Genomic DNA, 47359 nt, shown 5'->3' with positions numbered 1-47359 from the left:
TAAGGGCTGTCAACCTAAAGTAGAATTATAGAAAGAACCGGTAAACCAATTGTAGAACTATCCCGCCCAACTGTCAACTTTTTTCAGTACACGTCACTGAAAAACGTGGCGCGACAATTTTTTCGTTTTGGTTCGGGAAGTAAATTTTTTACGCGCCAGAACGAAAACAATCTCGCGCGTAAATCCTCGAAATCACGTTCCGCAATTTGTCCGATTTCGGTTCCGCTTTTTCAGGATACGGCAGAAGAAAGAATGGAGAGTCGGCAGGAAAAAAATAAGGAGTCAATCTCGTCCTTGACTCACAGTACTCAAGCCTCGCTTTTGAGCGAATCAGCCTTGCTTTTGAGAACGGTAGTAATCGGAGAAAGTGCCGAAAGAACAACCATCGGCAAGAAGAGTATCGATCACGGCCTCCAGTCTGTGGCACATTTTTTCGCCACTGTTATGAGTAACCGTATAGCTCAGTTTGCAGCCGGGTAAACAGCCGATCTCTGCGAACTCCCACGGGTGAAAATAAAGATTGAGATAATTGTCGCGCCGAACGGTGTGGCGAATCATCCTGATGTACAGGCTGAGGGGAAGATGGTGGAGGGAAAGCCAGAAGAGAGGGAAACGCAATAGAGGCGTTACCGAACTCGGCATCTGCAAGACCCCATACTTGTCGAAATAGGGTAATCTCGGAGCAGAGAGATGATTGTAGCGGCCGGGGATACAAGTCGGATTGAGCGAAGAATTGTACAAGTACCCGGCTTGCGCTATTTCCGCATCGTCCACGGGCATCATGCGTGGCATCCGAAAACCGCAGACATCCGGGCCATCCCACAGAGAAGCGAGCTTCTGACGAGACTCGGCAAGGTGTTCTTGAGTGAAAGAGGAGTGAAACACTCCATGAGAGGCCAATTCGTGTCCTTCCGAGTAGATCCTCTTTCGCAGATCCTCCGGCAATGACTCCCAGAAAGTGACGGTACTGAAGAAGGTGGCCCGAACGCCTTTTTTCTTCAGTATATGGAGGATGTCCTCTGTCCCTTGGCGACTGATGCGCAACTGTTCTTCCAAGGGAAAGTCTTTATATCCCTGCTCAATCGGCACATCGAACTCCTCAATATCGAAACTCAAGAGAACCATCTTGCTCTGATCAGTTTGGGGATTTTATAGACTTCACGAAGGATCGTCTTGGCTTTCATTACCGACAGAGAGATGTCGGGACGAATGGAACCGCTGACGACTGCTATACGCACTTTTTTTCTCTTCGCCAGACAGATAAATTCGGTATCGAACAGGAAACTATCTATCCGTGTTTGGAGGAAAACGGAACGTCCCGTTGAGGAGAACCCCTTGAGTCCTCCCTGTGTATCCGTCGTTGGCAGGAAGAAGAATTTATTTACAAAATGCGAAAAGTCGGAAAGCATTTTCCTCTTAAAGCGAATCCTTTTCCCATAAGATTCCGGCTCTCTACGGGATATAACGACGTCTGCACCTTCCAGAAGGGCTTCTATCACTTGTTTATATGAGTCCGGAGTAAACGGCAGATCATAATCCGTATAGAGCACAAAAGGTGCATCGGTTTGTCCTACGCCATAGCGGACGGCAAAGCCTTTTCCTCTATTCTTGGCGTAGTCGCAATAGACAACTTTCCATCGCGATGCAGCCCAATGCGAGCGTACCTCGTCAGAATGACCGTCATTGCTCCCATCGGGTACGATGAATATGCGGAAAGTCACGTCCGGCATACTATCGGACAAGGCTGTCAAGCGAGATATAGTCTCTCGCTCCCATCCCTGACCGGGACGATATGCCGGCAGTACCACATCAATTCTGATCATAAGCCAAAGAGGAGGATGTGTCCGCTTGGGTCGGGAGATAATGCGTGCGAAGCAACTCAATACTCAACCGTATCCAAACCAAGGTCGGGAATAGAGCCTTCAAGGCGTATGGGAGCACGATACTCTTGCGAAGAGCCGCCGGGAACAGATCGGTAGGCGACAAAGAGGAGAGGAGTAGTGTTCCGACTAAGAGTGTAATATCCAGCCGATCGGGTTTCCCTTTGGGACGATGCACGAACCAAATACCGACGCCCAACAAGGCTATGATATAAGTACTCGATTCGCTACCGGTACTGAACAAAACGGTGAAAAGCAGGGTCGAAGCCAAAATACTCATTCGGAAGAATGGAGCCTTGTACTGACTGAATCGGAGGAAAGGAAGAGCGAACAGGATAAGTCCGGGTACTAACAACAGCAAGTCGGAATAGCCGGCACTGCCGGTCATTTTCCTAACCATTCCGAGCAGGGAGACATTTTGATACAGGGAAAACAGATTCTCCCCATTCTTCGTGCCAAGGCTGGCAAACCAATCCACATATTGTTCAAGAGCATAGGAACTTCCTCCAAAGAGCATCGGCAGGATACCGATCAGACCGAACCATGCAAAAAGCCAAGCCAAATAGCGGCCTTTTCTTTTCACAAAGGGGAAGAAAGCCAATCCGACGATACCATACAGTTTGGTCAGAGTCCCTAAAACGATGAAAAGCGTTGCTGCCCATTCCTTTTTCTTTTCCACAAAAGCAAAGCTGAGCAGAATACATGCTCCTATGAGGATATTGAACTGCTGCATACACAATGCCGTGTACAGGTCAAGGAAAGCAATCCACAGGATGGCAGCCTTTTTCTTTTCGCTCGTGGGTAATTGGCTGACAGCCCAAAGACATCCGGCAACCGAAAAGCATAGCCACAGCAGCATCCCGATGAAGGAAGGCAAAAGGGCAAAAGGAGCAAAAAGGATAGGGAAGACAGGGCCGTAGAGAAAGACATCGTGATGCTCTGCCGGATAGGCCGAATAGAGCGACTGATGTCGGGAGAAATGATAGAAAGAGGAGCGGAATATGGTATAATTATTGTGCCTGTGCGGAGCCGCTTTCGTAATGGCAGATACGATGGCAGCTATCCACCACAATAGAGGAATGCTATTTTGGAAAGAAAGCCTCGGTTTTAATCGCATTAAGATTTTGGTTTTTGGGAGAAAGATCGGAGGATCGGCTGTTATTCTTCCTTGCGGATCACTGATCGGATTTTTTCGACAAGGAGGGAGAGTGCCACCGAATTGAATCCACCTTCGGGAATGATCAGATCGGCATACCGCTTGGATGGCTCCACAAAATCCTCGTGCATAGGCCGCACCGTACTGAAGTACTGTGCCAATACCGAATCCATATTGCGTCCCCGTTCTTGGACATCGCGTACAAGGCGGCGCGCCAAACGAATATCCGCATCGGTATCGACGAATACTTTCACATTCATCAGATCCCGCAGCTCTTTGTTTTCGAATATCAGGATTCCATCCAGCACGATTACTTTGGCAGGACGGACGGTTACTTTTTCTTTCAGACGATTGTGCTCTACGAAAGAATATACAGGGCGCTCTATCGTTTTGCCTGCTTTCAGGGAGAGAATATCTCGGACGAACATGTCCGTGTCGAAAGCATTGGGGTGGTCGTAGTTCAGCTTCTTTCTTTCCTCAAGGGAAAGGTGGTCATTGGCCTTGTAATAGTAGTCATGACAGAGCACAAGTACATCTTCCTCCACGAAAGCCTCACAGAGCTTTTTCACCAATGTACTCTTGCCGGAAGCACTTCCGCCGGCTACTCCTATTATCGTCGTATTCATTACCATCCCTCCTCCAAAAGGGCGTGTCGCAACACGCAGTTATCATTCATTACACTTACAAGACACCATTCTGCTTGAATACCTTATGCAGCTTTTCGATGGCAAAGTCGAGTTGCTCTTTCGTATGCGTAGCCATGAGCGAAAAGCGAATAAGGGTGTCGGACGGAGCTACCGCCGGAGAGACCACGGGATTGACAAATACCCCTTCTTCGAAAGCGTCTCGGGTTATTTGGAATGTCTTCTCGTTGTTGCGGATAAAAAGCGGGATAATAGGTGTCGATGTGTGGCCTATTTCAAAGCCGAGAGAGCGGAACGCGTTCAATGAGTAGTGCGTCAGCTCCCACAATCGGGCCAAACGCTCCGGTTCGCTAAGCATAATGTCCAGAGTAGCTGCCGCCGCTGCCGTAGAGGCCGGCGTACAGCTGGCACTGAAAATATAGGATCGGGCGTGGTGGCGCAGGTAGTTGATAACGCTCTTATCGCCTGCAATGAATCCACCGAGTGAGGCGAAAGATTTGCTGAAAGTACCCATGATCAAGTCCACTTCGTCGGTCAGACCGAAGTGATTGCAGACGCCGCGTCCATGGTCGCCCATCACACCGATACCGTGAGCTTCATCGACCATCACATTGGCGTTGTATCGCTTGGCGAGGCGAACGATTTCGGGCAAATTGCAGACATCGCCCTCCATACTGAAGACACCATCTACCACAATCAGTTTGATCTTGTCCGGATCGCACTGCTGGAGTCGCTTCTCCAGAGAGCCCATATCATTATGCTTGTACTTCAGCTTCGTGCTGAACGAAAGGCGAATACCCTCGATGATCGAAGCATGATCCAACTCGTCCCAGATGATATAATCCTCGCGGCCGGTGATGCAGGAGACAACGCCCAAATTTACCTGAAAGCCGGTAGAGAAGCTGATGGCATCCTCCTTGCCGACGAACTCGGCCAGCCGTTTTTCCAGTTCGAGGTGAATATCGAGCGTCCCATTGAGGAAGCGAGAGCCGGCACAGCCCGTACCGTACTTCTTCGTAGCTTCGATAGCTGCCTCCTTGACTTTCGGGTGGTTTGTCAGACCCAGATATGCATTGGAGCCGAACATCAAGACTTTACGACCGTCAATAACGACCTCGGTATCCTGATCGCTTTCGATTTTTCTGAAATAAGGGTAAATACCTGCGGCTTGTGCCTTTTGCGGCTCGGTATATTGAGCCAATTTATCCTGTAACAATTTTCCCATTCGCCTCAAGAGTTAGCTTATTAGGCACAAATGTAAAAAAAAACGGGACGCTGACAGCACAGATTCAGGGCAAGCGTGCAGAGAGGAGGATAGGAAAAGTCTCTTTGGAAAGCCTTCTCCCAAGACATCAAGAAGTATCGGGACGATCCCTTAGGAGTCCCCCCTGAGACCCCTAAGGAGTCTCCTATGGGATCCCTGAGGAGTGTCGGGAGAGACCCCTTAGGGGTCATGGAGGGGATCCCTAAGGGGTCTCAGGAGAGATCCCTTGGGGATGAGAGCGGGCTGAAAAGAGAAGAGAGAAGAAGGCAGAGTATACCGCAAGGCTTTTCGATGGAGATCTTGCGAGAATGTCAAGGAGCTACGCGTCAGTCCTGTGCGATATAAAACTCCTTATCCGCTTCCGAGAAGCACACGATAGTGATGTCGATGGGGCGATCTGCAATAATCTCCTCGATAGTGGCCAAAGCAATGCGAGCAGCCTGATGCTTAGGATAACGGTAAACGCCGGTACTGATGCAGGGGAAGGCAATGGTTTTCAACCCCTTGTCCAAGGCTATGGACAGCGATGTATGGTAGCAGGAAGCCAATAGATCCGGCTCTCCTTGTTGTCCTCCATGCCACACAGGGCCTACGGTATGAATAACGTATCGCGCCGGCAGATTGTATCCTCCCGTTATTTTGCTTTCTCCCGTAGGACAACCGTTGAGAGTGCGACACTCCTCCAGCAGTTCGGGACCGGCTGCTCGGTGAATGGCTCCGTCCACTCCCCCACCACCCAAAAGGGTATGATTCGCCGCATTGACAATGGCATCCCCTTCGAAGCGAGTAATATCGCCTACCGTGATTGTTATCTTTCCCATAGTGCTATTTTCGTTTATGCCCTGAACGGGCGTGATGTCGTGTTTTATCAAGCAGCCGGTCCCGACCTTGATACCGAAGGCTTATTCCATGCCCTCCATGGATTCGAGCACAAGCGTCGTACCATCCCAAACGGCATAGGAGTTGTACCGAATCCAATCGCCAAGGATCAGGACACGCTTCTCATCGCGCAATGCCATATCGACCAGCATATGCCGATGGCCGAAAATATAGAAATCCACTTCGGGATGTCGGGTACTATGCTCTTTGGCAAAGCGAATCAGCCATTCGTTTTCTATATCGAAGTAGTCATTGCTGTAGGCGTGGGGGATATTGCCGAGTGTCTTTCGCTTCTCTCCGCTGCGTCTGCTTTTCAGTGAAATGCCATAGGCCAAACCGACCGTCCAGCGAGGATGCACGGCTGCATAAAGGAGGCGTGCCAACGGATTGCGGAAGAGCCGGTACATGCAGTCGTACGAACGCTTCACAGACCGATACTCCTCATCTCCATGCGCCAAGCGAAAGAGCTTGCCGGACAACTCCACCGTAATGCCATGCATATGGACATGAGCACCCAGCTCCTGGGTCAAATAATCCGTCAGCCATACGTCGTGATTGCCGGCAAAGAAATGTATCTCCACCCCCTCATCGCTCAATTCGGCTACTTTCCCGAGGAAACGTGTGAAGCCACGAGGCACCACATACCGATACTCGAACCAATAGTCGAACATATCGCCCATGAAGTAGACAGCCTTGGCCTCATGGCGAATACGCTCCAACCATGCGGCCAAACGCCTCTCCACAGCCATGGGATCGGCATGATGGCGCGAACCGAGATGGGCATCGCTGGTAAAGTAGATCTTGGAACGCATGGGGGAATTCGATTCGGAGCCGAAGTTTTTAGAGGAATCCAAGCTCCAGCATGGCTTCCTCGCTCATCATGTCCTTACTCCATTCGGGTTCGAAGGTCAGGTCTATCTTTACCCCCTTGACGCCTTTCACGCTTTCCACCTTCATGCGAACATCCTCTATGATGAAGTCCGCTGCAGGACAATTCGGTGCCGTCAGTGTCATGGTGACGGTAACAAACCCGTCGGCTCCTACATCCACATTATATATCAAGCCCAAATCATACACATTGACCGGGATTTCAGGATCGTATACTGTACGCAGCATGCGGACAATATCCTCTTCTATCTGCAAAAATTCGTTGTTCATCGCTCAAAAACTTCGTTTGTCAAACTGCATCGCTACCGGATGCGGCAGCCTTTGTCTGGTCAAGCACCATACAGCGGTGTTGTCTTTCAATCCAACATCTCCCTGTATTTCTTGTCTATGTCCTTACGAGCGGCATCGGTAGGCTTGAAGCTGTCCGAGTTTTCCATCGCTGCGATAGCCTGCTCATCTTTGGCATCGATCGATTCGGGGATATAGACATTGACATTCACCAGTTGGTCTCCCGTACCGTAGCCGTTTACGCTGGGCAACCCCTTGTTGCGCAAGCGCAGCATCTTGCCCGGTTGTGTCCCCGCCTCGATGCGGATCTTGGCTCGTCCGTCTATCGTCGGCACTTCCACACTGCCTCCTTTTATAGCCAACGGAACGGATATAAGCAGATTGTATATCAGATCATTGCCATTGCGGATCAGATTCGGATCCGGCTCCTCGGCGATCACGACTATCAGGTCGCCATTCACGCCTCCTCGGGGCGCGGCATTTCCCTTGCCGTTCACGGACATTTGCATCCCTTCGGCTACACCGGCAGGAATATGGAATGAGATCACCTCTTCGCCGATCTCCACACCTTCACCCTTACACTTCGAGCATGGCTTCGTGATGATCTCCCCCTCTCCGTGGCAAGTGGGACAGGTGCTCTGGGTCTGCATGGCTCCGAGGAAAGTGTTGCTCACGCGCGTAACCACGCCGGATCCATGACAGGTCTGGCAGGTAGTCTTGCCATTAGCATCTTCCGTGCCATCGCCACGACATTTGCTGCATACTACCTGCTTCTTCACCTTCACTTTCTTCTCCACACCTTTACTTATATCGGCCAAAGAAAGCTTCACTCGTACACGCAGGTCTGACCCTCTACGAACGCGTCTGCGACTGCCGCCGCCCATATCGGAGAATCCACCAAAACCACCGAATCCGCCGAACAGATCACCGAAGCGGCTGAAAATATCCTCCATGGACATACCGCCTCCGCCGAAACCTCCACCGGCAGCTCCGCCCAATCCGGCATGTCCGAACTGGTCGTATCGACTGCGCTTTTGCGGATCGCTCAGGACGTCGTAAGCTTCGGCTACCTCTTTGAAGTGCTCTTCGGCCTCCTTGTCACCCGGATTCTTGTCCGGATGGTATTGGATAGCCTTCTTGCGATATGCTTTTTTCAGTTCATCATCGGTGGCATTCTTCGACACACCGAGGACTTCGTAATAGTCTCTTTTTTCTGCCATCTCTTATCCTTGTTCGTTCTGCTCCGATTCGTCGATGGGGGATTTATTCTCCCACCACCACATGAGCGTGACGTATCACTTTGTCGTTGAGCGTATAGCCCGTCTTTACACAGTCTATTACCTTACCTTTCTGCTCGGCCGAGGGTGCCGGGATCATGGCTACGGCATCGCATAGGTCGGCATCGAATGGCAGGTCTGCGGTTTCTATCTTCTTGACTCCCTGCTTCTGCAGATAGTCCATGAACTTGCTGTAGATCAGCTCCACTCCTTCTTTGATAGCGGCAGGCTCCGACATGTCGCCCAAATTGTTGAGAGCGCGCTCGAAGTCGTCGATCACGGGCAGCAGATCCACGAGTACCTTTTCTCCGCCATTGCGGATAAGCTCGCTCTTTTCCTTGAGTGTCCGTTTGCGGTAGTTGTCATACTCTGCCATCAAACGCAAATGGGTGTCGTTAAGGGCAGCCAGCTGAGCCGTGAGTTCCTCCACCGGGTCTGCCACCTTGTCGTTCTCCTCGGCTGCCGGGGCACTGTCAAGATCATTTTCGTGACTGTTTGTCAGTTGCTCGTCTCTTTCGGTATCCTGTTCGGGCTGAGGCGTTTGCTCGCGATTGTTTTTTTGCTTGTTCATTATATTGCTTTCACTTTTTTATTTCATTCATTACCAGCATGTTGATGCAGTCGAAAAGGGTTATTCACCCTTTATCGACACAAATGTACACTGTATTAACTACAAAAACCGCTCCACCTTTATATTGACGGCTCCGAACTATCCTTGGCCTCTTTCTTCTATAATTTGGGACTCTAGTACATTAATGCGTACTTGTTTTGATAACCGGACGTAGCAATCGTTAGGTTTATAAGTGTGTTAACAGTTCAAATACGATTGCCCTGGAGAGCAGCAATTACGATTCCTTGTGGTTTAGACTTTTCGCTATATTTGCTCCCCGATAGAGGCTGTGATGGGAAGCTGAATCTCGCTACCGAAGAGCTTTCGAAAGAATGAAAATGCTTTAACAAACGACTAAATGACAATAAATTATAAACACAGAAACAACCGACTACAGGCCGACTCCGGTCAGTATTCTCACCTCAACGGCTATATTCGACCTCGGAGCATCTGAATAGAGGAGAAATAGCCTCAGGCAAATAAACAAGAGCAGCCCCTCATTCGGGGACTCGAAAGATAAGGCACCCGCGAAGTTTCTTATAAACTTGGCGGGTGCCTCTTTGTTTATAGCCTTCTACAAAAGCTTTTTGGACACTCTGATTTATATACAAATGACTTTCGAACTATATATTAATTAGAAACGATTTATATATAAATAGGAAACGATCTATATACAAATCGAAAATAGTTTATATATAAATGGCAATTCCACCTTATAGAAAGCAGGTTACGCCTTCCCAAGACTCGCTTAACCATCTCTTTCATCTCGAAAACCTCTTCCTTTCTGGTGCTTATTTGGAATGATTCTAAACTCAGCTTCATTGTTGAAAACTTTTTTGGCGCGTATTTTTCATAGAGAAGCGAAGGCCCTCATGTATCCGATAAGATGGATTTCGGACACCTTCATAGACACCTCGGAGCGACTGATGATTCTTTGTCGACCACAAAGCTAATACCATACTTTTCAGACAACACACAGCGGGGAAAACCTTGCTTTTTTGGCTTATAAATCGTTTCTTTGAAGTCCCAAAATGAGACCTCTTTACAGTTCGAGACTTCTCTTTTGAGGATTTGTCATACTACTATAATACCCTTTTCAAAAAATGAAAAAAACGCTCGTAATAGTCGTTCACCCCAATTTGACCAAATCCGTTATCAACAAGGCTTGGGCCAAAGCCATCGAGGGTGCGGCCACTATCCACCATCTCTACGAACAGTATCCGAACGGACAAATCGATATAGCACATGAGCAGGCCCTGCTGGAGGCTCATGACCGCATCGTCTTCCAATTCCCCCTCTATTGGTATGCAGCCCCCTATCTGCTGAAGAAGTGGATGGATGAGGTCTTCACCGACGGCTGGGCTTACGGCGCCGGTGGGGACAAGATGGAGGGTAAAGAAATCTGCGCGGCAGTCTCCTGTGGATCGCCCGAATCGGCTTTTGCCGAAGGAGCACAGCAGTGCCATACGCTGCGAAGCTACCTGAATGTATTCGACGGAATAGCTGCTTTCCTGCGTGCTCGATTCACCGGCTACCATGCCTGCTACGACTCCTACAATCCTCGCCTGCCGGAAATGCTGCCGGCCAACTGCGAAGCCTATCTCCGCTTTATCAAAGGAGAATGAATACAGAGGTAATAGCCATCATCCCGGCTCGATACGCTTCCAGCCGATTCCCGGGCAAACCACTGGCCGATATGCTCGGCAAGCCGATGATCCAACGGGTATATGAGCGAATAGCCGGTGTCGTCCCCCGAGCCGTCGTAGCCACCGATGACGAGCGTATCCGTCAGGCCGTGGAGGATTTCGGAGGAGAGGTGGTGATGACGTCCCCCGAGTGCAGTAGCGGTACGGAACGCTGTCGGGAGGCATTCGACAAAGTAGGTCGGGGAGAAAAGATCGTCCTGAATCTGCAAGGCGATGAACCTTTTGTCCGGGAGGAACAGATCGACCTGCTGATTTCGGCTTTCGACAAACCGGAAACCGATATAGCTACGTTGGCAGAAGTTTTCTCGCCTGACACGAGCTTCGAGCGATTGGACAATCCGAACAGCCCGAAGATCGTATTGGATCATGGAGGCTATGCCCTTTATTTCAGCCGCTCCGTTATCCCATATCTCAGGGGGGTAGAGCCTGACACTTGGTGCCGCCGGCATACTTACTACAAGCATATCGGGATCTATGCCTTTCGCCCGGCCGTCCTCCGCGAGATCACCTCGCTGCCCCAAGGCTCGGCAGAGCAAGCCGAAAGCCTCGAACAGCTTCGTTGGCTGGAATACGGCTACCGGATTCGAGTGCTGCAAACACAGCAGAGCACGATAGGAATCGATACGCCGGAGGATATGGACAAGGCCATATCCTATCTCCGTTCGCTGGGTATGGAATGACGCATCTGCGACACTATATATAATATAGAATATATAGGATGAGATGATTGACGATCTGACTCGAGAGAGGATACTCGATGCGGCCAATATCGTAGAGGTCGTAAGCGACTTTGTTTCGCTCCGCAAGCGTGGCGTGAACTACCTCGGCTTGTGTCCTTTCCATAGCGATCGCAATCCTTCGTTCTCCGTATCGCCGGCAAAGAACCTCTGCAAATGCTTCGCCTGTGGCGAAGGAGGTTCGCCTGTTCATTTCATCATGAAAATCGAACAGCTCAGCTATAGCGATGCCCTGCGTTATCTGGCGCGTAAATACGGGATCGAGATTCACGAACGGGAGCTGACCGATGAGGAGAAGAAACTCAAGAGCGATAGAGAAAGCATGTTTATCCTCAATGAGTTTGCCAACGACTTCTTCAAGAACAACCTTCTCAATACCGTCGAAGGCCGGACCGTCGGGATGACTTACTTCCGCCAAAGAGGTATTCGTCCGGAGACCGTACAGAAGTTCCAGCTCGGCTATGCACCCGAAGAGAGGTCGGCTCTCAGTGACGAAGCTATACGAAAAGGGTTCAAGCCCGAATACTTGGTCGATACAGGGCTTTCCATCCGATACGAAGACAACAAGGCCTTACACGACCGTTTCCGTGGACGAGTCATTTTCCCCGTACAGACCGTAAGCGGCAAGATCGTAGCCTTCGGAGGAAGAATTTTAGGGAAGAAAGACAAGGCCGCCAAGTATGTCAATTCTCCCGAAAGCATCATCTACTCGAAGAGCAAAGAGCTGTATGGGCTATTCCTGGCCAAGAAAGAGATTGCTCGCCGAGACAAGTGCTTCCTTGTCGAGGGTTATACGGATGTCATTTCGATGCATCAGTCCGGCATCGAAAATGTGGTGGCTTCCTCCGGAACGGCTCTGACACAGCAGCAGATCAACCAGATACACCGCTTTACCTCGAATATCACAGTTCTATACGATGGTGATGCAGCCGGGATCAAGGCAGCTCTGCGTGGTATCAACCTGCTACTGGAGCAAGGCATGCACGTGAAAGTGGTTCTCCTGCCTGATGGAGAAGACCCTGACAGTTTTGCCCGCAATCATACCGTAGCGGAGTTCGAGGAGTATATCGAGCAGCATGAAACGGATTTTATCCGCTTCAAGACACAGCTCTACTTGAGCGACATGGAGCGTGACCCCATCCGAAGAGCACAGCTCATTACCGACATTATCGGCAGTATTGCTCTGATCCCCGACGACATCACACGCCGTGTCTATGTCCAAGAAACAGGGCAAACCCTCAGTATGGATGAGCGGCTATTGGCTCGCGAAGTCCAGAAGATGAGGTTCCGCGGGAGTACGTACTCCGCCCCACAACCCACCATCCAACAGCCGGCGATTACCTCTGAGAGGAAAAACGATTCGGACAACCCCGTAGGCGCGGAAGACCATAGTACCGAAACTCCAGCCGATACTCGTTCGGCAGAGGTGGGGCAACCCTGCTATCCGGCCAAATATGAAGAGGAACTGCTCCGTCTGATCATTCGCCATGGCGAAAGAAAACTCCTCATATACAGGCATGAAGAAGGAGCGGAAAAGCAGACTCCATCGGAGGTCACCTTGGCTTATTACATCAAATCGGACTTGAATGCGGATGGAGTAGATATTGGCACCGACGTGTTCAGACAGATTCTCGATGAGGCTGCCGAACAATCGTTCGACAGTGGTTTTGTAGCAGCCAAGTACTTCAGAGATCACCCCAATGCACAGATCAGTCATATTGCGGTCGAGCTACTGACCGATCGCTATGCTTTGAGCCGTATTCACTATGGAAAAGGGGAGGAGAGCAATGCGGAAGAAGACCTTCAGATGCGAGTGGAACGCGAACTTCTCACCATCAAAAATGTTTTTATTCAGGTACAAATCCGTGCTTTGCAGAAAGAAATCGTACAAGCTCAAAAAGCCGGCGACATCGAGTTGCAATTAGAAATAATGAACGAACTGCGCAGCATGAACGAAATGAAAAGCGAGTTGGCGCGTCGTCTGGGGGATCGCACCGTATTGCCCTGATTGACAGGGATAATATGGGCTACTTCGACCTGAAAGAATCTTGTGTCGGATCGACTTCGTCACAACGGCACGAGGTCAAAACATGCTAAAGAACATTTTCCCGGCACAAAAAGGACGTGAACGATCGAAAAAACCGCCTTTATAGGTATCAGGAGGGAAAGAATACCTATCTTTGGGACGTCAAGATTACTCACTTTTAGGTATTCGAAGTCCTTATTAAAAAGATAACTATAATGGCAAAAATCAGAGGAGCTGTGGTCGTTAATACCCAGCGTTGCAAAGGTTGCAATCTATGTGTAGTGGCTTGCCCGACAAAAGTGCTGGAGCTACACCCGAATGAAGTCAATGACAAAGGCTATCATTACTCTTATATGAAAGATCCCGAAAGCTGTATCGGCTGCACCAGCTGTGCAACAGTATGCCCGGATGCATGTATCACGGTGTACAAAGTGAAATTGTAACAAAAAAAACAGAGAAAAAATATGACAGAAGAAATAAGGCTGATGAAGGGCAATGAAGCCCTTGCACACTCAGCAATACGTAACGGTGTGGATGGCTACTTCGGCTATCCTATCACTCCGCAGTCTGAAGTTATGGAAACGCTCATGGAGGAGCATCCATGGGATACGACCGGTATGGTTGTCTTGCAGGCAGAGAGCGAAGTCGCTGCCATCAACATGGTTTATGGCGGTGCCAGTTGCGGCAAGATGGTGATGACCTCTTCCTCCAGCCCGGGTATGAGTCTCAAGCAAGAAGGAGTGAGCTATTGTGCCGGTGCCGAATTGCCCTGCTTGATTGTAAATGTTATGCGTGGAGGCCCCGGCTTGGGAACGATCCAACCCGGACAGGCCGACTATTTCCAATCTGTCAAGGGTGGCGGACACGGTGACTATCGTCTGATCACATTGGCACCCAACTCCGTACAGGAGATGGTCGACTTCGTTGGCCTCGGACTGGAGCTGGCATTCAAGTACCGCAATCCTGCACTCATCCTTTCCGACGGTATCATCGGTCAGATGATGGAAAAGGTGATATTGCCTCCGTTCAAAAAGCGTCGTACCGAAGACGAAATCCGCGAGCAATGCCCGTGGGCAACTCTCGGTCGCAAGGGAGGTCGTCAGCCGAATATCATTACCTCTCTCGAGCTTGATTCGGCGGTTATGGAGCAGAACAATCTCCGCTTCCAAAAGAAATATGCAGAGATCGAAGCCAATGAAGTTCGCTACGAAGAGTATCAGACGGAAGATGCCGACTATATCCTCGTTGCATTCGGATCTTCTGCACGTATCTGCAACAAAACGGTACAGCTCGCACGCGAGCAGGGTATCAAGGCAGGTATCTTGCGTCCGATTACCTTGTGGCCGTTCCCGACCAAAGAGATCGCCAAGCTGGCCGATCGTGCCAAAGGCTTCCTTGTGGCAGAGCTGAATGCCGGTCAGATGGTAGAAGATGTTCGTTTGGCCGTAAACGGCAAGGTTCCCGTAGAGCACTATGGTCGTATGGGCGGTATGCTCTTCTCTCCTGATGAGATTCTGCAAGCACTCAAAGAGAAAGTAATCAAATAAGTAGAGAATATAGTCCGAGAATGGATCTCAAGAAAGTCAACGGCATACTGACGATAGCCTTCTATCTCCTGCTGGTACTTACGGTGGCCATGTTCCTGTTTTACAGACAGACAGAGCAGAGGTGGCTGTATCTGATACCGGGGTTTGCAGCTGTAGCAGTCAGGGTGACGGGATATTTCATCAGTTCATTCAAACGCTAATAACACAGTTATCACAATGGAAATCAACGATATTATCAAACCGGAAAACCTGGTTTACGCTAAGCCGACTTTGATGAACGACACGGATATGCACTATTGTCCGGGTTGTAGCCACGGAGTCGTACACAAACTCATCGCAGAGGTAATCGAAGAAATGGGTTTGACGGAAGAAACTATCGGCATCGCTCCCGTAGGATGCTCAGTATTCGCCTATCGCTACATCGATATTGACTGGCAAGAGGCTGCCCACGGCCGCGCACCGGCTCTGGCTACGGCAGTAAAGCGTCTGAATCCGTCTAAGCTGGTATTTACATATCAGGGCGATGGTGACTTGGCCGCCATCGGAACAGCCGAGACCATCCATGCAGCCAACCGAGGAGAAAACATCGCCATTATATTCATCAACAACGGTATCTACGGTATGACCGGAGGTCAGATGGCCCCGACTACCCTTGAAGGTATGGCTACGGCTACTTGCCCTCAAGGAAGAAACGTAGAGCTGAACGGCTATCCGCTGAAGATTGCCGATATGCTTGCTTTGCTCGATGGTACTTGTCTCGTAACGCGCCAGACCGTGCACAACGCAGCAGCTGTTCGCAAGACGAAGAAGATGATCCAGAAGGCATTCGAAAACTCTATGAACAGAAAGGGTACTTCTATTGTCGAAGTTGTTTCTACATGCAACACTGGCTGGAAGATGAGCCCTGCAGCATCCAATGACTGGATGATGGAGAACATGGCTAAACAGTATCCTCTGGGAGATCTTAAGAATATCGACTAACCTCCCATTCAAACAAAAGAAAAGTATCATGACTTACGAAATTGTAATTGCAGGTTTCGGAGGACAAGGTGTCCTCTCAATGGGTAAGATCCTTGCTTACTCCGGTTTGATGGAAGACAAAGAGGTATCTTGGATGCCTTCATACGGACCCGAACAGCGTGGGGGTACATCGAATGTGACGGTGATCGTGAGCGACGAACAGGTAAGCTCGCCGGTTCTCAATGAATACGACATTGTGATCGTACTGAACCAGCCTTCGCTCGATAAGTTCGAGCCGCGCGTTAAGAAAGGCGGTATCTTGGTTTACGATCCGGACAGCATCGTACTCAAGAATAAGCGCGACGATATTCAAATCTATGAAGTGGATGCTACACAAGAGTCGCTCCGCATGGGTAACCAAAAGGCATTCAACATGATTGTCCTCGGCGGTGTTCTCAAGGTTGCTCCGATGGTTAAGATCGAAAGTGTGATCAAGGGTCTGAAGAAGACACTGCCCGAACGTCACCACAAACTCATCCCGATGAACGAGCAAGCCATCCAACGCGGTATGGAGATCATCAAACAGATACACTGATCCGAAAGAGACAATCTAATTCGATCAACACATATACAATAAAGAGACTGTGCCGGAATATCATTTTCGGCACGGTCTTTTTTTTACATTTGTATAATAAGACCACATTGTAGATTGAAAATAGATTATGGAGCCAAACGTGAGTGCAAAGAATCCCGATATAGAAACGGAAAACAAGGTCTCGATCAGCGAAGAAGAAGCCCTCGTACAGCGGGAATACTCTTTGTTGATTCAAGACTATTTGAACTCCAACCATCGTCGCAAAGTGGAAAAGATCGACAAGGCTTTCCACTTGGCCAAGGATGCTCATGCCGGTGCCAAGCGACGTAGCGGGGAGCCTTATATCCTCCATCCTATTGCCGTGGCGCGGATTGTATGTCAGGAGATAGGGTTGGGATCCACGTCCATCTGTTGTGCCCTGTTGCACGACGTGGTGGAGGATACGGAGTACACCGTGGATGATATGCGCGACATGTTCGGAGAGAAGGTGGCACAGATCGTCGACGGCCTGACCAAAATATCCGGTGAAGTCTTTAGCAATAGCTCCGCACAGGCCGAGAATTTCCGCAAGCTGATTCTGACGATGAATGATGACATCCGCGTTATCCTCATCAAGATTGCCGATCGTTTGCATAATATGCGTACACTGGACTCCATGCTTCCGGCCAAGCAAATGAAGATTGCAGGCGAGACGCAGTACGTCTATGCTCCTTTGGCGCATCGTTTGGGGCTCTTCGCGATCAAGAGCGAGCTGGAAGATTTGAGTTTCAAATACGAGCATCCACAGGAATATGAAGCCATCAAGGAGAAAATCCGCATCACCGAGCAGCATCGTTTAGAGCTATTCGAACATTTTGCGGCACCGCTCAAACAACGGTTTGCCGGCATGGACATGTCCTATGAGATGAAGGCGAGGGTCAAATCCGTCTATTCCATTTGGAAGAAAATGGAAAAGAAAGGGGTTCCTTTCGAAGAGATTTACGACCTTTTCGCGGTGCGAATCATATTCGAATCTTCAGCTACCGTCCCCGACAAAAACCGCTGCTGGGAGATCTATTCGGCCATCACGGATATATATCGCAATCGTCCCGACCGTATTCGCGACTGGGTCAGCAATCCCAAAAGCAACGGATACCAAGCACTCCACCTGACGGTCATGGGTCCGGATGGCGAGTGGGTGGAAGTCCAGATCCGTAGCCGAAGGATGGATGACATTGCAGAGAAAGGATTCGCTGCCCACTGGAAATACAAGGGCGACAACGTGGAGGAAGATTCGGAACTGGAGAAATGGCTCAGTACCATACAGGAAATACTGGAAAATCCGAATCCGAATGCTCTCGACTTTCTCGATACGATCAAATTGAATCTATTCTCCAACGAGGTAATGGTGTTCACGCCAAAAGGCGAGATCAAACGTCTGCCACAGGGAGCTACGGCTTTGGACTTTGCTTATTCGCTTCACTCCGATTTGGGAGATCATTGTATCGGTGCCAAAGTGAACCACAAACTTGTTCCACTCAGCTATGTACTCAATAGCGGCGATCAGGTGGAAGTACTTTCGAGTAAGAGTCAGCAGCCCACCGAAGAGTGGTTGCGCTATGTAACTACAGCGCGTGCCAAATCGAAAGTGGATTCCTTCCTCCGACGCAAAAGACGTGAGATGGTCAATCGAGGGGAAGAAAAGGTAGTCAGCGTTATCCGAACATCCGAATCCATGGTCTCTGCCGAACTTTTGGATAGGATCGCAGCCTATTTCGGTTTCCTCAATCGAGAAACATTCTTCTACGCTGTCGGTACAGGTACGGTATCTCTGCCCGAAAGCTTCAAGAAACTGCTTCAGGGAGAGCATAGCGGCAACTTCCTGATGAGGGCTATCCGTTCGGCACTGAAAGCGGGCAAAAGCAACAAAACCTCCTCTCCATCCGGCAAGCCGGCAGAGAAAGAGGATAAGAAAGCTTTCAACACCAAAAAGACTTATATCCTGCAGGAGGACGAATTCTCCCGCAACTATCAGATCGCTGAATGCTGCAAGCCTATTCCGGGTGATGATGCTTTTGGATTTATCAACGATGACGATACCGTCGTGGTGCACAAGCGATCGTGCCCGATCGCCATGCGTCTGAAGAGCAGCTTCGGCAATCGCATTCTTTCCACCGAATGGAGCCTGCACAGTCACACCTCGTTCGAAGCCAAACTGGCTCTTAAAGGCATCGACTCCACCGGCATCCTTACTGCCGTAACACAGATTATTTCGGAAGACTTCAACGTCGGCATCAAGCACATACAGCTCACGGCCAAGGATGGTATTTTCGAAGGACAAATCCATCTGCTCGTGCACAACTCCGACGACCTGCTCAAAATTTGCCATCGCCTCCGTCAGAACAAATATGTACAGTCCGTGGGGCGCGTATCCTGATAGCTGAGGGAGTCTGTCTTTTTATCTTCGTTAGTTCCGTGTCTCAATGGGGTAAATTCGTGCTGTTTTTGGCGCGAGTTTTGCCGATTGGAAGCTTTTTTGTTACTTTGCAGTCGCTTTGCGTAATCTCTGACAGGAAATAACGTGCGACCTGTGTATATTGCGTTTAGTACTTAGCTAATCCAAAAAGCAATACAAATGGACTTTATTAAAATCGTTAACGAAGAGTTCAAATCAGGAAAAGAACATCCCAAGTTTAACAGCGGTGACACCATCACTGTTGAATATCGTATCAAGGAAGGTAACAAGGAGCGTATCCAGAAGTACCGCGGTGTGGTAATACGCATTAGCGGCCATGGCGACAAGAAGCGCTTCACTGTTCGCAAAATCTCAGACGGTATCGGTGTAGAGCGTATTTTCCCCATCGAAAGCCCCTTCATTGAAAATATCACCGTTGAGAAGTATGGTAAGGTACGTCGTGCCAAGCTGTATTACCTGCGTGGCCTGACAGGTAAGAAAGCCCGTATCAAAGAGCGTCGCGTAGCTCTTCCTGCCAAAGACTAATTGACGGATAGCGATTATTGGGAGAGGAGGCTCCTCGCATAAGGAGAGGATGTATATAGAGTTATAATCCTCGTTCCCAAAGAAGCTACAGTCTGCATTATGCAAAGAAGGTGTGTCGAGATTATCTTCCGGCGCACCTTCTCGTTTTTAACAGAGGAGCCAAGAGAAAGCTGAAAACGGGTGTATCGAAAAACAAATTCGACACACCCGTTTTCGGGTTATTGGCAATGGTACTGGGGAAACGTGACGATTAATCCGATCAGCTGTAAGATGCCGGCGACCCTCGCCTTTTCTTTCCCGATAGAGCGCGAATACAATCACGCAAGAAAAGCGAGAGAGTTTTTCGCCTTTACTCCTTACCTTTGTCCGGATCAGGATGTTTCTGATCGGATATAATGAGGAACAGGACAATGCACAACTTTGCCATCATCGGTGTGGCCGGCTATATCGCTCCGCGCCATCTTCGCGCCATCAAGGATACGGGCAATCGCTTGGTATCGGCTATGGATAAGTTCGACAGTGTGGGTATCATGGACAGTTACTTCCCGAAAGCTGCCTTCTTTACGGAGCAAGAACTGTTCGACCGTCACAACTCCAAGCTACGAGGGACCGATCAGGCTATCGACCATGTGTCCGTATGTACGCCGAACTATCTGCACGATGCCCATTGCCGCTATGGTCTGCGGCTTGGAGCGGATGTGATATGCGAAAAGCCTTTGGTGCTCAACCCTTGGAATATAGACGCTTTGCAGGAGATCGAGCAAGAGACGGGGCATCGGATCTATAATATCCTTCAACTGCGACTCCATGAGTCGATCGTGGCTCTGAAGAGAAAGATCGAAGCCGGACCGGCCGACAAGATCTATGATGTCACGCTGACGTATATTACTTCGCGTGGCAACTGGTACTATACGAGCTGGAAGGGAGACGAGCGTAAGAGCGGCGGCATAGCTACGAATATCGGTGTCCATTTCTACGATATGCTGTCGTGGATTTTCGGCAGTGTCCGACACAATGTCGTACATGTGTATGAGCATGACAGGGCTGCCGGCTATCTGGAATTGGAGCGCGCCCGTGTGCGTTACTTCCTCTCGATCAATGAAGAGCTTCTGCCCGAGAATGCCGTACAGGGAGAGAAGCGAACCTTTCGTACGATAGAAATAGACGGCGAATCATTCGAGTTCAGCGAAGGATTTACAGAGCTGCACACCGAGAGTTATCGGCGGATTTTGGCCGGCGAAGGTTTCGGTTTGGACGAGGCTCGCAACAGTATTCAGATCGTCCATGACATTCGCAATGCTTGTCCCGTAGGGTTGAAGGGCGAATACCATCCCTTCGCACGTTTGCCTCTGGCCTCTCATCCTTTCGGATGGAGACGCTGAAAAAAGGGATTTCTATAATCTTATGATCCGCTCACCCTTGCTCCTGTAACAATCTGTTATGGGGAGAGAGCTTATCGGCCGTAGTATGCGAAGCGAGAGAAATGGGAAGGAGTCTCCGGAGATCAATCCTCCAAGAGAGTATACAGGGCTGAGGGGGATGTACGTTTGAGTACGGTGAGTTCCATATCTTTTCCGACACGGATTCCTTCATTGAATAGGCGATATTCGATGGATTTCCAGCACAAGTCGGGGTGGTTGTTGTCCTTGCTCAGGTGGCACAGCCATACGTGTTTCATCCCCGGATGGAAAGTTCGTGCAAGGAAGTCGCCCGTTTCCTGATTGCTCAGATGTCCGTTTGGCCCCGATACCCGTTCTTTCAGAAACTCCGGATAGGGTCCGCTTAGCAGCATCTCACAGTCGTAGTTGGCTTCCATGACGAGGTAATCGGCTTTGGATGCATAGTGAGAGATGGTGTCGGTGATGTGTCCGACGTCGGTGCACAGCGTAAAGCTGAAGCCCGGAGCCGTGATATGGTAGCCTACGTTTTCTGTGGCATCGTGAGGGATGGGAAAGGCCGTTATATCGAATCCGGCCAGACGAAATGTTTCTTCCTGAAGGATATTGCGCCGTGAAAGGAGCGGGAGGTGATCCACATATCTACTGCTGTTGATACCGTTGTGGACTTTTTCTGTAGCGAATACGGGCAGATGGAATTTTTCTCCCAGGCAGCCGATAGTCCGGATATGGTCGGCATGGTCGTGCGTAACCAATACGCCCACTACATTCCCTTCGACGGGTATCTGATGATCTTTAAGGGCTTTGGAAATGGTTCGTAATGGAATGCCTGCGTCGATAAGCAGTGCCTGATTGCCATTGGAGAGGTAGTAGCAGTTGCCACTACTGCCACTGGCGATACTCATGAATTTGATCATCTTGCTTTCCGTTCTCCTTTGCTCTTTGTTCTGACAGTTCGGTTGGAGGAGATCAGCATCGGCATTTGTTGTTTTCGTACTCTTCTCCTACGCTTATTTCTCCCTTTAGAGAGCGTTTCATCTCTGCTTTTACACGCTCCGGTGTATATCCGCGTCCGAACAGATACATGAGCTTGATGATGGCACACTCGGTCGTACTGTCATAACCGCTGATAAGCCCGATGGTTTCGAGTTGATGCCCCGTTTCATATCGATGCATATCCACATAGCCCGATACGCATTGGGTGACATTGACGATGACGAGTCCACGCTGAACGGCCTTCTCCAAAGCTTCCAGGAACCACGGCTCCATGGGGGCATTGCCGCTACCGTATGTCTCCAGAACTACACCCTTCAGTGAGGGGATGCCGAGAATGCTCTCCACCACTTCGCGTGTGATGCCGGGGAATATTTTCAGGATGACAACGTTTCTGTCCATTTCCGTATGGACACTAAGAGCAGCATCTGCCCCTCGGTCGGCTATCAGAGCATCTTCGTACCGAATGTCGATACCGGCATAGGCCAAAGGCGAAAAGTTGTATGAAGCAAAGGCTTCGAACTGGTCTGCACTGACTTTCGAAGTGCGATTGCCACGCATGAGATAATTGTCGAAGAAAATGCAAACTTCCGGCACACGAGCATAGCCGTTTTGCTTGGCTGCTGCGATTTCGATGGCGGTAATGAGGTTTTCTTTTCCGTCTGTCCGAAGGGTGCCGATAGGTAGTTGTGATCCTGTCAGGATTACAGGCTTCTGCAAGTCGTCGAGCATAAAGCTCAAGGCAGAGGCCGTATAGGCCATGGTGTCTGTGCCGTGAAGGATGACGAAACCATCGTAAGTCCGGTAGTTCTCTCGAATAGTTTCGGCCAGCCTCACCCATAAGTCCGGTGAGATAGCAGCCGAGTCAATAGGAGGATCGAACTGGATGGAGTCGATTTTGAAACCGAATTTTTTCAGTTCCGGCACATTGGTTTCCAGATATTTGAAGTCGAAAGCTTCTAATACTCCCGTCTCCGGATTCTCAATCATGCCGATTGTCCCCCCTGTATATATGAGGAGAATCGCAGAACGTCCTGAAGCAGATTTAGTTTGCATTATGTGGTGAGCTAAACAAAACGGTGGCGGTTTTTTCCTGCCGGCTTCCAAGATCGCGCAGCCATCGGACTATGGCTTTGGATACGGCCGGCGCACAAAGATAATAAAAGCTTGTTCAGAGCATGCTTTACGGCTCCACTTCTTGCAAATTAGTGGAGCGTGGAGAGGAAATGGAATGGTTTGCGGTGGAAAAGATGCCGTACTCCGATAAGATTTGTTCGGACGGCTTAGAAAGGTGGGGTGACGGGTAGGAAGAGCCGGTTAGCCGGGCAATCCGTTGATGCAGCAGGAATTTTGAAGGTCAGTTCGGGAACAATATCCGTAAGGTTGAGCGAAGTGCAATAGGGAACACTTCTCTCCAGTTTGTTGGCGCGCAGGCGTTCGTAATGATCTCGCCGGCTCAGATATGCCGTCAGCTTCTCGTGCGTGTTGTAGTTACCCCAGAGTTCTTGGAAAACTGAAGCTCCATCTTCACAAATGACCTCCTCTCCAAGCCGGACAATCGTAGCAGCCAAAGCACCGGCGAACAGACAATCCTCCGTACTCATCCTGTTTTGCCAGCCCGAAGCCAGTACCATGACCGGCTTCCGCTTGGCGATGCAGTAGCGAGCGACAGCTTCCAGATTGATAAAAGCCCCGATAATAACGTGCAAGGCTCCGGCAGCTATGTCGGCAGCACGGGTGCCGTTGGTCGTCGATAGTACGAGCTGTTTCCCCTCTACCGCCCGGCGAGTATATTCTTCGGGAGCATTGCCGAAATGCGCGAAAGGCAATCGCTTCGTTCCTCGCTCACCTCCTACGAGGAAGCCGTTCTTGGCATAGATTTCCGCCTCCTCGACGGTTGCAATCGGGATGATGCCTGCGGCACCGTTCATCAGTGCCGTCGTAATCGTGGTGCCGGCACGGAATATATCCACGATGACAACCGTGTACTCTTCTTGCTCCGTCTTGTAGTATGGATAGAGTACGGGAGAAGGACAGAGACTGATCTGCAGCATCTGCTACTCTTAGTATTTCTCGAGGAATGTCTCCAGAGCTTTGATGAAAAGCTGGTTCTGAGCAGGTCGCTGCGTAGTGATTCGGACGTAGGATTCGTCGAGACCACGGAAGTTGGAAGCATCCCGAATCAGCATATTATGTTCCTCCAGCATATATTTTTTCAGTTCGGCTGCAGTCCCTTTCTTCAGACGAAGGAGGAAAAACGTGGTGCCGGAGGGATGTACTTCTACGCCATCGAGGCGATTCAGGGCTGTGATAAAATCTACCGTATTGCGTTGCCACTTGCGGATCGGCAGAGTAAATTGCGCAGGATGAATAAGGATGAATTTGGCAGCCTCTATAGCCAGTGCATTTACCGCCCACGGGGTACTGAAAGCAGCTACACGCTTCATAAAATCCTTATTGGCCACGATGTAGCCGATACGAAGTCCTGGTATCCCGTAGGCATGACTGAAGGAATAGACCATGACAAGGTTCTTTCTTCCTTTGATGTCAGCCGGACGAATCACTTCCTCGGTCGTAAACGATACATAGGACTGGTCGAGGACGAATGTCGTGTCAGGATGATCGTTGAGCAGACGCAGGATCTCTATCCGCTGCAGCAGTCTGCCATCGGGATTGTTCGGATTACAAAGCCAGCAGAAATCTATATTGGAAAAATCAGCCTCGCCTATATCCTCATTAGAAGGATAGAAGCAGACTTCGTGCTCATACATCCGACAAGCATCTTCATATTCGGCAAAAGAAGGAATGGCTATGAGGCTTCGGCTCCCTCTGAATGCCTGTGCTATTTGGTAGAAGGCCGCCGTGGGTCCGTTGGTCACGAGTATGGCGTTATTATCCACACTGTTCCGCTTGGCGAGCATCTGCCTGAGCGTACCGGCATCCGGCTCGGGGTAGTGCTGAATACAGTTGAGGTTTTCTACCAGATGTTTCTCCAGATGATCTTTATCGCCATCTGTCCAGACAGTGGTACTGAAGTTGATTATTTTGCCTGATAAGGGTGTAACGCCTTCATCTCCATGTCCAAAAATCATAGTTCTGTCTCCTTCTCTATATTGTAGGTTTCTATTTTGTTTCGGTCTCATTGCTCCGCTATTCCCAAAGCCTCGTATATCGCTTGATGCAGCCTTGGGCGTACGCTTGCCGTCATCAGTGTCTTATTCAGCCGATTGGGGTAAGTTCGATTGGAAAGGAATACAAAGATAAGTTCGTTCTCGGGATCGACCCAAACACAGGTGCCCGTAAATCCCGTATGGCCGTAGGTAGAGGAGGAAGCCGATTCCGCCATGCTTGCGCGACCTTTGTCAAACCCGAGACAACGTCTGTTGCCCTTGCCGTGAGTCGTGATGAACTGTCGAAAGACCTTTTGGTCAATGATTCTGCGGCCTTTGTAGCTGCCTTCGTGAAGGAACATGTCCAACACGCGCGCTACATCCTCTGCCGTGCCGAAAGTACCGGCATTGCCCGACACGCCTCCGAGGCATGCGGCAGCTTCGTCGTCCACTGTACCGCGGACGATGCTTTTACGTAGAAATTTGTCGTTCTGTGCCGGTGCAATGCGCGAAACGGGATACTTATCGAGTGGAAGATAACCGAGCGAACCGGCTCCGATGGGGCGGAATATGCGTTCTTCGACAAAGACATTCAAGCTCTTGCCCGACACTTTTTCCACAATTTGCTGTAGCAGGATGAACCCCAGATCCGAATACCTGTAGCGTCCGACACCATTGCGAGGAGTAGAAGCGATCGTATTGAGGACAATTTCTTTGACCTCTTTGGACAGGTACAGATTGGAAGAAAAACGAAACGGATAGTCCGGCCGAAATTGTCCGGAGACCAGATCGGAGCGAAATCCGAAGAACGGATTGCCCCACATATTGGTATCTACTCGAACCCATCCCGAACTCCGCCGGGGAGAGAGCAACTTGCCGTCCAGACTGCTACTGTCTATCAGGGATTCGTAGAAATTGACCGATGGCCGAAGGCCTGCTTCATGAAGCAGAAGCTGCTGTACGGTGATGTCTTTGAGGTCTGTTCCGGCAAAGCGAGGCAATAGCGTTCCGAGCCGGTCACTGAGCTTCAATTTCCCATCCTGAACCAGTAGCATCACAGCCGGAGTAGTGGCTACGATCTTGGTGACGGATGCCAAGTCGTAGATGGTGGAAGAAGATACCTTGCCTCCGTGTGCAGATCCGTCGAGGGTGCCGAAGCTTTTGTCATATACCACCTTGTCCCGATGGACAGCGAGGATACGACAACCGGGGAAAGCTCCTTGCCTTAGGGCTTCTTTCGCTATGCGGTCTACCGCCGGCATCGGGATGATAGAGGAGTGGGATTCGGTCGGTGGCATCATGTTCGCAGTCGGATCGGTCTCCTCCTCTTCCGGAACAACCGGGATCTCACCACCTGAGGATACCACAACTCTGTCCCGAATCTTGCGAGCTGCCATTCGAGCAGCCTCCTTTACGTTTTCATATGCCACGACTATAGCCCGTGCTTTGTCCGTAGCCGCCGGAATCCTGTCGGCTACATAGGGCGATGTGAAGAAGACGATGGCAGTGTGGTTCTGTTCCGTCAGCCGGTGGAGAAAGGTTCTTGCCCGATCCGGCTGTGTGTGCCGAACCGTGACGATCACAGCATCGTACCCCTTGAGTTTGGAGAGCAGCTCTTGTGTGCGCGTACTGCTGCTGCCCTTGGTATAGGAATAGCAGTCCTTGCTCGTAAGCCCCAGCTCTTGTGTAAAAGTATTGGTGGCTGCACCATCCAGATCGACGCATGCAATACGGTTTCCCTCCGAGAGGGGGAGGAACTGCTTCTTGTTTTTGAGAATCGTAATAGACGCCAGCCAGAGGTTTTCTGCCATCCGTTCCGCTTCACGGTTGTTTACCTGCCGTACCACCTTCTCCGCGGCCTTTTCCTTGGGCAGTTCCTTGCGGATAATGAGCCCATACTTGAAGGCCAGAATTTTGCGACATTTCTTGTCTAGCAAATCGTTGCTTATCGTCCCGTCTTTTACAGCAGCGAGCACTTCAGAAAAAGCCTTGGCCGGGTCTACGGGACCGAGGAGAATATCGTTGCCGGCCAATATGGCACGAACCGAGATCGGCTGCGAACCGGCGCTCTGTACCCCCTGCATGGCCAGCCCATCCGTAAAGATCAGCCCCTCGAAGCCCATTTCCCGCTGGAGCAGATCGGTGCAGATGGTATAGCTGAGCGATGAGGGTGTATTTTTCTTCGCCTCCAATGCCGGGACATTGAGGTGAGCCGTCATCACTCCGCTGAGGCCGGCTCGGAAAAACTCCTTGAAGGGGAACAATTCGGTCTTGTCCAATTCCTCTCGGGAGGCAAAGACCGTGGGCAAGGTCTTGTGCGAATCCTCCATCGTATTGCCATGCCCGGGGAAATGCTTGGCCACTGCCATTACGCCACCGTCCTCCAAACCTTGTGCATAGGCGACTCCCCTTTCCGCCACTTGGCGTGGATTGTCGCCGAAACTACGCGTACCGATAACAGGGTTCTTCGGATTATTGTTCACGTCCAGCACCGGGGCAAAATTGACATGAATCCCCATCAGCCGGCATTGGCGCGCTACCTCCCGACCATAGTTGTAAAGGAGCTGATTGTCTTTTTGGTGTCCCAAGCCCATATTGCGAGGGAAGCGTGGGGCATCTTTCAGACGCATGTGCAAACCCCACTCACCGTCCAGTGCTATCAGCAGAGGGATGCGGGCAGCTTCCTGCAAGTGGCGAGTCATCGTGTATTGCTCCGAGAGTGTTCCTTTTTGGAAGAGGATACCCCCGATATGGCAGGAGCGCACCAGTTGTTCGGCTTGCTTTACTTTTTCTCCCTGCAAAGAGGGGTAAACGATCGGCATGAGCAGTTGGCCTACTTTTTCCTCTGTACTCATGCTCTTGATTCGGTCTTCGACCCACCGATCAACATCCTTACCGTCGATCCCCTCGAAGAGGAGAAAGGGATAGTCCTTCGACTGTACGGCACGCATTGTACCCTTGTTCGTACGAGGCGGTGTCATGGCAGTGTACAGCACCGACAGAAAGAGTATTGTGATGGAGGAGAAAAGAAATCGTTTCATACCCTACAAATGTACACAAAAAAGCGGCCTGCTCCGAGCTTGCAGGCCCTGTGCAGCCGAGCTTTCTCCTTATGTCGTGCATCGGGGGCAGCCGCCGGCCGACTGAGGGATGCACTCATACCCGAAAAAGAAAGGAGACGAACAAAAGAAGCATTGCTTCCGTTGCCGCCTCCTTCACTCAAAAGAGAAAAAAGGTAGAGAAAGTTGTATTATGCCTACTCTTGTACGACGATCTCCCCGTCGGAAGCCGAGAGCGTAAGCGTCTGTCCTTTCCGGATCTGTCCGGAGAGGATGAGATCCGTGAGGCGATCCTCCACTTCGTTCTGGAGTGTACGCTTGAGCGGTCGTGCTCCATATTGGAGGTCGTATCCCTTCGTCGCTATCACATCCTTGGCTTCATCGGTAAGAACGAGGTCGTATCCGGCACGATGGATGCGCGCCAAGACGGCTTTAAGCTCTATGTCCACCATCCGGCGAATCTCCGTCTTGCCCAGCTGGTCGAACAGGATGATGTCGTCCAAACGGTTGAGAAATTCGGGACTGAACGTCTTGTTTAGTGCTTTTTGGATCACAGAACGGCTGTGCTCCTTGTTCGCTTCCTCGTCTTTGTCCGAACGGAACCCAATGCCCTGCCCAAAGTCTTTGAGCTGGCGTGTACCCACGTTGGAGGTGATGATGATCACCGTATTCTTGAAATTCACGCGCCGTCCCAGACTGTCGGTCAGCTGCCCCTCGTCCATCACCTGCAGAAGCAGGTTGAAGACATCGGCATGGGCCTTTTCGATCTCGTCCAAGAGAACCACGGAATAGGGCTTGCGTCTTACGCGCTCGGTGAGTTGGCCGCCCTCCTCATAGCCCACATATCCCGGAGGTGCTCCCACCAGACGCGATACGGAGAACTTCTCCATATACTCGCTCATGTCCACCCGGATCATCGCATTCTCATCCTCGAACAGGTATTCGGCGAGTTTCTTGGCCAAATAGGTTTTGCCCACGCCTGTGGGGCCGAGGAAAAGGAAAGATCCGATCGGTTTCTTTTCATTGCGAAGTCCCAGACGATTGCGCTGGATGGCACGCACCATCTTTTCGATGGCTGTGTCCTGACCTACTACTTTGGTCTTGAGGTCATCTGCCATCGTACGCAGACGTTCGCCTTCGCCCGTGCTCAGCCGCTCGGCCGGAACGCCTGTCATCAACGCCACTACGTGCGCCACTACATTCTCGTCCACCGTCTCGCGATGCTTGGCCATCTGCTCCTCCCATTTCCTCTTCTCTTCCGCTATCTGCTGCTGAGTGCGTCGCTCCTGATCGCGGAAGGATGCGGCCAATTCGTAGTTCTGAGCCTTTACGGCCGAGAGCTTGTTCTCCCGCACCGAAGCCAGTTCGGCCTCCAATAGTTCGATCTCTTTCGGTGCCACTACGTTAGTGATGTGGACGCTCGCGCCGGCCTCGTCCATGGCATCTATGGCCTTGTCCGGAAAGAAGCGATCGGACACATAGCGATCGGTCAGCTCCACAGCTGCTTTGATGGCCTCGTCCGTATAGCGTACGCCGTGATAGTCCTCGTATTTCTCTTTGATGTTTTGCAGGATGGTCAGCGTTTCCTCTGCTGTCGAAGGGGCTATCGGCACTTTCTGGAAGCGGCGTTCGAGTGCTCCGTCCTTTTCTATGTTCTTGCGGTACTCATCCAACGTAGTGGCTCCGATGCACTGTACCTGTCCACGGGCAAGAGCGGGTTTGAGCATATTGGCCGTATCCATCGATCCGGCGGCAGAACCTGCTCCCACGATGGTATGTATCTCGTCGATGAAGAGGATGATCTGCGGATTCTTCTTCAGCTCATCGAGTACGGCTTTGAGTCGCTCTTCGAACTGTCCGCGATATTTGGTGCCGGCTACCATCTGAGCCAGATCGAGGCTGATGATCCGCTTGTCGAAAAGGATGCGACTCACCTTCCTGTTCACGATGCGTTCGGCCAGTCCTTCCACGATGGCACTCTTGCCCACACCGGGTTCGCCGATGAGTACCGGATTGTTCTTTTTGCGCCGGCTCAGGATCTGTATCACCCTTTCGATCTCCTGCTCCCTACCTACTACCGGATCCAGCTTGCCTGCTGCTGCCATGGCGGTGATGTCGGTGCCGAAGGTGTCCAGTGCAAGCGTATCGCCTCCGCTCCGTGTCGTGGTGGTAGTATCGCCTCCGCCGGCATTCTGTTCGGGGGCGTCGCCGGAGCCTCCGCCCGTCCCGCTATTCCCTGGAGGCGGAGAGGATTCGTCCTCTTCGTCGTCGAAGTCGTTGTCTTGGTACCCGTCGAGGATCCCCATTTCGGAAGGAGACTTCCCTTCGGAGGGGCTGCGCTGTCCGAAGTAATCCGACAGGATGGTGTCGTATTTTATACCTTGTTTCATAAATATCTTTTGTACTAAGCTCTCCTGTGTCGAGTTGAGAATACTCAGCAACAGATGGACCGGGCTGACGGCCTCGTCTTCCATGTCGGCACAGATGTCTGTGGCATCATTGATAGCCTCCCGAGCCGAAGGGGTGAAGATGGGCAATCCCTCGGGCGAAGCAGGCAAACTCTCGGCGATGGCTTCCAACTCGATCAACCGTTTGAGTTCGTACAGGTTGATCCCATAGTGCCGCATGATGTCGATCGCGCCGTTGTCTCCGTCGCGAATGATACCGAGTACGAGCATATCCTGCGTCACGGCCACGACGCCGAGACGGGTTGCCTCCTGATAGCTGTACTCCAGACTGTTGCGGAATGTTTGTGTAAAGTCGTATGCCATCTCTAAATACGTATTGCAATTATCGTGCCGCAGGATTCGGATTTATCCCTTTAGGCATAACAATGGCCGTTTGGCGGGTGTTCAATGCCTCCTCGTCTGTCATAATGACCGATGCGAAAGCCCGATTGGCTGACAGGCCTCAGTCTCCAACAGGCCGGGAAGAACTTATACCGATCGCTCGGCACAGACTTTCCGTTCTTGAAAAATAATAAGAAAAAAGCTTTTTACCTCCGGATGAATCCACAGTCACAGATCTGCTATTGCATAGGGAGTGAGCCGAAGTCTGCAGTTTGCTGGAAATTTGATTGTCGAACCGAAAATGCCGAGATTGCGGTTCGTAAATCCTGAAAAACACGCGCGTAAAATTTTTCGCTGTGGCGCGGGAAGTAAAAAATTCTCGAGCCACAGCGAAAAAAATCTCGCGCCACGTTTTTCGGAGCATGGAATGAGAAAATTCACGAGCCTAAACCGTTTGGAGGCGACAGCTCTTTCTCTGTCATGAATACGGATGAGATGCCCCAACGGATGGGGTAGCGAGATGGTTGTAATGTCGGATTGTAATTTTTTTGCGGAACTTCTTGCAAGTTTGGGATAATCCACTACCTTTGCATCACGAAAAACGAAAGGCTTTCTTAGCTCAGTCGGTTAGAGCATCTGACTGTTAATCAGAGGGTCCTTGGTTCGAGCCCAAGAGAAAGCGCAGTCACAAGACGTTTTTCTATTCTTCCTTAGCTCAGTTGGTTAGAGCATCTGACTGTTAATCAGAGGGTCCTTGGTTCAAGTCCAAGAGGAAGAGCAAACGAACAAGACCGAAAGTCCGAGAGGGTTTTCGGTCTGTTTTGTATGGCAGAGGAAGCTCTGCGGTATATGCCGTTTGTTTTCGCACAGCCCGTTCGGTAGAGATTTCAGCGCGTAAAGAAGAATTATGTCATCCCAACAGATCCAAGCATTAGAATCGGAAAAGATACCCAAACTGCTGTTTCACTATGCTCTGCCGGCAGTGGTGGGCACAACAGTCAATTCGCTATACAACATCGTAGACCGTATCTTCATCGGGAACGGGGTGAGCGAATATGCCTTGTCGGGCTTGGCTATCACCTTCCCGATCCTGATCTTCCTGATGGCCTTCGGTATGCTGGTGGGAGCCGGTGCGTCCGTGCGAGTCTCCATCCTGCTGGGGAGAAAAGACATAAAAGGGGCCGAACACACACTGGCCAATGCCATCTTCCTGACCTTCTTCACACAAGCCCTGACCATTATCCCCTGCTATATCTTCATGGAACCGCTGCTTCGGCTGTTCGGAGCCAGCGAACGTACGTTGCCCTACGCCATGGAATACCTCCAATACGTGGTTCCTGCGAATATCTTCTCGGCTCTGAGCTTCGGCTACAATGCTATCATGAGAGCTTCAGGCTATCCGCGCAAAGCCATGATCACGATGATTATCGGGGCTATGACGAACGTGGTGCTGGACTACATCTTCATCTATCCGTTGGGGATGGGGATAAGCGGAGCCGCCATAGCGACAGTCATCTCCATGATAGTGTGTTCGGTCTACGTCCTTTCGCACTTTTTCCGTAAGGACAGCATCGTACGTTTCCACCGTTCGGCTTTCCGCCTTTCGATGCCCGTGATCGGTGGCATCACGGCTATAGGGGTAGCACCCTTCGCCATGCATCTTACAGGGAGCCTTGTGAATATCATCATGAATCGCTCCTTCGTATCCTATGGTGACACGCCGGAGACTACCGATTTGGCCATCGGAGCATTCGGGATTATCAATGGCTATGCCATGCTCTTTTTCATGATTATCATCGGTGTGGCTCAGGGGATGCAGCCGATCGTGGGCTTCAACTACGGGGCTAAGAATCTGGGACGAGTGAAGTCGGCCTATCGCTACAGTTGTGGCGTCAATCTACTGGTCAGCTTTCTCGGTTTTGCTCTGGCTATGCTTATGCCGAGGACGATCGTGGGGCTGTTCACCGATAGCGAACAGATGATAGCGCTATCTGCTCCGGCTCTTCGCACGGCCTTGATCGGGCTTTCTTTGGTCGGCTTTCAAGTCACCACGACCCAATTCTTCCAAAGCATCGGCTTCAGCCATAAGGCTATTTTCCTGAGCCTGACGCGCCAAATCATCTTCCTGATTCCCTGTTTGCTGATTATCCCCCGATTCATGGGGTTGGACGGCGTGTGGTGGAGTCTGCCGATCAGTGATCTGGCCTCGGTCGTTTTGGCTTTTGTGCTGATTACCATACAGATGAAGCATTTCAATCAATCGAAAAAAACTACTTTCGCCGAGTAATCATCTTACAGAACCGAATCCTTTTCATGACTCAGATAATCTTACCGGAACGATGAAAGTATTTCTCGAAGCCTTCCTCCTGCAATATCTTCTCACCCTCTACATCGCATACCGAGGAGGACAGGCGCTGCCGCAAAAGAGCCTTTGGCGCAAAGGTTTTCACCTTCTGATGGGTGTAGTATTCGCCCTGTATCTAATAGGGTTTGCCGGCAACAGGGTTTTGCCCGATGCCGTGATGAGCTGTATTATGTCTGTCACGGGGTTCTGGTTTGTCATGTCCATTTATGCCATGTTTGCCATGGTGATCGTAGAGATTGCCCATGTCGTGGACAGGCATTTCCTGCACAGATTCGACAGGCTGTCCGAAAGAGTGCAGGCTCGCATCCGATTGGGGCTGTTCGTTCTCATAGGTTTGTATTCGGCTCTGATCGTGATACATGGTCTGAATATCGTACGCTATCCGGTTGTAAAGCATATGGACATTCGTTTGGACAGGCCGGCCATAGATGGAAGGCAGTCCATGAGAGCAGCCCTGCTCACGGATATTCATATTAGCGAGACGGTGACGGCCGGCCATATCCGCGAGATGGTGGAGAGGACTTTGGCCGAACGTCCGGATATAGTCCTGATCGGTGGGGATATGATCGACTATCATGGCAGATATGCTCGTCGGGACAGCATCACGGAGTATATGCGCCGCCTTCAGGACGAGACGCCTATGGGAGCATATTATGTGCTGGGCAATCATGAATACAGGGCGGACGAAGTAGAGAAGCGGGAGTGGTTCCGTTCGATCGGCCATCTGGTGATCGATCAGGTTGTCACCCCGGGCAATGCTTTCTATCTGATAGGACGGGACGATAGCACGAATGTCTTCCGTGCTCCGTTACATGAACTTATGCCATATGTCGATACCACTAAGGCCTCTATCCTGCTCGATCATCAGCCGCACAAGCTGGACAGCGTGGCGATGACTGGTGTGGATCTGGCTCTGTACGGGCACACGCACAACGGACAGATCTGGCCGTTTACGATTCTGACCCGACTGGCTTTTGAAAAATCATGGGGCTATCTTCGCAAAGGGCATACGCAGTTCTATGTCAGTTCAGGAGCAGGAGCGGCCGGACCGGCTATTCGTGTTTTCACGGAGAGCGAGATCGTCATTCTGAATATTCGGTTTGCCCCCGAAAACAAACAGGCTCGTTAGTCTTCCGAAAAACGAACAGATACAATTAACCCCAGGAACCACCACGATGGCAGATTCTTGGGGTTAGCGTTTTTTAGCGATCCGTATCGCGAAGTTCCTGCCGCAGCATCCTTACGCCTTCCGTGGCAGGAGCCTGGATATACCGGATGTCTTGCCGGGAGGTGCTGCGTACGGGTTTGGGATCGATCAGGTAGATGGGGCAGTTGCGAGGAGCATAATTCAATAGTCCGGCAGCCGGATAAACGTTGAGAGAGGTTCCGATGACAACGAGAATGTCAGCCTGCGTTACCTCTTCGATGGCCGGCTCTATCATCGGAACGGCTTCTCCGAACCATACAATAAACGGCCGTAGCTGACAGCCGTCGGGTGCCAGATCTCCCACATGCAGATCGGGATTGGTCGGGTCTACGGGATAGAGTACACTGTCTGTGGCCACAGATCTGTTCTTCATCAGCTCTCCATGCAGATGAATGACGTGCGTGCTGCCTGCTCTCTCGTGCAGATCATCCACATTCTGTGTGACGATCCTCACATCATACTCCTTCTCCATTTCTGCCAGGCCGATATGGCCTGCATTCGGTTTGCAACCGGCATAGTCGCGTCGGCGTGCATTGTAGAACTTGAGGACGAGGGCAGGATTGCGCCTAAACCCATCGATAGAGGCCACATCTTCGACGGGATAATTCTCCCACAATCCGTTGGCATCACGAAAAGTCGATATGCCGCTTTCGGCACTCATGCCTGCGCCACTCAAGACGATGAGTCTTTTCTTATTCATGTTATATCCTTCGTTTAGGGGTTTATTGACAAAGATAAAGAGAAGTCCCCGTATATTTGTCTGCAATTATCAGATAGTTATGACTACCAAGGGGAGACATACCGCCGTCGATGTCCTGCGAGTTCTGGCCGGATTGATGGTAATCGGCATCCATACTTCGGGAGAATACGTTCTCGAAGGAGTGGCTGAGGGTACAAACTTTATAGCCGGTCTATGCTGGGAAGCGGTCGTTCAGCCGGCCGTTCCTCTATTCGTTATTATCAGTGGGGCTTTCGTCTTGGGACGCAATGAGACGTGGGGAGATTTCTATCGGAAGCGAATACCGCGACTGCTGGTACTGCTTGCCTTTTGGCTCCCGTCCTATTGGCTATGGATGTGGCTCAAAGGAGATGATATAGGTTCCTATCTTGCTGGTTTTTGGCAGGGACGCTCGTTCGTTCATCTGTGGTATGTGGTGATGCTGCTGGGACTGTATGCGGTCGTTCCTCTGCTCAACGAAATAATCCGCAGGTGCGAAGCCGGTGGAGAGAAGGCAGCTCGGAAACGACTTTGGACACTATCCACCATATTGCTGCTGCTGGGGATATTGTCCAACACCTACGATTACGTACTCGGCTACAACCGCTTTTTCCCCTTTCTCTGGCCGGATTATCTGGGATATTTCCTCGTAGGTTATACGCTGAGGAGCCATGCTCCAAAGCGTTCTTTACCGGCTCTTTCCCTGTACGGACTCTCTACAATTTGTCTCTTCTTCGCCAGTCGGCACGCTTTCGAGCACGGCGAAGGGCTATACTTCTACCGTAATCTCTCACCACTGATTGTTCTTTCTGCTGTCAGTCTCTTCGCGTTCTTCGTTTCTTGGGGAGAATGTGGAGGAAAATTGGCACGGATCGGGAAGATCCAAGGGGATATTTTAGGGATTTATCTGGTGCACATCGCTGTGCTGAACGTGGTGACAAAGATACTTGTACTCGCCACCCCCGGCCTGATGCAAAGCGCATGGCTCAACATACCGGTTCGTGTAGGATTGGTTTTCTTCGTCTCTTGGGGAGTTGTACGGCTGATGAAGCGGTTGCCGATATGCCGCCATTTGGTGTAGGTCAGTCCGAGATCGGTTCTATCGTACCCGTTTCTTCGACCTCTCTGTATCGTTCGCCCGTCTCAGGACAGACTGCCATCCCCCTGTCATCGAACAACAAACGGTGACCGGCACGGCTTACCCAACCGATTCGGCGGGCAGGATTGCCCACAACCAAGGCGTAAGGCGGTACATCTCTAATCACCACCGCTCCTGCTCCTACCATGGCATAAGCTCCTATCGTAATACCACAAAGGATAGTGGCGTTGGCTCCGATGGAGACGCCTTCGCGCAAATGAGTGGGGCGGTATTCGGATTTTCTTTCAATAAAGGCGCGAGGATTGATCACGTTGGTAAATACACAACTCGGTCCGAGGAATACGTAATCTTCGCATACGACACCACTATAGAGGGAAACGTTGTTCTGCACCTTACATCCGCGTCCCAATCGTACTCCCGGCATTATAACGACATTCTGCCCGATGTTGCAATTCTCTCCGACCTCGGCTCCGCCCATCAAGTGAGAGAAGTGCCATACGCGTGTACCTTGGCCAAGCACACAACCGTCTTCTACTATCGCTGTGGGATGAATCATAAAGACCTGCGTATCAATTGGCGATCAACTGTTCGGCACGTTCTACCGACGAACGAAACGAGGCATTCATCTCCATCTCGTTCGTCACGCAGCGACAGCCGTGGAGTACGGTGGCATGGTTACGCCCACCCATCAGTTCGCCGATAGCCGACAAGGACTGAGCCGTATGCTTCTTGGAGAGGAACATGACCACCTGACGTGCCTGTACAATATCCTGCTTCCGGCTCTTGCTTTTCATCTGCTCTATCTGCACCTGAAATACACGGCTGACAGCCTGCTGGATGCACTCGATGGTGACTTCCTTTTTCTCCAGTCTGACAGCTTGGCGGACAATCCGTTTGGCAAAGGTCAGGTCGATTTCCTTACCCACAACCACCGAATTTGTAATCAAGGATACGAGGGTGCCTTCCAGTTCACGAACGTTGTCGCAGACATTCTCGGCGATAAAGTTCAGCACCGATTCGTCCAGCCGGACTCCGCTCTGGAGCGTACGCTGCTGGAGTATCTCGCGACGCAACTTCAAATCCGGACGTTCTATCTTGACACAAGTAGCACCGGCCATACGAGTAACCAACCGCTCCTCCATCCCGTTAAGGTCTACAGGAGGTTTGTCCGACGTCAGGACTATCTGTTTGCCGAGCATATAGAGGTGATTGAACACTTGGAAGAAAGCCAGTTGTGTTTTCTTCTTGCCGATCAACCATTGGATGTCATCGATGATCAGTACATCCACCTGCTGATAGAAGGCGATGAAGTCATTGATCGTCCCCATACGGGCTGCCGTAGTGAACTGCATCTCGAACAAATGGCTCGATACGTATAGTACTTTCAACCGGGGGTGCATCTCTCTGACACGAAGGCCCAAGGCATGGCACAGATGCGTCTTGCCCACACCGGAAGCTCCATATATAAAGAACGGATTCATCGGCGTATTGCCCGGGCTGGCGGCGATGGCTTCAGCCACTGAGCGAGCTACATAGTTGCATTCGCTCTGGTAGAAGTTGCGGAAATTGAGCCTGCTGTTGAGCTGCGTGTCGAAATCCTGTGCCTCGCTATGCGTAGCCGTACTGGGCATGTGCCTGTGTAGCAAATTGGCATCGAACTGTTCGGCTGCCTGCCCACCGCCGGCACAACCGGCCAATGTCACCGTGCCGGGATATTTGGGCGAACTGTTGTCCACAAGGGCATTGTACTGTAATGATGCGTTGGGACCTATGACACGCCCCAGCACCGTACGCAGCTGCTCTACGAAATTGCCTTCCAAAAACTCACAGAAGAACTGACTCGGCACTTGTAAGGTAAGCGTATCGCCCTCAATAGATACCGGCACGATAGGCAAGAACCATGTGCGGTATGCTCGCTCATCTACAATATCCTGAAGGATGCGAAGACACGCGTCCCATATTTCGTTTACGTCGGTCGAGTGGTAGTTCATCTAAAAATTATCATTTTGGGAGCGGTTATTCATTGCTCCTTTAGGGATAGCAAAGGTTCAAACAAAAGAGCAAAAAAACAATCGGCAAAAAGTGTAGTATAATTCAGAAGAACTGTATCTATATTGTTTTCAGGCGGTTATAACCCCGAGATATAAACAACGAACGAAATACCTGTATACTTCTGTTTTTCAGGATATTGCGGTTTTTTCGACTGATGAATAATGGAGTTATCAACAACCAAGCTGCATGCCCGATTTGTTTGTGTACAAAGAGGTTGCGAGCCAAGAGCGAAAAATTTTTCAACAGGGCTTTTATTTACAATGAATCGAAATAAGGGAAATACGTAGTCCCCCCCTAAAATTGAGTACAGACTGTGGAAAAATGGCATCTTCGGATACCTATCTTCGCATCTCGGTACAGATGTGTCCGACCAGGAACAAAAATATCATAGACCGAGGAATCCCGAAAACATCCTGCACGGGAGATCCATATCTTTTGAAATTCGATGTGTAAGGTACCGAAAGGGAAATTTCATTGACGCTCCTTGCACATGCTAAAAAATCGCGGTTTATCACGCCGAAAAACGCGGTCTGAGAATTTTTTCGTTTTGGTTCGGGAATGAAAAAATTCTCGCGCCGGAACGGAAAAATTCTCGCGCCACTTTTTCAGAAAACACGAACCGCATTCCGGTCAATTCCCGCACCGGAATAGAAAGAACCACGGAGACAAGGAGGGAAGAAAAAGCAGATGATTCTGCTTGCTCTTAATCTTAAATAGAGGAGAAGGAGGGGAGCTTATTTGGACTATCGTCCGATTGCTTTGCGGAGTTGCAGGGGTGTATTGCCGAGCATCTTGCGGCAGAAAGCACAGAGGTAACTCACGGAGGAGAAGAGGTTCTTGTCCGCTATTTCCTTGAGAGACAGAGACGGATCGGCCAAGTCCGAGTAGATATGCTTGGCTCGCTCTTCGTGCATCCATTTGAGTGGCGGACAGCCGAATTCCTGATTGAAGTGACGCTTGAAAGAACTGAGCGACAGATTCATTTTGGCTGCAAGCTCTTCTACCGATCGGCACTCCAAATGGTGTCGGAATACGAAAGCGCGAAACCCCTTGTTCTGACAGTGGAATGAGGAGAGAAAGTTGTCTAAGAGCGCCTTCTCGTAGCGTGAGCGCAAGATGCAGAAGAGTTCGCGCAGTTTCAGCTCGAATATCTCGGACGAAGTGGGCATTTCTGATAAATATCCCATCACAGAGTGGAGCCACGAGTTCAGCATTGTCTCTCGTTGCAAGGAGGAGATGTGAACGATCTCAGTTCGTCTCCGGCATTCTTTCTTATTGCCCGAGGAGGGACAAATGCCGAGGCATAAATGGAGTGTGGGGTGGAAATAAAAGCAGATGAGCGTAACCGGTCCTTTTTCGGCTCTAAGTCTTATACGCAGATTGGCAGCTAAGAGAACGACATTATCTCCCGATAATTGCGAATTGCCGGATTCTCGCCCAACGAATACGGCCGGCTCTCCTTTGAGCAGGAAGAGCAAAGCATGGCTGTCTTTGGTCCAGATTTCCAAATCAGCTCCTTGTCCTATCGTATGGAGTTCGGGCAATCCGGACAGAGCAGTGGTCGGTCGGCTGTTGTTCAGGAAGCCATTTGGCTTTTCTTTGGGAGAGACAGGCTGACAGATATGAATGCTCATAAGGAGGATGGTCGGGCGTTATCTTTGGCAAAGCGAGCTATTATGCAACGGGCAGCCTTGTCCGACGCATTGTCCGTGCCGATGCTTTTGCGGATGCAGTCGTATCCGGACAACTGCGCTTGTCGCTCTGCGGAGGAAGTATCAAGGAGCGGAGAGAGGCTTGCGGCCAACCTTTTCTCCGTGAACAAGGCTCCGAAAAGCTCGGGCACTACAGCCCTGCCGGCAATGAGGTTGGTCAGCGAGATGAAAGGTGTACTAAAGCAATACTTGAAAATCAGATTGGTCAGTCGGCCTCCTCGGATATAATAGCATACGACCTGCGGCGTACCGATCAGGGCGGTTTCGAGCGTAGCCGTTCCGGAGGTTACGAGGGCTGCTTTGCTCTCTCGCAGTATTTCATACGTATGTCCGAATACAACGGGAACAGAGTCGTCGGGCAAGAACGGGACGTAGTCCTGCATCGTCAGCCCGGGGGCACCGGCTATGACAGGTCGGTAGTCGGGGAATTGCTTCATCACCCGTAGCATCACGGGCAAATTCTCCTTGACTTCGAGCAAGCGACTCCCACAGAGAAGAGCTACTTGACGAGAATCCTTGACTGAATGCTCCTGCTCTTCGATCGTTGGCCGCATGTGCTGCTTCACGGCATCGTAGCACGGATTGCCTACATAGACGACAGGAAAATCGTGTTGGGCAAAAAAATCTTTCTCGAAAGGCAAGATGCAGAGCATGAGATCGACGTATTTCTTCAACGTCTTGATCCGCCAGGATTTCCATGCCCAGACCTTGGGCGAGATGTAATAGACGATCGGCTTGCCAAGCTCTTCGCGTACAAACGGAAGCACGTAGCGCATATTGAAGCCCGGGTAGTCTACTGCGATGACAACGTCGGGGTTAAAAGCTCGCATCTGCTCCTGCACATGCTCTCCTGCGCGCCGAATGACGCCGAGGTGGGTGAGTACCGGAATGAAGCCCATGAAGGCTACTTCCCTGTAATGAAAGATTGGCTGCTCCCCGGTCGCCTCGGACAGAAAATCCCCTCCCATGAAAGCAAATACAGCCTCCGGATCGTGCTCTTTCAAGGCACGAACCAGATTGGATCCATGCAGGTCGCCCGAGGCTTCGCCGGCTACGATGAAATAGCGCATAGGCAATAGGGAAAATCAGGGAAAGGGGGAGAAGAGATCAGTCAAGCTCCTTGAGAAGCTCTTCCAAAACAGGCAGATAACGTCTGGAAGTCATGTTCAACTTGATGGGAGATAGCGTAACGTAGCCCGCACGCATCAGCTCCAAATCGCCCTCTATGGTTCCTTTGTTGATCTGACGTCCCGTCATCCAATAGACGGCATTGCCGCGTGCATCTTCGGACGCCATGTATTCGTCGACAAAGCGACCGTCCGTGACGGCGCAAGGCTTTAGCCCCAAAGGTTTTCCCTTCGGAACATTCATGCTTAGCATCGTGTCCTGAGGCAAGCCATTCTTCAGGATCATACGACTGACAAGCACGGCATAGGCCGTGGCATGACTCATATCGCAGATCTCGCTATGGTCGTCGAGCGAAACGGCCAGAGCCGGTACATCGCATACACATCCTTCCATTGCAGCACCCACCGTGCCGGAATAGATTACGCAGATGCCGGCATTGTTGCCGTGATTGACCCCCGTAACCAGCAGATCGGGCTTGCGCTCCTTGAATACCGTATTCATCGCCAGCTTCACGCAGTCCGCCGGCGTTCCCGTACAACTATACACGGTATAGCCTTCCTCTCTGTGCCGAAGCTTGAGCTTGATGGGCAGAGTGGAGGTAATGGCAGCCGAAGCTCCGGATCGTGGCCCGTCGGGAGCTACGATCGTGACATTCCCCAATGAGCGCAGGGCCTCTGCCAGCTCGCGGACGCCTTGTGCTCGAAAACCATCGTCATTCGAAACTAAAATTTCAATCGGCTCGGCTTTCATTTTTTGTCTTCTTCTTCAGGAATAATGCCACTAAGCTTCACGATAAAGCGAAGTGCGGAATAGGAAGGGATGGCTATGAGATTTGCGCCCGATGCAGGCACTCCCGTTTCTCCATAGGCCAGATACCAGGGGACAATGAACTCGCACTCGTCTCCGATGACCATATTCTGCAAAGCAATGCGGAAGCCGGTAATCGCCTTATCCTTCTCATTTCTGTAAAGTGTGATACGCGCCGGCTTTTCGGAGTTATAGTTTCCGTCCACCATGATATTCCCTACCAAACGGTACGTTTGATAGTGGACCTCCACACGGGAGGTAGCGATCGGATGCTCTGTGCCCGTACCGTTTGTTATCCAGCGCATGTAAACGTATGCGGTCGAACCATCGACAGATGCTTTCTTGAAGTTGGTGCTGTCTGCATAGGCGTTGAAGGCCACTTCGTTGTCGTGGCGACGCTGTTTTTCCTCATTCGGCCTTTTCTCGCACGAGGAGAAAACAAGGAGGACGTTTACCAGCATCAGCCCAAGGGCCACCATGATGATATTCTTTTTCGTTTTCATAGGTCTATCTTTTTGAGCAAGCTCTTGAGGCTTACATATTCCGAGATAATAGCATTCAAACGGCTGATCTCCACGCGCTCCTGCTCCATCGTGTCGCGATAGCGGATAGTCACGGTATTGTCTTCGAGCGATTGGTGATCCACCGTGATACAGAAAGGAGTACCGATGGCATCCTGACGGCGGTAGCGTTTGCCGATAGAGTCCTTCTCATCGTATTGGCAGGCGAAGTCGAAACGGAGGTCGTGGACAATCTCCCGAGCCTTCGTATCAAGACCATCCTTGCGAACCAGAGGCAGTACGGCCAGCTTCACGGGGGCCAACGCTGCGGGCAACTTCAGCACTACGCGCATCTCGCCGTTGGAAGTCTCCTCTTCGCAATACGATCCGAAGAGAATCGTCAGGAACATTCGATCCAGTCCGATGGAGGTTTCCACCACATACGGCACGTAGCTCTTGTTCAGTTCGGGATCGAAATACTGCAGTTTCTTGCCGCTGAACTCTTCATGGCGAGAGAGGTCGAAGTCTGTCCGACTATGGATCCCTTCCACTTCTTTGAAGCCGAACGGCATCTCGAACTCAATATCGGTGGCAGCATTGGCATAGTGTGCCAGCTTGTCATGATCGTGGAAACGGTATTTGTCGTCTCCGAAGCCGAGGGCACGGTGCCACTGCATACGGAGTTTTTTCCACTTCTCGAACCACTGCAGCTCTTCACCCGGTCGGACGAAGAACTGCATCTCCATTTGTTCGAACTCGCGCATGCGGAAGATAAACTGACGGGCTACGATCTCATTGCGGAAGGCCTTGCCTATCTGACAAATTCCGAAAGGGATCTTCATTCGTCCCGTCTTCTGTACGTTCAGAAAATTGACGAATATACCCTGAGCCGTTTCGGGACGGAGATATACCTTCATGGCACCATCGGCCGTGGAACCCATCTCCGTGGCAAACATCAGGTTGAACTGGCGTACCTCTGTCCAGTTGCGCGTGCCGCTGATCGGACAGACGATCTCGCAGTCGAGGATAATCTGACGGATTTCCTCCAGATTGTTGTCGTTCAGTGCAGCAGCAAAGCGTTCGTGTATCTGATCTCGCTTCTGCTGATATTCGATCACACGGGCGTTGGTGGCACGGAATTGAGCCTCGTCGAATGCATCGCCGAAGCGTTTGGCTGCCTTGGCTACCTCCTTCGCTATTTTTTCGTCTATTTTGGCCAAATGATCTTCCACGAGGACATCCGCACGATAACGCTTCTTGGAGTCCTTATTATCTATGAGTGGATCATTGAACGCATCCACGTGTCCGGAAGCCTTCCAGATCGAAGGATGCATGAAGATGGCGGAGTCGATACCTACCACATTGTCATGCAGCAGGGTCATGCTTTCCCACCAGTAGCGTTTGATGTTGTTCTTCAGTTCAGAACCGTATTGTGCATAGTCGTACACAGCAGCCAGACCGTCGTATATCTCGGAAGAGGGAAAGACGAAGCCGTATTCTTTGCAGTGTGAGACTATTTTTTTGAAGAGATCTTCCTGTTGTGCCATGCTATCTTGATGTGTGAATCTTATTGTATTCCTACGTTTTACCTCGCGAAAATAATCCTTTTTCTTCAATACTGTCCCAACCGATTTGAGGAGCCGGCACAGTCCGATCAGCCTTCGACGCATTTCCCCGAAGGTATCCGAATGGCTGTAAGATCAGGTTGCACCTCTTTCCTTGTTTATCGGGGAGCTCTTCCCCTCGGCTCTCATCATGAGCAGAAGCGGGCAGTTCGTTGGGAGGAAAGGCCCTACAAGGTTTTTGCGTTACCGTGATTTACGGCTGATTTCTTTTGGGTTTCCCGATCCGAAAAACGTGGCGCGTAAACTTTTTTCTTTTGGCGCGGGAATGAAAAAAATCTCGCGCCAAAACGAAATTTTTCTCGCGCCACTTTTTCAGAAAACACGCGCCGGAATCGGAGCATTTTAGGTTCGTAATTGCCAAAGCTATCAGCCACGAACGCCCCCCACCCCACCCCATGCCCAAGCTACCCTATCGGACAATACGGGCCGCTCCACAGCCCCCAAGCTGGTCATTTCGGGGATTGCAAGCACTAATTACACTTGCTTTTATCCTCAATTTTAGCAAGTTTGTTCGACATCATATAAGCGCATTATTAATTTAAGAAAATAGTTAATATAAGTTAGCAAGAATAAACTCACGTCGATCGATATAACCAAAAACCATGAACTCAACTACATCGAATGCAGTTCGAATAAGCTGACCGAACTGAACGTGACCGGCATGGACAAGCTGATCGTGATTTCCTGTCAGGACAACAAGATATCCAAACTCGATATAAGCAATAAGCCCGAACTCTATTTCATCTCCGTAGCCAAGAACAATATCAAAGAGGCCGAAACGGAAGAGATCGTGAAGAATCTCTGCCTCAAATGACACTACAATCTCCCGGCGCACTCTTTGCAGCAGTACTATCTGCATCCGAAGGCAATATCATGACCCCGGATCATGTAGCTCGTGCAAAAGCTAAAAAATAGGATGTAATGGCTTGGAACGGATCGGCATGGGTGGAGTATGAAGGAACGGCAACGTCCTTGAACTCAGTAGAGGCTGCTCCCTCCCGCCTTGCAGCGCGCTACTCTGACGGCATGCTCCATTTGGAGAATCTGATCGTAGGACAAGCAATCCGTGTATATGGCATGAATGGACGTCTGGCATTTGAAACGATGGCCACATCGGGGTCGATGACCATCTCCTGCGGTATGCGTCTCGGTTTTTACCTGATCAGCAACGGACCAGATCGCACGGCCAAACTATTTATCGGAGAATAAAATAATCTTCCCCAAAGGGACTGCGCGCCTCGCAGCTGAAGCTACAGCCTTTTCCTGCCGGAGGGGATCATATAGATAAAAAGAGGATGTCAGAAGATCCAATGCCCACTAAGGATCGGATTTGCATCCTCTTTTTCTACAGACTTTGAAGCACCTTTTTGACTAACGGGAGATGGCCATGATCAAGCACACAAACGATCATGTCCTAAAGCGAGCCAAAACCCTGCACACGGATGCGAAATGTGTGCAAAAAGAGAAAAAGCCTAACGAAAAGCATGGTTATTCGGATTTTTTATTACACCTTTGAGGCAAATTTTTTTCAGCGGCAGACTCGGGAGCGCTCTTTCCCATGACCTTTCAGCGTAGAGCCGACTGCCTAATCTTATTTTAAAACAGGAACAGAAATATGTCGAAAAAATCGATCCTTCTGCTTTGCTGTTCGCTGTGCTTCATTTCTGCAACCCAGGCTGTGACCCCGGTCCGAAATGTGCGCAATAACCAAGTGAAAAGCAAAGCAAAGACCGAACGTACAAAGCCTTCGGACTCTGTACGCTACTTGGGCAACATGGTTGCCGATCGACTCGAGTTCCGCAACAAGATTTCTTCTGAAAAAGAGGTAAGGAATGCCGAATACGAAAGTCGGCTGGCGATGGAAGCCCTTAATTACCCCGCCATAGATTTATATGGTGAAGATTCTTGGAGCGAGTATGTGAACCCCTTTGTGGGCGCACGAACCGATGTCGAAATTCCGGACTCCTACGACATTGACTGCTCTTCGTTCGTGATGCCCGTCGAAGATAAGCAGGTCACCTCTGAATTTGGCTACCGCCGGCGTTTCGGGCGGATGCATTATGGTATTGATCTTTCAGTGAATCGTGGCGACACGATACGAGCAGCCTTCGACGGGAAAGTTCGTGTACGCAGCTACGAAGGTCGTGGATACGGCTACTACGTAGTCCTGCGTCATCCGAATGGTCTGGAGACAGTGTATGGACACATGAGCCGCCAATTGGTGGAGGAAAACCAGATCGTTCGTGCAGGACAACCGATCGGATTAGGTGGCAGCACAGGACGTAGCACAGGACCTCATCTCCATTTCGAGACTCGTTTTATGGGTATCCCCATCAATCCGAGCACCATTATCGACTTCGGCAATGGAGTACCCCTCAGAGACGTCTACACATTCAAACGAGGAACCAACTCTCGTTACGCCAAAGCCTCTCCGGCACCTTCGCGCTACGCCAAGAAAGGCAAGCGAGACAGACGAGCATCTTCTCCAATGACCTACAGAATCAAAAAGGGCGACACATTGGAGAAAATAGCCAAACGACATGGTACTTCCGTAAAGAAGCTCTGTGCGACTAACGGCATCAGCCAAAACAAGGTTTTGACTCCGGGTAAAGCTTTGAGAATCAAATAAAACGCTCTCGGAGAAAAAAAGAAAAAGGGGCTGTGTCAAAATTCATTTTTGGCGCAGCCTCTTTTCTTTTCGGTTTGCGGTTGATTAAGCCACCGGCTTTAGGCTTTGAGGGATATTTTTATGTCTTTCGGGAGACCTTTGAAAAATATGGAGATGATTCAAACGCCGGAAGGGCTGATGCAGGTGCGTATACGAAACATTGTGTTGACTAAAAAGGTCGAAGGAGAAGAGCCGATTGAGTATTGAGCAAGGATTGTTAGCTATCCGGATGTGAACAAGAAGAAGTTGATTAGTCTACTGACTAACGATTTTGATCTAAATCCACGAGGCATCATTGATATCTACCACAAGCGTTGGGCTATTGAACTCCTTTTGAAGCAAATTAAGCAGAATTTCCCGTTGAAGCACTTCTATGGGGAGAGTGCCAATGTTATCCAAATTCAGATTTGGGTCACGCTCATTGCAAACCGGCTTTTGATGGTCATGAAGCGACAGGCCAAAAGGTCTTGGTGTTTTCGGGGCTGGCGACCTTAATGTGTATTGTACTGATGTATTATGTGGACTTTTATAGCTTGTTTGAACATCCCGAGAGCGATTGGGAGGCAATGTTTGAACCAAAAGAAGCCCCCCAACCAATGAAGTGCACCCAAAAAGTTAGACATAAAACTTTTTGGGTGTAATTTATTTATGAAGTATAGTTTTGCAGAGAAGTTCAATGTCATAAGTGAAATA

General features: G+C 50.5%; 49 protein-coding genes, 2 tRNA genes and 2 pseudogenes. 25 read left to right on the top strand and 28 right to left on the bottom strand.

The annotated features are described in order from the left end of the window. Positions 1-93 precede the first annotated feature (93 nt). A complete protein-coding gene (locus HQ49_RS12465) occupies positions 94-159 on the bottom strand; it encodes a DUF1661 domain-containing protein (RefSeq protein ID WP_394331878.1) in 66 nt (21 codons plus the stop codon). 10 nt (positions 160-169) lie between these two features. Between HQ49_RS12465 and HQ49_RS12460 the strand changes: the two genes are divergently transcribed. Next, positions 170-298, top strand: a complete 129-nt coding sequence (locus HQ49_RS12460) for a hypothetical protein (protein ID WP_394331877.1) — start codon at positions 170-172, stop codon at positions 296-298. A gap of 32 nt (positions 299-330) precedes the next feature. Here the strand turns inward: HQ49_RS12460 and HQ49_RS00230 are convergent, their stop codons facing one another. The 10 genes from HQ49_RS00230 to HQ49_RS00185 all read right to left on the bottom strand — a co-directional run bounded on the left by HQ49_RS00230 (position 331) and on the right by HQ49_RS00185 (position 8847). Continuing rightward, on the bottom strand, positions 331-1125 hold the full coding sequence (locus tag HQ49_RS00230; RefSeq protein ID WP_039417769.1) for a polysaccharide deacetylase family protein: 795 nt from the start codon (positions 1123-1125) through the stop codon (positions 331-333). Next, positions 1113-1823 carry a glycosyltransferase gene (locus HQ49_RS00225; protein ID WP_039417768.1) on the bottom strand — a complete coding sequence of 237 codons (711 nt, stop codon included), beginning with the start codon at positions 1821-1823 and terminating at the stop codon, positions 1113-1115. Before HQ49_RS00225 ends, HQ49_RS00230 begins: the two co-directional genes overlap by 13 nt. Next, the gene (locus HQ49_RS00220) at positions 1810-2997 is read right to left on the bottom strand and encodes a glycosyltransferase family 87 protein (protein ID WP_039417767.1); all 1188 of its coding nucleotides are present in this window, start codon (positions 2995-2997) and stop codon (positions 1810-1812) included. The genes HQ49_RS00225 and HQ49_RS00220 overlap by 14 nt, the downstream gene beginning before the upstream one ends. A 41-nt stretch (positions 2998-3038) precedes the next feature. Then, positions 3039-3662, bottom strand: coding sequence for a uridine kinase (gene udk, locus HQ49_RS00215; protein ID WP_018965854.1), 624 nt, complete (start codon positions 3660-3662; stop codon positions 3039-3041). A gap of 55 nt (positions 3663-3717) precedes the next feature. Then, positions 3718-4905, bottom strand: a complete 1188-nt coding sequence (gene spt, locus HQ49_RS00210) for a serine palmitoyltransferase (RefSeq protein WP_018965853.1) — start codon at positions 4903-4905, stop codon at positions 3718-3720. 365 nt (positions 4906-5270) lie between these two features. Next, positions 5271-5765, bottom strand: a complete 495-nt coding sequence (locus HQ49_RS00205) for an O-acetyl-ADP-ribose deacetylase (RefSeq protein ID WP_039417766.1) — start codon at positions 5763-5765, stop codon at positions 5271-5273. Between the two features lie 81 nt (positions 5766-5846). Beyond that, the gene (locus HQ49_RS00200; protein ID WP_039417764.1) at positions 5847-6635 is read right to left on the bottom strand and encodes a UDP-2,3-diacylglucosamine diphosphatase; all 789 of its coding nucleotides are present in this window, start codon (positions 6633-6635) and stop codon (positions 5847-5849) included. Positions 6636-6663: 28 nt separating this feature from the next. Further along, positions 6664-6981, bottom strand: a complete 318-nt coding sequence (locus HQ49_RS00195; RefSeq protein ID WP_018965850.1) for a metal-sulfur cluster assembly factor — start codon at positions 6979-6981, stop codon at positions 6664-6666. An 86-nt stretch (positions 6982-7067) separates the two neighbouring features. Next, positions 7068-8219, bottom strand: a complete 1152-nt coding sequence (dnaJ, locus tag HQ49_RS00190) for a molecular chaperone DnaJ (RefSeq protein WP_018965849.1) — start codon at positions 8217-8219, stop codon at positions 7068-7070. A 43-nt stretch (positions 8220-8262) separates the two neighbouring features. Next, entirely contained in the window at positions 8263-8847 is a 585-nt protein-coding gene (locus tag HQ49_RS00185) for a nucleotide exchange factor GrpE (protein ID WP_018965848.1), read from the bottom strand. 1142 nt (positions 8848-9989) lie between these two features. Between HQ49_RS00185 and HQ49_RS00180 the strand changes: the two genes are divergently transcribed. The 11 genes from HQ49_RS00180 (at position 9990) to HQ49_RS00130 (ending at position 20819) form a co-directional block, all read left to right on the top strand. Next, the gene (locus HQ49_RS00180) at positions 9990-10511 is read left to right on the top strand and encodes an NAD(P)H-dependent oxidoreductase (RefSeq protein WP_039417762.1); all 522 of its coding nucleotides are present in this window, start codon (positions 9990-9992) and stop codon (positions 10509-10511) included. Continuing rightward, positions 10508-11272 (top strand): 3-deoxy-manno-octulosonate cytidylyltransferase, encoded by a 765-nt coding sequence (gene kdsB, locus HQ49_RS00175; protein WP_039417760.1) that lies wholly within the window; start codon positions 10508-10510, stop codon positions 11270-11272. The genes HQ49_RS00180 and kdsB overlap by 4 nt, the downstream gene beginning before the upstream one ends. A gap of 43 nt (positions 11273-11315) precedes the next feature. Then, a complete protein-coding gene (dnaG, locus tag HQ49_RS00170; protein ID WP_039417758.1) occupies positions 11316-13337 on the top strand; it encodes a DNA primase in 2022 nt (673 codons plus the stop codon). A 233-nt stretch (positions 13338-13570) separates the two neighbouring features. Next, entirely contained in the window at positions 13571-13798 is a 228-nt protein-coding gene (locus HQ49_RS00165) for a 4Fe-4S binding protein (protein WP_004583469.1), read from the top strand. Between the two features lie 21 nt (positions 13799-13819). Next, positions 13820-14902, top strand: coding sequence for a 3-methyl-2-oxobutanoate dehydrogenase subunit VorB (locus tag HQ49_RS00160; protein WP_039417757.1), 1083 nt, complete (start codon positions 13820-13822; stop codon positions 14900-14902). A 20-nt stretch (positions 14903-14922) separates the two neighbouring features. Continuing rightward, complete coding sequence (locus HQ49_RS00155) at positions 14923-15102, top strand: hypothetical protein (RefSeq protein ID WP_039417755.1); 180 nt, start codon at positions 14923-14925, stop codon at positions 15100-15102. A gap of 16 nt (positions 15103-15118) precedes the next feature. Next, positions 15119-15883 (top strand): thiamine pyrophosphate-dependent enzyme, encoded by a 765-nt coding sequence (locus tag HQ49_RS00150; protein WP_013815155.1) that lies wholly within the window; start codon positions 15119-15121, stop codon positions 15881-15883. A 28-nt stretch (positions 15884-15911) separates the two neighbouring features. Further along, complete coding sequence (locus HQ49_RS00145) at positions 15912-16457, top strand: 2-oxoacid:acceptor oxidoreductase family protein (protein WP_012458509.1); 546 nt, start codon at positions 15912-15914, stop codon at positions 16455-16457. Between the two features lie 127 nt (positions 16458-16584). Then, the gene (locus tag HQ49_RS00140; protein WP_039417754.1) at positions 16585-18873 is read left to right on the top strand and encodes a RelA/SpoT family protein; all 2289 of its coding nucleotides are present in this window, start codon (positions 16585-16587) and stop codon (positions 18871-18873) included. 198 nt (positions 18874-19071) lie between these two features. Continuing rightward, the gene (gene rplS / locus HQ49_RS00135; protein WP_018965269.1) at positions 19072-19437 is read left to right on the top strand and encodes a 50S ribosomal protein L19; all 366 of its coding nucleotides are present in this window, start codon (positions 19072-19074) and stop codon (positions 19435-19437) included. A gap of 410 nt (positions 19438-19847) precedes the next feature. After that, positions 19848-20819, top strand: coding sequence for a Gfo/Idh/MocA family protein (locus HQ49_RS00130; RefSeq protein ID WP_039417772.1), 972 nt, complete (start codon positions 19848-19850; stop codon positions 20817-20819). A 122-nt stretch (positions 20820-20941) separates the two neighbouring features. Here HQ49_RS00130 and HQ49_RS00125 read toward each other — a convergent pair whose 3' ends face one another. The 7 genes from HQ49_RS00125 to HQ49_RS11045 form a co-directional block, all read right to left on the bottom strand. Continuing rightward, positions 20942-21751 carry an MBL fold metallo-hydrolase gene (locus tag HQ49_RS00125; protein ID WP_039417752.1) on the bottom strand — a complete coding sequence of 270 codons (810 nt, stop codon included), beginning with the start codon at positions 21749-21751 and terminating at the stop codon, positions 20942-20944. 52 nt (positions 21752-21803) lie between these two features. After that, positions 21804-22883, bottom strand: a complete 1080-nt coding sequence (locus HQ49_RS00120; protein ID WP_039417750.1) for an asparaginase — start codon at positions 22881-22883, stop codon at positions 21804-21806. A 227-nt stretch (positions 22884-23110) separates the two neighbouring features. After that, complete coding sequence (locus tag HQ49_RS00115) at positions 23111-23881, bottom strand: 2-phosphosulfolactate phosphatase (protein ID WP_039417748.1); 771 nt, start codon at positions 23879-23881, stop codon at positions 23111-23113. Positions 23882-23890: 9 nt separating this feature from the next. After that, the gene (locus tag HQ49_RS00110) at positions 23891-24919 is read right to left on the bottom strand and encodes a pyridoxal phosphate-dependent aminotransferase (protein WP_039417770.1); all 1029 of its coding nucleotides are present in this window, start codon (positions 24917-24919) and stop codon (positions 23891-23893) included. 47 nt (positions 24920-24966) lie between these two features. After that, on the bottom strand, positions 24967-27978 hold the full coding sequence (locus tag HQ49_RS00105; protein ID WP_039417747.1) for a glycoside hydrolase family 3 N-terminal domain-containing protein: 3012 nt from the start codon (positions 27976-27978) through the stop codon (positions 24967-24969). A gap of 215 nt (positions 27979-28193) precedes the next feature. Continuing rightward, positions 28194-30767, bottom strand: a complete 2574-nt coding sequence (locus HQ49_RS00095; protein WP_039417745.1) for an ATP-dependent Clp protease ATP-binding subunit — start codon at positions 30765-30767, stop codon at positions 28194-28196. A 139-nt stretch (positions 30768-30906) separates the two neighbouring features. Then, complete coding sequence (locus HQ49_RS11045; protein ID WP_235290011.1) at positions 30907-31173, bottom strand: DUF1661 domain-containing protein; 267 nt, start codon at positions 31171-31173, stop codon at positions 30907-30909. Between HQ49_RS11045 and HQ49_RS12455 the strand changes: the two genes are divergently transcribed. The 5 genes from HQ49_RS12455 (at position 31142) to HQ49_RS00070 (ending at position 34279) form a co-directional block, all read left to right on the top strand. Further along, complete coding sequence (locus HQ49_RS12455) at positions 31142-31216, top strand: DUF1661 domain-containing protein (RefSeq protein ID WP_235285215.1); 75 nt, start codon at positions 31142-31144, stop codon at positions 31214-31216. The genes HQ49_RS11045 and HQ49_RS12455 overlap by 32 nt on opposite strands. A 177-nt stretch (positions 31217-31393) precedes the next feature. Next, positions 31394-31467: transfer RNA gene (locus tag HQ49_RS00085), tRNA-Asn, on the top strand. 22 nt (positions 31468-31489) lie between these two features. Further along, a tRNA-Asn gene (locus tag HQ49_RS00080) sits at positions 31490-31563 on the top strand. Positions 31564-31692: 129 nt separating this feature from the next. Next, positions 31693-33072, top strand: coding sequence for an MATE family efflux transporter (locus tag HQ49_RS00075; protein WP_039417743.1), 1380 nt, complete (start codon positions 31693-31695; stop codon positions 33070-33072). A 52-nt stretch (positions 33073-33124) separates the two neighbouring features. Then, positions 33125-34279 (top strand): metallophosphoesterase, encoded by a 1155-nt coding sequence (locus HQ49_RS00070; RefSeq protein WP_039417741.1) that lies wholly within the window; start codon positions 33125-33127, stop codon positions 34277-34279. A gap of 73 nt (positions 34280-34352) precedes the next feature. On the opposite strand, the gene HQ49_RS00065 is transcribed toward HQ49_RS00070, so the two are convergent. After that, positions 34353-35057: an NAD-dependent deacylase gene (locus tag HQ49_RS00065; RefSeq protein ID WP_039417739.1), complete on the bottom strand. Its 705-nt coding sequence runs from the start codon at positions 35055-35057 to the stop codon at positions 34353-34355. A gap of 79 nt (positions 35058-35136) precedes the next feature. On the opposite strand from HQ49_RS00065, the gene HQ49_RS00060 reads away from it, so the two are divergent. Beyond that, complete coding sequence (locus HQ49_RS00060; protein ID WP_018965281.1) at positions 35137-36156, top strand: acyltransferase; 1020 nt, start codon at positions 35137-35139, stop codon at positions 36154-36156. A gap of 1 nt (position 36157) precedes the next feature. Here the strand turns inward: HQ49_RS00060 and HQ49_RS00055 are convergent, their stop codons facing one another. From HQ49_RS00055 to HQ49_RS11040, 3 genes are all read right to left on the bottom strand, one after another. After that, positions 36158-36730: an acyltransferase gene (locus tag HQ49_RS00055; RefSeq protein WP_039417738.1), complete on the bottom strand. Its 573-nt coding sequence runs from the start codon at positions 36728-36730 to the stop codon at positions 36158-36160. A 13-nt stretch (positions 36731-36743) separates the two neighbouring features. Beyond that, on the bottom strand, positions 36744-38165 hold the full coding sequence (gene dnaA / locus HQ49_RS00050) for a chromosomal replication initiator protein DnaA (protein WP_018965283.1): 1422 nt from the start codon (positions 38163-38165) through the stop codon (positions 36744-36746). A 532-nt stretch (positions 38166-38697) separates the two neighbouring features. Next, on the bottom strand, positions 38698-38835 hold the full coding sequence (locus HQ49_RS11040) for a DUF1661 domain-containing protein (RefSeq protein WP_152567892.1): 138 nt from the start codon (positions 38833-38835) through the stop codon (positions 38698-38700). Between HQ49_RS11040 and HQ49_RS12450 the strand changes: the two are divergent. Then, positions 38822-38917 (top strand): annotated as a pseudogene (locus HQ49_RS12450) (hypothetical protein); the annotation flags it as partial. The gene HQ49_RS11040 and the pseudogene HQ49_RS12450 sit on opposite strands and share 14 nt — an antisense overlap. Positions 38918-38969: 52 nt before the next feature. Here the strand turns inward: HQ49_RS12450 and HQ49_RS00045 are convergent. From HQ49_RS00045 to HQ49_RS12425, 6 genes are all read right to left on the bottom strand, one after another. After that, on the bottom strand, positions 38970-39860 hold the full coding sequence (locus HQ49_RS00045) for a helix-turn-helix domain-containing protein (RefSeq protein WP_039417736.1): 891 nt from the start codon (positions 39858-39860) through the stop codon (positions 38970-38972). Beyond that, positions 39857-41008, bottom strand: a complete 1152-nt coding sequence (gene lpxB / locus HQ49_RS00040; RefSeq protein WP_039417735.1) for a lipid-A-disaccharide synthase — start codon at positions 41006-41008, stop codon at positions 39857-39859. Before lpxB ends, HQ49_RS00045 begins: the two co-directional genes overlap by 4 nt. A 37-nt stretch (positions 41009-41045) precedes the next feature. After that, the gene (surE, locus tag HQ49_RS00035; protein WP_018965954.1) at positions 41046-41816 is read right to left on the bottom strand and encodes a 5'/3'-nucleotidase SurE; all 771 of its coding nucleotides are present in this window, start codon (positions 41814-41816) and stop codon (positions 41046-41048) included. Continuing rightward, complete coding sequence (locus tag HQ49_RS00030; protein WP_018965955.1) at positions 41813-42376, bottom strand: FKBP-type peptidyl-prolyl cis-trans isomerase; 564 nt, start codon at positions 42374-42376, stop codon at positions 41813-41815. The genes surE and HQ49_RS00030 overlap by 4 nt, the downstream gene beginning before the upstream one ends. Continuing rightward, positions 42373-43920, bottom strand: coding sequence for a glycine--tRNA ligase (locus tag HQ49_RS00025; protein ID WP_026292358.1), 1548 nt, complete (start codon positions 43918-43920; stop codon positions 42373-42375). The genes HQ49_RS00030 and HQ49_RS00025 overlap by 4 nt, the downstream gene beginning before the upstream one ends. A 271-nt stretch (positions 43921-44191) precedes the next feature. Further along, on the bottom strand, positions 44192-44395 hold the full coding sequence (locus HQ49_RS12425; protein WP_152566937.1) for a DUF1661 domain-containing protein: 204 nt from the start codon (positions 44393-44395) through the stop codon (positions 44192-44194). On the opposite strand from HQ49_RS12425, the pseudogene HQ49_RS12420 reads away from it, so the two are divergent. The 6 genes and pseudogenes from HQ49_RS12420 to HQ49_RS10290 all read left to right on the top strand — a co-directional run. Further along, positions 44304-44540, top strand: a pseudogene (locus HQ49_RS12420) (hypothetical protein); the annotation flags it as partial. The gene HQ49_RS12425 and the pseudogene HQ49_RS12420 overlap by 92 nt on opposite strands. Before the next feature lie 119 nt (positions 44541-44659). After that, positions 44660-44812, top strand: coding sequence for a hypothetical protein (locus HQ49_RS11615; RefSeq protein ID WP_018965958.1), 153 nt, complete (start codon positions 44660-44662; stop codon positions 44810-44812). Between the two features lie 107 nt (positions 44813-44919). Next, positions 44920-45207: a hypothetical protein gene (locus HQ49_RS00015; protein ID WP_018965959.1), complete on the top strand. Its 288-nt coding sequence runs from the start codon at positions 44920-44922 to the stop codon at positions 45205-45207. Between the two features lie 406 nt (positions 45208-45613). Further along, a complete protein-coding gene (locus tag HQ49_RS00010) occupies positions 45614-46627 on the top strand; it encodes a peptidoglycan DD-metalloendopeptidase family protein (protein ID WP_018965961.1) in 1014 nt (337 codons plus the stop codon). A 32-nt stretch (positions 46628-46659) separates the two neighbouring features. Continuing rightward, positions 46660-46839: a hypothetical protein gene (locus HQ49_RS11610; protein ID WP_152567032.1), complete on the top strand. Its 180-nt coding sequence runs from the start codon at positions 46660-46662 to the stop codon at positions 46837-46839. Between the two features lie 58 nt (positions 46840-46897). Continuing rightward, positions 46898-47161, top strand: coding sequence for a transposase (locus HQ49_RS10290; protein ID WP_018965963.1), 264 nt, complete (start codon positions 46898-46900; stop codon positions 47159-47161). Positions 47162-47359 lie beyond the last annotated feature (198 nt).

Source organism: Porphyromonas gulae (assembly GCF_000765945.1).
Taxonomy (GTDB): Bacteria; Bacteroidota; Bacteroidia; order Bacteroidales; family Porphyromonadaceae; genus Porphyromonas; species Porphyromonas gulae.
Note: the sequence above shows the minus strand (reverse complement) of the source record. Positions and strands in the feature narration are given on the sequence as shown.

Coding starts and splice junctions, on each gene's coding strand:
- kdsB (WP_039417760.1), top strand. CDS start 10,508: ATGAATACAGAGGTAATAGCCATCATCCCGGCTCGATACGCTTCCAGC.
- dnaJ (WP_018965849.1), bottom strand. CDS start 8,219: ATGGCAGAAAAAAGAGACTATTACGAAGTCCTCGGTGTGTCGAAGAAT.
- HQ49_RS00030 (WP_018965955.1), bottom strand. CDS start 42,376: ATGAAAACGAAAAAGAATATCATCATGGTGGCCCTTGGGCTGATGCTG.
- HQ49_RS00225 (WP_039417768.1), bottom strand. CDS start 1,823: ATGATCAGAATTGATGTGGTACTGCCGGCATATCGTCCCGGTCAGGGA.
- lpxB (WP_039417735.1), bottom strand. CDS start 41,008: ATGCGCTATTTCATCGTAGCCGGCGAAGCCTCGGGCGACCTGCATGGA.
- HQ49_RS00145 (WP_012458509.1), top strand. CDS start 15,912: ATGACTTACGAAATTGTAATTGCAGGTTTCGGAGGACAAGGTGTCCTC.
- HQ49_RS00155 (WP_039417755.1), top strand. CDS start 14,923: ATGGATCTCAAGAAAGTCAACGGCATACTGACGATAGCCTTCTATCTC.
- udk (WP_018965854.1), bottom strand. CDS start 3,662: ATGAATACGACGATAATAGGAGTAGCCGGCGGAAGTGCTTCCGGCAAG.
- HQ49_RS00220 (WP_039417767.1), bottom strand. CDS start 2,997: ATGCGATTAAAACCGAGGCTTTCTTTCCAAAATAGCATTCCTCTATTG.
- HQ49_RS00060 (WP_018965281.1), top strand. CDS start 35,137: ATGACTACCAAGGGGAGACATACCGCCGTCGATGTCCTGCGAGTTCTG.
- HQ49_RS00105 (WP_039417747.1), bottom strand. CDS start 27,978: ATGAAACGATTTCTTTTCTCCTCCATCACAATACTCTTTCTGTCGGTG.
- HQ49_RS00095 (WP_039417745.1), bottom strand. CDS start 30,767: ATGGCATACGACTTTACACAAACATTCCGCAACAGTCTGGAGTACAGC.
- HQ49_RS00065 (WP_039417739.1), bottom strand. CDS start 35,057: ATGAATAAGAAAAGACTCATCGTCTTGAGTGGCGCAGGCATGAGTGCC.
- HQ49_RS00070 (WP_039417741.1), top strand. CDS start 33,125: ATGAAAGTATTTCTCGAAGCCTTCCTCCTGCAATATCTTCTCACCCTC.
- HQ49_RS00130 (WP_039417772.1), top strand. CDS start 19,848: ATGCACAACTTTGCCATCATCGGTGTGGCCGGCTATATCGCTCCGCGC.
- rplS (WP_018965269.1), top strand. CDS start 19,072: ATGGACTTTATTAAAATCGTTAACGAAGAGTTCAAATCAGGAAAAGAA.
- HQ49_RS00230 (WP_039417769.1), bottom strand. CDS start 1,125: ATGGTTCTCTTGAGTTTCGATATTGAGGAGTTCGATGTGCCGATTGAG.
- HQ49_RS12425 (WP_152566937.1), bottom strand. CDS start 44,395: ATGGGGTGGGGTGGGGGGCGTTCGTGGCTGATAGCTTTGGCAATTACG.
- HQ49_RS00075 (WP_039417743.1), top strand. CDS start 31,693: ATGTCATCCCAACAGATCCAAGCATTAGAATCGGAAAAGATACCCAAA.
- HQ49_RS00165 (WP_004583469.1), top strand. CDS start 13,571: ATGGCAAAAATCAGAGGAGCTGTGGTCGTTAATACCCAGCGTTGCAAA.
- HQ49_RS00150 (WP_013815155.1), top strand. CDS start 15,119: ATGGAAATCAACGATATTATCAAACCGGAAAACCTGGTTTACGCTAAG.
- HQ49_RS00140 (WP_039417754.1), top strand. CDS start 16,585: ATGGAGCCAAACGTGAGTGCAAAGAATCCCGATATAGAAACGGAAAAC.
- HQ49_RS00115 (WP_039417748.1), bottom strand. CDS start 23,881: ATGCTGCAGATCAGTCTCTGTCCTTCTCCCGTACTCTATCCATACTAC.
- HQ49_RS00180 (WP_039417762.1), top strand. CDS start 9,990: ATGAAAAAAACGCTCGTAATAGTCGTTCACCCCAATTTGACCAAATCC.
- HQ49_RS00205 (WP_039417766.1), bottom strand. CDS start 5,765: ATGGGAAAGATAACAATCACGGTAGGCGATATTACTCGCTTCGAAGGG.
- HQ49_RS00055 (WP_039417738.1), bottom strand. CDS start 36,730: ATGATTCATCCCACAGCGATAGTAGAAGACGGTTGTGTGCTTGGCCAA.
- HQ49_RS00010 (WP_018965961.1), top strand. CDS start 45,614: ATGTCGAAAAAATCGATCCTTCTGCTTTGCTGTTCGCTGTGCTTCATT.
- HQ49_RS00015 (WP_018965959.1), top strand. CDS start 44,920: ATGGCTTGGAACGGATCGGCATGGGTGGAGTATGAAGGAACGGCAACG.
- HQ49_RS11615 (WP_018965958.1), top strand. CDS start 44,660: ATGGACAAGCTGATCGTGATTTCCTGTCAGGACAACAAGATATCCAAA.
- HQ49_RS00120 (WP_039417750.1), bottom strand. CDS start 22,883: ATGCAAACTAAATCTGCTTCAGGACGTTCTGCGATTCTCCTCATATAT.
- surE (WP_018965954.1), bottom strand. CDS start 41,816: ATGAAAGCCGAGCCGATTGAAATTTTAGTTTCGAATGACGATGGTTTT.
- dnaG (WP_039417758.1), top strand. CDS start 11,316: ATGATTGACGATCTGACTCGAGAGAGGATACTCGATGCGGCCAATATC.
- HQ49_RS00025 (WP_026292358.1), bottom strand. CDS start 43,920: ATGGCACAACAGGAAGATCTCTTCAAAAAAATAGTCTCACACTGCAAA.
- HQ49_RS00200 (WP_039417764.1), bottom strand. CDS start 6,635: ATGCGTTCCAAGATCTACTTTACCAGCGATGCCCATCTCGGTTCGCGC.
- HQ49_RS00125 (WP_039417752.1), bottom strand. CDS start 21,751: ATGATCAAATTCATGAGTATCGCCAGTGGCAGTAGTGGCAACTGCTAC.
- HQ49_RS00195 (WP_018965850.1), bottom strand. CDS start 6,981: ATGAACAACGAATTTTTGCAGATAGAAGAGGATATTGTCCGCATGCTG.
- spt (WP_018965853.1), bottom strand. CDS start 4,905: ATGGGAAAATTGTTACAGGATAAATTGGCTCAATATACCGAGCCGCAA.
- HQ49_RS00185 (WP_018965848.1), bottom strand. CDS start 8,847: ATGAACAAGCAAAAAAACAATCGCGAGCAAACGCCTCAGCCCGAACAG.
- HQ49_RS00160 (WP_039417757.1), top strand. CDS start 13,820: ATGACAGAAGAAATAAGGCTGATGAAGGGCAATGAAGCCCTTGCACAC.
- dnaA (WP_018965283.1), bottom strand. CDS start 38,165: ATGAACTACCACTCGACCGACGTAAACGAAATATGGGACGCGTGTCTT.
- HQ49_RS00045 (WP_039417736.1), bottom strand. CDS start 39,860: ATGAGCATTCATATCTGTCAGCCTGTCTCTCCCAAAGAAAAGCCAAAT.
- HQ49_RS00110 (WP_039417770.1), bottom strand. CDS start 24,919: ATGATTTTTGGACATGGAGATGAAGGCGTTACACCCTTATCAGGCAAA.